The organism is Tritonibacter scottomollicae (genome assembly GCF_032924845.1).
Classification (GTDB): Bacteria; Pseudomonadota; Alphaproteobacteria; order Rhodobacterales; family Rhodobacteraceae; genus Epibacterium; species Epibacterium scottomollicae.
Genome location: NZ_CP136704.1, coordinates 3843699 through 3901369, shown reverse-complemented (window position 1 = coordinate 3901369; position 57671 = coordinate 3843699). Strand labels below are relative to the sequence as shown.

The 57671-nt window shown below is 57.8% G+C and carries 44 protein-coding genes, 2 tRNA genes and 6 pseudogenes (2 of these 52 cut by a window edge); 26 read left to right on the top strand and 26 right to left on the bottom strand.

Translation table 11 applies throughout. The annotated features are described in order from the left end of the window. Window positions 1-365, bottom strand: the 5' portion of a protein-coding gene (locus tag R1T40_RS19365) for a L,D-transpeptidase (protein WP_317385305.1). It extends 301 nt beyond the left edge of the window; only the first 365 of its 666 coding nucleotides appear in the window; the start codon lies at window positions 363-365; its stop codon lies beyond the left edge, outside the window. Between the two features lie 227 nt (window positions 366-592). Beyond that, on the bottom strand, window positions 593-1639 hold the full coding sequence (locus R1T40_RS19360; RefSeq protein ID WP_317385304.1) for a sulfotransferase: 1047 nt from the start codon (window positions 1637-1639) through the stop codon (window positions 593-595). A 159-nt stretch (window positions 1640-1798) separates the two neighbouring features. Between R1T40_RS19360 and R1T40_RS19355 the strand changes: the two genes are divergently transcribed. The 6 genes and pseudogenes from R1T40_RS19355 to R1T40_RS19330 all read left to right on the top strand — a co-directional run. Further along, window positions 1799-2782: a 3-oxoacyl-ACP synthase III family protein gene (locus tag R1T40_RS19355; RefSeq protein WP_317385303.1), complete on the top strand. Its 984-nt coding sequence runs from the start codon at window positions 1799-1801 to the stop codon at window positions 2780-2782. Further along, window positions 2782-3714, top strand: a complete 933-nt coding sequence (locus R1T40_RS19350) for an NAD-dependent epimerase/dehydratase family protein (RefSeq protein WP_317385302.1) — start codon at window positions 2782-2784, stop codon at window positions 3712-3714. The genes R1T40_RS19355 and R1T40_RS19350 overlap by 1 nt, the downstream gene beginning before the upstream one ends. Beyond that, window positions 3702-4487 (top strand): MBL fold metallo-hydrolase, encoded by a 786-nt coding sequence (locus tag R1T40_RS19345; protein ID WP_317385301.1) that lies wholly within the window; start codon window positions 3702-3704, stop codon window positions 4485-4487. Before R1T40_RS19350 ends, R1T40_RS19345 begins: the two co-directional genes overlap by 13 nt. After that, window positions 4484-5752 carry a F390 synthetase-related protein gene (locus R1T40_RS19340; RefSeq protein WP_317385300.1) on the top strand — a complete coding sequence of 423 codons (1269 nt, stop codon included), beginning with the start codon at window positions 4484-4486 and terminating at the stop codon, window positions 5750-5752. The genes R1T40_RS19345 and R1T40_RS19340 overlap by 4 nt, the downstream gene beginning before the upstream one ends. Before the next feature lie 230 nt (window positions 5753-5982). Beyond that, window positions 5983-7612, top strand: a pseudogene (locus tag R1T40_RS19335) (GMC family oxidoreductase). 245 nt (window positions 7613-7857) lie between these two features. After that, a pseudogene (locus R1T40_RS19330) lies at window positions 7858-8049 on the top strand (integrase core domain-containing protein); the annotation flags it as partial. Window positions 8050-8163: 114 nt separating this feature from the next. Here R1T40_RS19330 and R1T40_RS19325 read toward each other — a convergent pair. From R1T40_RS19325 to R1T40_RS19300, 6 genes are read right to left on the bottom strand one after another with little or no spacing between them, the layout of a single operon-like run. Further along, a complete protein-coding gene (locus R1T40_RS19325; RefSeq protein ID WP_317385299.1) occupies window positions 8164-8697 on the bottom strand; it encodes a hypothetical protein in 534 nt (177 codons plus the stop codon). 2 nt (window positions 8698-8699) lie between these two features. Further along, a complete protein-coding gene (locus tag R1T40_RS19320) occupies window positions 8700-10028 on the bottom strand; it encodes an MmgE/PrpD family protein (RefSeq protein ID WP_317385298.1) in 1329 nt (442 codons plus the stop codon). Then, window positions 10015-11478: a betaine-aldehyde dehydrogenase gene (gene betB, locus R1T40_RS19315; RefSeq protein ID WP_317385297.1), complete on the bottom strand. Its 1464-nt coding sequence runs from the start codon at window positions 11476-11478 to the stop codon at window positions 10015-10017. The genes R1T40_RS19320 and betB overlap by 14 nt, the downstream gene beginning before the upstream one ends. Beyond that, window positions 11478-11831 carry a cupin domain-containing protein gene (locus R1T40_RS19310; protein ID WP_317385296.1) on the bottom strand — a complete coding sequence of 118 codons (354 nt, stop codon included), beginning with the start codon at window positions 11829-11831 and terminating at the stop codon, window positions 11478-11480. Before R1T40_RS19310 ends, betB begins: the two co-directional genes overlap by 1 nt. Before the next feature lie 10 nt (window positions 11832-11841). Next, the gene (locus tag R1T40_RS19305) at window positions 11842-13482 is read right to left on the bottom strand and encodes a choline dehydrogenase (protein ID WP_317385295.1); all 1641 of its coding nucleotides are present in this window, start codon (window positions 13480-13482) and stop codon (window positions 11842-11844) included. Beyond that, window positions 13479-14672: a M24 family metallopeptidase gene (locus R1T40_RS19300; RefSeq protein WP_106165445.1), complete on the bottom strand. Its 1194-nt coding sequence runs from the start codon at window positions 14670-14672 to the stop codon at window positions 13479-13481. The genes R1T40_RS19305 and R1T40_RS19300 overlap by 4 nt, the downstream gene beginning before the upstream one ends. Before the next feature lie 83 nt (window positions 14673-14755). Between R1T40_RS19300 and R1T40_RS19295 the strand changes: the two genes are divergently transcribed. The 12 genes and pseudogenes from R1T40_RS19295 to R1T40_RS19240 all read left to right on the top strand — a co-directional run bounded on the left by R1T40_RS19295 (window position 14756) and on the right by R1T40_RS19240 (window position 26208). Continuing rightward, window positions 14756-15271 carry a TetR/AcrR family transcriptional regulator gene (locus tag R1T40_RS19295; protein ID WP_317385294.1) on the top strand — a complete coding sequence of 172 codons (516 nt, stop codon included), beginning with the start codon at window positions 14756-14758 and terminating at the stop codon, window positions 15269-15271. A 197-nt stretch (window positions 15272-15468) separates the two neighbouring features. After that, window positions 15469-16515 (top strand): alcohol dehydrogenase family protein, encoded by a 1047-nt coding sequence (locus tag R1T40_RS19290; RefSeq protein ID WP_317385293.1) that lies wholly within the window; start codon window positions 15469-15471, stop codon window positions 16513-16515. Between the two features lie 43 nt (window positions 16516-16558). After that, the gene (locus R1T40_RS19285; RefSeq protein WP_317385292.1) at window positions 16559-16945 is read left to right on the top strand and encodes a nuclear transport factor 2 family protein; all 387 of its coding nucleotides are present in this window, start codon (window positions 16559-16561) and stop codon (window positions 16943-16945) included. A gap of 561 nt (window positions 16946-17506) precedes the next feature. Beyond that, window positions 17507-17812: pseudogene (locus R1T40_RS19280) on the top strand (DUF1348 family protein); the annotation flags it as partial. Window positions 17813-18024: 212 nt separating this feature from the next. Then, complete coding sequence (locus R1T40_RS19275) at window positions 18025-18264, top strand: hypothetical protein (protein WP_317385291.1); 240 nt, start codon at window positions 18025-18027, stop codon at window positions 18262-18264. A gap of 67 nt (window positions 18265-18331) precedes the next feature. Next, window positions 18332-19342, top strand: a complete 1011-nt coding sequence (locus tag R1T40_RS19270) for an AraC family transcriptional regulator (protein WP_317385290.1) — start codon at window positions 18332-18334, stop codon at window positions 19340-19342. A gap of 1462 nt (window positions 19343-20804) precedes the next feature. Then, window positions 20805-22904 (top strand): annotated as a pseudogene (locus R1T40_RS19265) (type VI secretion system Vgr family protein); the annotation flags it as partial. Beyond that, window positions 22901-23392: a hypothetical protein gene (locus R1T40_RS19260; RefSeq protein WP_317385289.1), complete on the top strand. Its 492-nt coding sequence runs from the start codon at window positions 22901-22903 to the stop codon at window positions 23390-23392. The pseudogene R1T40_RS19265 and the gene R1T40_RS19260, both read left to right, overlap by 4 nt. A gap of 353 nt (window positions 23393-23745) precedes the next feature. Next, on the top strand, window positions 23746-24144 hold the full coding sequence (locus R1T40_RS19255; protein WP_317385288.1) for a hypothetical protein: 399 nt from the start codon (window positions 23746-23748) through the stop codon (window positions 24142-24144). 203 nt (window positions 24145-24347) lie between these two features. Further along, window positions 24348-24902 (top strand): hypothetical protein, encoded by a 555-nt coding sequence (locus R1T40_RS19250; protein ID WP_317385287.1) that lies wholly within the window; start codon window positions 24348-24350, stop codon window positions 24900-24902. Beyond that, window positions 24851-25192 (top strand): type VI secretion system PAAR protein, encoded by a 342-nt coding sequence (locus tag R1T40_RS19245; protein WP_317385286.1) that lies wholly within the window; start codon window positions 24851-24853, stop codon window positions 25190-25192. Before R1T40_RS19250 ends, R1T40_RS19245 begins: the two co-directional genes overlap by 52 nt. Window positions 25193-25258: 66 nt before the next feature. Further along, window positions 25259-26208, top strand: a pseudogene (locus R1T40_RS19240) (IS5 family transposase). Window positions 26209-26501: 293 nt separating this feature from the next. Here R1T40_RS19240 and R1T40_RS19235 read toward each other — a convergent pair. From R1T40_RS19235 to R1T40_RS19225, 3 genes are all read right to left on the bottom strand, one after another. Continuing rightward, window positions 26502-27146: a DsbA family oxidoreductase gene (locus R1T40_RS19235; RefSeq protein WP_317385285.1), complete on the bottom strand. Its 645-nt coding sequence runs from the start codon at window positions 27144-27146 to the stop codon at window positions 26502-26504. A 64-nt stretch (window positions 27147-27210) separates the two neighbouring features. After that, window positions 27211-28017 carry a hypothetical protein gene (locus R1T40_RS19230; RefSeq protein ID WP_317385284.1) on the bottom strand — a complete coding sequence of 269 codons (807 nt, stop codon included), beginning with the start codon at window positions 28015-28017 and terminating at the stop codon, window positions 27211-27213. A gap of 63 nt (window positions 28018-28080) precedes the next feature. Further along, window positions 28081-29046 carry a glutathione S-transferase family protein gene (locus R1T40_RS19225; protein ID WP_317385283.1) on the bottom strand — a complete coding sequence of 322 codons (966 nt, stop codon included), beginning with the start codon at window positions 29044-29046 and terminating at the stop codon, window positions 28081-28083. A gap of 110 nt (window positions 29047-29156) precedes the next feature. On the opposite strand from R1T40_RS19225, the gene R1T40_RS19220 reads away from it, so the two are divergent. Then, window positions 29157-30074, top strand: coding sequence for a LysR family transcriptional regulator (locus R1T40_RS19220; RefSeq protein ID WP_317385282.1), 918 nt, complete (start codon window positions 29157-29159; stop codon window positions 30072-30074). A 318-nt stretch (window positions 30075-30392) separates the two neighbouring features. Here the strand turns inward: R1T40_RS19220 and R1T40_RS19215 are convergent, their stop codons facing one another. Beyond that, window positions 30393-31304, bottom strand: coding sequence for an AraC family transcriptional regulator (locus R1T40_RS19215; RefSeq protein ID WP_317385281.1), 912 nt, complete (start codon window positions 31302-31304; stop codon window positions 30393-30395). 97 nt (window positions 31305-31401) lie between these two features. Between R1T40_RS19215 and R1T40_RS19210 the strand changes: the two genes are divergently transcribed. Together R1T40_RS19210 and R1T40_RS19205 are read left to right on the top strand one after the other, a co-directional pair. Continuing rightward, entirely contained in the window at window positions 31402-32160 is a 759-nt protein-coding gene (locus R1T40_RS19210) for an SDR family oxidoreductase (RefSeq protein ID WP_317385280.1), read from the top strand. 41 nt (window positions 32161-32201) lie between these two features. Beyond that, entirely contained in the window at window positions 32202-33140 is a 939-nt protein-coding gene (locus R1T40_RS19205; protein ID WP_317385279.1) for an alpha/beta hydrolase family protein, read from the top strand. Window positions 33141-34825: 1685 nt separating this feature from the next. Here R1T40_RS19205 and R1T40_RS19200 read toward each other — a convergent pair. The 8 genes from R1T40_RS19200 to R1T40_RS19165 all read right to left on the bottom strand — a co-directional run bounded on the left by R1T40_RS19200 (window position 34826) and on the right by R1T40_RS19165 (window position 45203). Further along, the gene (locus R1T40_RS19200; protein ID WP_317385278.1) at window positions 34826-38044 is read right to left on the bottom strand and encodes a DEAD/DEAH box helicase; all 3219 of its coding nucleotides are present in this window, start codon (window positions 38042-38044) and stop codon (window positions 34826-34828) included. A gap of 251 nt (window positions 38045-38295) precedes the next feature. After that, window positions 38296-38490, bottom strand: a complete 195-nt coding sequence (locus tag R1T40_RS19195; RefSeq protein ID WP_317385277.1) for a hypothetical protein — start codon at window positions 38488-38490, stop codon at window positions 38296-38298. Between the two features lie 290 nt (window positions 38491-38780). After that, a complete protein-coding gene (locus R1T40_RS19190; protein WP_317385276.1) occupies window positions 38781-39074 on the bottom strand; it encodes a hypothetical protein in 294 nt (97 codons plus the stop codon). Continuing rightward, window positions 39052-40869 carry a TniQ family protein gene (locus tag R1T40_RS19185; RefSeq protein WP_317385275.1) on the bottom strand — a complete coding sequence of 606 codons (1818 nt, stop codon included), beginning with the start codon at window positions 40867-40869 and terminating at the stop codon, window positions 39052-39054. Before R1T40_RS19185 ends, R1T40_RS19190 begins: the two co-directional genes overlap by 23 nt. Next, on the bottom strand, window positions 40866-41828 hold the full coding sequence (locus tag R1T40_RS19180) for a TniB family NTP-binding protein (protein WP_317385274.1): 963 nt from the start codon (window positions 41826-41828) through the stop codon (window positions 40866-40868). The genes R1T40_RS19185 and R1T40_RS19180 overlap by 4 nt, the downstream gene beginning before the upstream one ends. Beyond that, a complete protein-coding gene (locus tag R1T40_RS19175) occupies window positions 41821-44007 on the bottom strand; it encodes a transposase family protein (RefSeq protein ID WP_317385273.1) in 2187 nt (728 codons plus the stop codon). Before R1T40_RS19175 ends, R1T40_RS19180 begins: the two co-directional genes overlap by 8 nt. Next, window positions 44004-44699 (bottom strand): hypothetical protein, encoded by a 696-nt coding sequence (locus R1T40_RS19170; protein WP_317385272.1) that lies wholly within the window; start codon window positions 44697-44699, stop codon window positions 44004-44006. The genes R1T40_RS19175 and R1T40_RS19170 overlap by 4 nt, the downstream gene beginning before the upstream one ends. A 207-nt stretch (window positions 44700-44906) precedes the next feature. Beyond that, window positions 44907-45203: a helix-turn-helix domain-containing protein gene (locus R1T40_RS19165; protein ID WP_317385271.1), complete on the bottom strand. Its 297-nt coding sequence runs from the start codon at window positions 45201-45203 to the stop codon at window positions 44907-44909. A gap of 185 nt (window positions 45204-45388) precedes the next feature. Here R1T40_RS19165 and R1T40_RS19160 point away from each other — a divergent pair, with 185 nt between their 5' ends. Then, complete coding sequence (locus tag R1T40_RS19160) at window positions 45389-46063, top strand: hypothetical protein (protein ID WP_317385270.1); 675 nt, start codon at window positions 45389-45391, stop codon at window positions 46061-46063. Between the two features lie 164 nt (window positions 46064-46227). Here the strand turns inward: R1T40_RS19160 and R1T40_RS19155 are convergent, their stop codons facing one another. Next, window positions 46228-47943, bottom strand: coding sequence for an RNase H family protein (locus R1T40_RS19155; RefSeq protein WP_317385269.1), 1716 nt, complete (start codon window positions 47941-47943; stop codon window positions 46228-46230). A gap of 822 nt (window positions 47944-48765) precedes the next feature. Between R1T40_RS19155 and R1T40_RS19150 the strand changes: the two genes are divergently transcribed. Further along, window positions 48766-49488: a hypothetical protein gene (locus R1T40_RS19150; RefSeq protein WP_317385268.1), complete on the top strand. Its 723-nt coding sequence runs from the start codon at window positions 48766-48768 to the stop codon at window positions 49486-49488. Between the two features lie 440 nt (window positions 49489-49928). On the opposite strand, the gene R1T40_RS19145 is transcribed toward R1T40_RS19150, so the two are convergent. Beyond that, window positions 49929-50005: transfer RNA gene (locus R1T40_RS19145), tRNA-Arg, on the bottom strand. 254 nt (window positions 50006-50259) lie between these two features. Between R1T40_RS19145 and R1T40_RS19140 the strand changes: the two are divergent. After that, window positions 50260-50764, top strand: a pseudogene (locus R1T40_RS19140) (transposase); the annotation flags it as partial. Window positions 50765-51244: 480 nt separating this feature from the next. Here the strand turns inward: R1T40_RS19140 and R1T40_RS19135 are convergent. From R1T40_RS19135 to R1T40_RS19120, 4 genes are all read right to left on the bottom strand, one after another. After that, window positions 51245-51320, bottom strand: a tRNA-Trp gene (locus tag R1T40_RS19135). Between the two features lie 231 nt (window positions 51321-51551). Continuing rightward, window positions 51552-52727: an elongation factor Tu gene (tuf, locus tag R1T40_RS19130; RefSeq protein WP_317385267.1), complete on the bottom strand. Its 1176-nt coding sequence runs from the start codon at window positions 52725-52727 to the stop codon at window positions 51552-51554. Window positions 52728-52840: 113 nt separating this feature from the next. Beyond that, window positions 52841-53452: a hypothetical protein gene (locus R1T40_RS19125; protein WP_317385266.1), complete on the bottom strand. Its 612-nt coding sequence runs from the start codon at window positions 53450-53452 to the stop codon at window positions 52841-52843. A 142-nt stretch (window positions 53453-53594) separates the two neighbouring features. Then, a complete protein-coding gene (locus tag R1T40_RS19120; RefSeq protein WP_106164289.1) occupies window positions 53595-55943 on the bottom strand; it encodes a DNA topoisomerase IV subunit A in 2349 nt (782 codons plus the stop codon). A 303-nt stretch (window positions 55944-56246) separates the two neighbouring features. Between R1T40_RS19120 and R1T40_RS19115 the strand changes: the two genes are divergently transcribed. Together R1T40_RS19115 and R1T40_RS19110 are read left to right on the top strand one after the other, a co-directional pair. Next, complete coding sequence (locus tag R1T40_RS19115; protein ID WP_317385265.1) at window positions 56247-56912, top strand: SH3 domain-containing protein; 666 nt, start codon at window positions 56247-56249, stop codon at window positions 56910-56912. Between the two features lie 31 nt (window positions 56913-56943). Then, on the top strand, window positions 56944-57671 hold the 5' portion of the coding sequence (locus R1T40_RS19110; RefSeq protein ID WP_317385264.1) for an SDR family NAD(P)-dependent oxidoreductase. 103 nt of this gene lie beyond the right edge of the window; the window shows 728 of its 831 coding nt (coding positions 1-728); it begins with the start codon at window positions 56944-56946; its stop codon lies off the right edge, out of view.

Here is a 57671-nt window from a genome sequence, read left to right as displayed (position 1 = left end):
GTCGGCCATTCAACCTTGCGTCGGATGGTATAAGTGCCCGGCTCGTAGAGGTTGCCCTTGGCGATCGCCACGCCATAGCGCATCGCGGTTCCGCCCTCTTCGATATGATAGAGGTACCGGGCCACCGCATCGACGTGGATGTCACCGGGCACCAACCCATCATTGGCCTCCACGCGTTGCGGCAGGAAGCGTGGGTGAAAGCCCCAAGGGTTAGTGGTCGCAGGATCATACCCCGCCGGTGTCACCTGTGCATCCCATGCAGCCTTGCGGGCAGCCGAGGGACGTCCACTCGCCAGAGCAGGTCCAGCTATCGGCGCTGAAAACAGGGCTGCCGTGGTCGAAATAAAGTGTCGTCTTGTCAACATCGCGTCAAACTCCGTTCTCCGGGATACATCCTCGCCAATCCGGTCTCTCGGGAAAACGGCGCAAACAGACAGAAGTTCCCACACCAACCGCTCTCTTAAGTGCTAGCAGATCGCCCTGCGAGAGCAAGCGCCTGACGCAAATGTGTAGGTCCGGCGGCGATTGCATGGTTGCGAACACGACCCGTACGTCCGGAAGATTCTGACGCGCCACTGCCCGCTCAACCAGATCACGCCTCGCGATATCTGCTCAGGGCGTCCTCGCCACGGGCGCAGGCCCGCAGGAGCTCATCCCGATCCGCTGCGCCCAGCGCCGCCAATCGCGAGGGCCGTTTTTCTGGCAGGACTGCACTGGCGGCGACCCACTCCTGTGGGGCCTCATCCGCGAGATAGAGGCCAAGGCGCGTGATCTCCTCGGCTGGGGCCTCGCACAGACGTTCATACGACACGACCAGAGGCGCATGCCCGCGTAGAGCCTCTGTCCCTCTGCAGGTGAGCTCGGACCAGAAGGCCCCGCAATCGGTCAACGAGGGGCGACTGTTCAGGATATGGCGCAGGCCGCCAAGACCTCCCAGAGACGCGATCAATGGCCAGATCCCGCCTCGCCCATAGTGGCGGCGCGGGGAGAGCAGATCAATGCCTACCCAGTTCAACCTGCGCCACATCCAAATCGCCAGCCGCGTGGCCGGGTAGTCGCGCATAGACAACGCCGTATCGGGACCGCTGCGTGTCAGTAGAACCGGTCGCGCCTCGGGAAACATGTCCAACAGGGTGCCCGACGCCAGCAGCGATCCGCCCGAACGCTCCACCCAGACGGGCTGGTTTTTGGGTTTGGCAGCCAATGTCGCAAAAAGCGCCCTATACTGATCCGCCAGACTGCGACTTGGCCACTGCGGAACATCCTGCGCCAGCTGGCGAAAGAGATCGTCAGGAGTGTCCGTCAGATGGGGCAGCGTGATCGCAAGGATGGGAGGGCAAAGCCAGGGGTCATGCTCCGGCGCCTGCCCCTTTCCATAGAGAAACTCCCGCGGAGCACTATCGGGATTACCGACCTGCGACAACGCACCAGAGGGCCGCGACAGATTGCGCCAGAACCGCTTTCCCGACAGGACGTCCGGGCGCAAGGCATGCGGCCCCACGGTCGAGAATAATTCAGAGACGGACAGGATGGCCGGATGGCTATTGAGGATATTCGACACCAACGTCGATCCACAGCGCGCCGATCCAAGGATCAGCCCCCCACGTGGCAGTGCCGCTGACTGGGTCGCGCCGCTCATGTGGCTAGCGTGCCGAACATGTCGGGGGAAGTTTTGCGGGTTCGCGTCATGCGTGAGGCCTCAACCGGAATTCTGAATTTGGTTTTAAAATCAATCCTTGACGACCGAGGTTCCGATGTCAATGTATATGAACAACGTTCAAAAAGAGCCTTCAAAGACATGTTTCCGACAGCGACGACCATTCTGGGCACCGGCAGCTACCTGCCCCGGCAGGACGTCTCGTCCGCCGAAATAGACGCCCGCCTTGGCTGGCAGGAGGGACAGAGTTTCTCCCGCTTTGGCATCCGATCCCGACACGTGGCCGATGCGGATGAGACGTCGTCCTATATGGCAACCAAAGCGGCAGAACAGGCGCTGCACATGGCCGGTTGCCAGCCAGAGGAGCTGGATCTGATCCTTGGAGCCTGCGGTGTGATGGAGCAACCGATCCCCTCGACATCTGTTCTGGTGCAGAACCGCCTCGGGCTTGCGACGTCTGGCATACCAGCGTTTGACATCAACGCCACCTGCCTGAGCTTCCTGCAAGCGCTCGATGTGGCCAACATGTGGCTCTCTGCTGGGCGCGCACGCCGGGTGCTTGTCTTTTCGGCAGATATCGCTTCGGTCGGGCTGGACTGGTCTCAGCCGGAGAGCGCTGCGATTTTCGGCGATGGCGCGGCAGCGGTTGTCCTCGGCAGCGACGAAGGCGCAATCCTCGCTCACGGATTTGAAACCTATTCCGAGGGCAAAGAGGCCTGTGTGCTCGCCGCCGGGGGAACCCGCAGCAACCCGGCACGGGGAACCGCACCGGGCGACGCGCTGTTTCAGATGGATGGCGGACTGGCCTTCCGGGTCGCCTCGCGACGGCTGCCGCGTTTTCTGGCAGGGTTGTTGGAGCGCGCCGGGGTGAGGCCGGACCAGCTGGATTGCGTGGTGCCCCATCAGGCCAGTGCTCAGGCGCTCTCTCACATAACGCGTGCCTTGCGCTTTGACAGCGATCAGGTCGTGAACATATTTGCCCAAACCGGAAACCAGGTTGCCGCGTCGATCCCCACCACGCTTGACCATGCGGTGCGATCCGGCGCGCTAAAGCGTGGACAGACAGCATTGTTGGTCGGCACCTCCGCCGGCATTTCCATTGGCGGCACGGTTGTGAGGTTCTGATGAAAGCATTGATTACAGGGGCCAGCGGCTGCCTGGGCCGTGCCTTGGTGTCAGAGCTGACCTCCCACGGCTGGACCCTTCGCACGACGGCTCGACGCACCGTCGACCTACCTGGGTTTGTCGCGGCGGATCTTGTTCAGGACGAACTGTCCGCCCTCGTGGATGGCGTCGATGCTGTGTTTCACTGCGCCGCGATGAGCGGTGGCTGGGGCAGCCCGGACGCCTTTCATGCCGCCAATGTGACGGCCACCGAACGCCTGCTGAATGCCGCAGGTAAGGCCGACGTTGCCCGCTTTGTCTTTGCCTCCACCCCCAGCCTCTATGCGGACGGGACCGACAGGTTAAACCTGACGGAGGACGCCCCCCTGCCTGAGCGGGCGTTGTCGCCCTATGCAGACAGCAAACGGCAGGCCGAAACCCTGGTGCTGGCGCAGGACGGGGCAATGCGATGCACTGCAATTCGTCCCCGTGCGATCTACGGACTACACGACCGCGCGCTTCTGCCACGGCTCTGTGCAACCCTGGAACGCGGTATCCTGCCACTGATTTCTGGCGGGCGCGCACAGATCGACTTGACCCATCGCAGCGATGCCGCGCGGGCCATGCGCCTAGCGGCAGGCGGACCCGGAGGGCGTGTCTGGAACATCACCTCGGGCGAAGCTTTCAGCTTCCGTAAGCTTGCCGAAATGGTCTGCGTGCGCGGAAATTACAAACCACGCCGCATCCCCCTCCCCTATGGGCTGGCCTATACGCTGGCCGGGCTTGCAGAGCGCGGCGCACTTCTGCGCGGAGGGGCGGAACCCACCCTGACCCGCCAGGCGGTCGTGTCTCTGGGTCGGTCGCTGACGCTGGATATCAGTGCCGCACGGCGAGACCTCGGCTACCACCCTCAAGTGACGCTTAGCAACGGACTGGCAGAATGCTTCGCGTGACCACGCTTCGGATCGGCAGCTGCCGCGCACCGGCCTTTGCCGCAGGCCTGCCGGATCGGGGCAAGGTCATGTTGCCCGCGCTGGCCACGCTGATCGAGACGAATACCCAGACCCTTCTCTTTGATTGCGGCTATGGTACGAGCTTCTCTGACGCGACAGATAACTTTCCCGCACGAGCATACCGCATCGCCACGCCGATGACCTTGCCGCCGCATGAGCGACTGACCGCGCAACTGAACAGACCGCCCGACCTCGTGATCCTGAGCCATATGCATGGCGATCATGTCGCGGGATTGCTGGATCTTCCAGACGACATTCCGATGCTTGCCTCCAAGGAGGCCATCGACCACCTGTCTGGCCTCTCATCTGCATTGACGGCCACGCTCGCGGCCTGTCCTCCCCTGCTGCGCGATGGGGTTCTTGCACGCAACCCCCGCCCCATCGACGAACGCCCGCAAGTCGAGACCGGCTTGCCCGAGTTCCCACACGGCCATGACGTGACGGGGACAGGAGAGGCGATCGCCATCGCGCTTCCGGGGCATGGCGTCGGACAGATCGGGCTCTGGCTGCCCAACGCACGGCACTTCCTCATTGCGGATGCCGCCTACGCACGCAGCGCCCTGCGTGATGGAAAGCTGCCGCCGTGGCCCGTGCTTGCAAGATTGGGCAACGCCCGCGCCTATCGCCAGACCTTTGCACGACTGCGGACATTGATGCGGGCGCGGCCCGACATCACGCTGGTGCCGTCGCATTGCCGCGAGGCTGCACCATGAGCCTGACTGCGTTTCTCCGCACCCGATATGGGCGCGTACCTCGGTCACGGGCAGAGATTACAGCGCTGCAAGATCGCGCGTTCGCACGTTTCCGCAGCCGGATCATGCCGCAGTCCCCATTCTACAGATCCCACGTCGACACGGCGCTTTCTGCATTACCGCAGATGCACAAGGCACGGTTGATGGAGAATTTCTCATCCATCAATACCTGCGGGATTGACCGGGACAGGGCCTTTGATGTGGCGCTGCAGGCCGAACGCAGCCGGGATTTCTCTCCGATGATCGGACAGGTCGCGGTCGGCCTGTCCACCGGCACCTCAGGTCAGCGCGGGTTGTTCCTGACCACCCCAAAAGAGAGACGGCTCTGGGCGGCGATCATGTTGGGCCGCTTCTGGCCCAACCTGTGCCAGCCCCAGCGTGTCGCATTCTTCATGCGGGCCGACAACGCGCTCTATCGCTCGCTTGGCAACCCGATGTTACGGTTTGAGTTTTTCGATCTCATGAGGGGCGTCGAGGCCCATCTGCCCGCTCTCACATCCCTTGCCCCAACGGTCCTCATCGCCCCCGCAGGTGTTCTGACAGCCTTGGCCTGCGCCCAAGACGCGGGCGCACTTGCGCTTGCGCCGCAGCGGGTGATTTCCATCGCCGAAGTCCTCTCGTCAGAGGACCGAGACGCAGTGGCCCGCGCGTTCAACTGCAAGGTGGATGAGGTATATCAGGCCACGGAAGGCGTTCTGGCATTCACGTGTCACGCGGGACACCTGCATTTGAATGAAACATGGCTGCGCATCGATCGCGATGTGATCGACCCGAAAAGCGGCGCGTTCTGTCCGGTGATCTACGACTTCACCCGCGAAAGCCTGCCTCTGCTGAACTACAGGCTCGACGACGTCCTGATACCGGACGACACCCCCTGCCCCTGTGGCTCGGCCTGCACCCGCATCGCACGGATCGAGGGGCGAGAGGACGACGCCCTGTGGTGGAGCGGCCCCTCAGGCGCACGCATGGTTCCGGCCGAGACCATCCGCACCGTGATCGCCAGACTGGAAACACCCGTGGAGGACTATCGGGTGGTGCAGGAGGCAAACCATCTGACAATCTGGCTCCAATATGCTGCCCCTGAATGCGAGGTTGAGTTGCGCGGCGCCTTGGCGGCCCTCGCCGCTCAGCTCGATGTTGCGCTGCCCTCTCTGTCTATCCGGGCGGGTCTGCCACAAGAGACCGATCCGAAGCGACGGCGGATCAAAGTCCTGTCGCGCCCCTAATCCTGGGCTGACCTCGAGCTGCGCACGCCCCCCCCGATCGGCGCAGTGCTGGGCATGGGACATTCCCCAGACTATGAATTCGGGGGTGGTGCTATGACCCGACCATGAGCGAAGATCTCACCAGACGCGGATATGGCGGTGTAGTGTGACACACGCGACCAGCGTGCCCTCGCGCTGCGAGACGCGCCCGCCCCGTTCTTGGGACAACGACTGACGGCAGGATAGGCAGCATGGCAAACACACAGCCCAAACACGGCGAACACTATGACTACATCATCGTGGGGGGCGGCACCGCAGGCTGTGTTTTAGCCAATCGAACTCAGCGCCGATCCGAAGAACAAGGTGCTGCTGCTGGAGGCCGGGAAAAGCGACAATTACCACTGGGTGCATATTCCGGTTGGGTACCTCTACTGCATCGGCAATCCGCGAACCGACTGGATGATGAAGACCGCGCCCGAAGCCGGGTTGAACGGTCGCAGCCTGACCTATCCGCGCGGCAAGGTGCTCGGCGGCTGCACCTCGGTCAATGGCATGATCTACATGCGCGGTCAGGCGGCGGACTACGACATCTGGCGCCAGCTCGGGAACCCCGGCTGGGGATGGGAAGATGTGCTTCCCTACTTTCTGAAATCCGAAGATCACCATGCCGGCGACAGCGAGATGCACCGGGGAGGTGGCGAGTGGAAGGTCTCCAAACAGCGCCTCACCTGGGATATTTTGCGGTCCGTTCAGCGCGGAGCGCAGGAATTTGGCATCCACCCGCGCGCCGACTTCAACGATGGCAACAACGAAGGGTCCGGGTTCTTTGAGGTAAACCAGAAGGACGGAGTGCGCTGGAACACGGCCAAGGGTTTTCTGCGACCCGCAATGAAGCGCGGCAATCTGCACGTGCTGACCGAGGCACATACCCACCGCCTGCTGCTTGAGGGGCGGACCGTGACAGGTGTTGAGTATCATCGCGGGGGGCAGACCCATCACGCCTTGGCGCGGCGCGAAGTCCTGCTGGCGGCGGGCGCAATCAATTCACCAAAGCTGTTGGAGCTATCAGGGATCGGTCGCCCGGACGTGTTGAACCAGCACGGGATAAAGGTGCAGCATGCAATGGAAGGCGTGGGGGAGAACCTGCAGGACCACCTGCAAATCCGCACGGTCTACACCGTAAAGAATGCCAAGACCCTGAACACCATGGCCAACAGCCTTTTCGGGAAAGCAAAGATCGCGATGCAATACGGGCTGGCCCGCAGCGGGCCGATGTCGATGGCCCCGAGCCAGTTCGGCATGTTCACCAAATCGCGCCCGGATCTGGCGACCCCTGACCTAGAATATCACGTGCAACCGCTGTCGACGGAAAAGCTTGGTGATCCTCTGCACCCCTTCCCTGCAATCACCGTCTCCGTCTGCAATCTGCGCCCCGACAGCATCGGGGCCAGCCACATCCAGAGCACCGATCTGCAGCAGCAACCCGACATCCGGCTGAACTATCTGTCCGCGGAAACCGACCGGGCCGTGGCCCTGGCCTCGATCAAGCAGGTTCGGAAGGTGATGACAGCAAAAGCCCTGGCCCCGCATGAGCCGCAGGAGATTTTGCCCGGACCCGATTGTATCAGTGATGGCGATATTCTGGGTGCCGTGGGCGACATCGCCACGACCATCTTCCACCCGGTTGGCACGTGCAAGATGGGCACCGATAACGGCGCGGTGGTCGACCCGGAGCTGAAGGTTCACGGCCTTTCCGGTCTCCGGGTGGTGGACGCCTCCATCATGCCAAAAATCGTCTCCGGCAACACCGCCTCACCTGTGGTGATGATCGCGGAAAAAGCGGCAGACATGATCCTGGCAGAGGCCCGCGTCCCCGCATGACCAGCGCCAGCTGCGCTCCTTGTGTCAAAGCGAGTGGGATTGATCGAAGCGAACCGGCTGCGACCTGACCTTGCCCCCCGGGGAGCACATTCGCAGATTGTGTGCGAGGAAGGCTCGGCCCCAGGAGTCGCACACAAGACATCCAATCGTCGGGAAGACGATCCCGCGGGCATTTTTCTGGCCCTCCTCATATCCCGGCGCGGCTGCGGCGGTGATGCCCGCTCCACCTTCGCCAGATGGTCAGGGTCGGTGCCAAGACGGCTTATATCGAGCCGGGGTCACCATGGGAAAACGGAGACTGCGAAAGCTCCAAAGCCCGCTTCCGGGACGAGCTGCTCAACGCTGATATCTTCTACAACCTAAGTGAGGCGCAAATCCTGATCGAACAATGGCGCATCCGCTACAATACGATCAGGCCACACAGCGCTATCTGCTAGCGCCCACGCGCGCCGGATAGCATCGTACCAATGGACCAGAGGCCGGCGATGCACAAATAATCAAACCGGACCACCCGATGGGGGCACGCCACGCTGTTTCACGGCGAGCCAAAACTATCGGCGAGTCATGCGCTGATAGTTTTCGTCCGAAAAGCGCAACGTCTCGCCCTTTTCGGTGTCGAACAACGAACGTTCAACTTGCGTTAGCGCACCTAGATAAACGTGAATGCCCAAGCACGGCCTCTCACTTGCGCATCCAACTGCATGGATAGCGCTGGGGCCGATTTGCAGGACATTGCCTGCGCTCAGGATCACTTCGCTGCTTTTGCGGATACCACCCGTTTCAAGATCGGCCTCATAAAAGTCATTCCGCTCCGCACCGCTGTAAACGCCAATCGTCGCCAGCATTTGATGATCATGTGCAGGCACAGTCTGTCCGGGCATAAAGCGGCAGTGCCAGATCGAAACGGTCTCATCCTCGTGCAGGATTACGTCGTTGTCCGCGAATTCCGGCATCGTCGCCTGCATGTCCGCGGCGTCAGCCACGGCCTGTTCCAGCAACGCTTTGACGTTCTCACGGGGCGCGTCGCTTGTGGCGGCGGTGCGCAGGTTGGCAACAAGATCGTCGAGATGGAATGCGTTTGCCATGGTCAGGTCCTTCGATTGAGTGCAGCGATCAATTCGGCTGGGGTCGGATGTGGACCGCGCACAAGGGCGGCCAAGGTGGCGGCAGAGTCTGTCGGCAGGACCTCCGCGACGTAGGCTGCGCATTTTGCGAGCAATTCGTCGTCGCCTAGGGGCGCGTCAAAGTTGCCACGGGCATCCGTCGGTCCGGACGTCAGGCAGCGTCCGTCGTGCGTGTCGATGGTTACCTCAGCCAATCGCTGTGCCGGAAAAATAGCGGTCAGCTCCGGGTCCTCGGTCAGAGTGATGCGGTCCACAAGGCCCCAGACTTCGGGTATATCAAAAGCTTCTGGAAGGATGTGCGCCGGCAGGATCGTGCCTTCGAGGATAGCCACGGCGAGGCAAAGCGGCAGGCTGTATTGTGCCTGATCTCCGTCGGCGGGGCGCATGGTGGCTAGACGTGTCGCTGCCGCAAAGGTCGAGACGGTGACCGATGCGATGTCGTCCACCGCGATGCCACGGGCGCGCATCAACCCAAGGGCCGCCTCGATCGGCGGGTGCGCCCAACGGCAGACGGGGTAGGCTTTGAAATTGGTCTCAAGAATGCGCCAATGCTGACCGAGGTCTTGCCAGTACTGCGGTGCCTCCACGCAAATCGAGGCGGGCGCACCGGTAAAACCGTCTTCGGCAAGATCGAGGGCGGACGCCCCGGTCAATGCCCCCCAGGACGTGCTGTCCTTGACCATCGACGGGTGATCGATGCAACGCATCATCGGCGCGCGAGGAGCATAGTATTCCGCGATGCCGAGCGCATGGCGCGTCTTTTCAGCGTTCAGCCCACGCATCCGGGCCCCCATGGCGGCGACACCCATGGCGTTCCACGCGCCCGACGAGTGGTAGTCGGCAGCGGTGTCGTGCAGCGAAAGCCCCGCGCGGATCGCGATTTCCTCGCCGACGATGAGGTGGGTCAGCATCTCGTCCAACGTGCAGTCAGGATTGAGGCCAAGTTCGGCCAGCAGCATCGGCACCAGTGCGGCACTGGCGTGGCCCTTGCACAGTTGGTGCCCGTCATGCCCATCGAGCGCATCCGTGCTGCACGCCCCGGCGAAAGCATAGCCAACAGGGTTGACGCGCCGTCCGTCAAACGGCATCGGCAGGTCGCCTGGATAGCGTCTTGCAGCATGATCATACGCGATGCGGGCCGGTTTGCTGGTGCTACCACCCGCCCAGACCGCCAAAGTGTCCATCAGGCAGCGGCGCGCCATCTGTAGCACCGCAGCGGGAATACCCTCGGGCGTCAAGCCATGGATAAATCCAGTGATCGGGTCGAAATCAGGGGCTTCAGTATGGCGCATCCACGTCTCCCATTTCAACGAAGACAGATTTGATCTGAGTATAGTGGTCTATCGCCGCCAATCCATTCTCTCGTCCGATCCCCGAGGATTTCACGCCGCCAAAGGGCATTTCAACTGGTGTCAGGTTGTAGTTGTTGATCCAGATCGTGCCCGCTTGCAAACCCGCCACCACGCGATGGGCGCGCTGGATGTCACGCGTGAACACCCCGGCGGCGAGGCCGAATTTGGTGTCATTGGCGCGGGACAGAACCTCGGCCTCCTCGTCGAAGAACAGCACCGACATGACCGGGCCGAAGACCTCTTCGCGCACAACGGTCATATCATCGGTCAGGTCGGCCAGCACGGTGGGTGCGATGAAGCGCCCGTCGGCGAAACCGTCGACGTTGACGCGACTGCCGCCGGTGATGACGCGAGCGCCTTCGGAGCGGGCAGTGTCGAGGTAACGCTCCACGATGTCGGCCTGTGCGGCTGACACCATCGGCCCCATATGCGTGTCTGGGTCCAGCGGATCGCCCAGCACCATCGCCTCAGTCCGGGTTTTGAGCCGTGCGAGGAAGTCGTCCAGCACGCTTGAATGGACAAAGACGCGCGTGCCATTTGTGCAAATCTGGCCAGTGGAATAGAAATTCCCAAGCATTGCAGCGCTAACAGCGTTGTCGAGGTCGGCGTCCTCAAAAACGATGAGGGGCGACTTACCCCCCAGTTCAAGTGTCACGTGTTTAAGCGTCTCTGCCGCCCCCGCCATCACCCGCTTTCCCGTAGGCACAGAGCCGGTAAGCGAGACCTTATCGACACCCTTGTGGTTGGTTAGCGCGCCGCCTGTCGCACCGAAGCCCTGCACCACGTTGAACACGCCATCGGGCAGACCAGCCTCAGTCAGGATTTCCGCGAGTTTCAGGGCGGTGAGCGGCGTCATTTCCGAAGGTTTGAACACCAGCGCATTGCCGGTTGCCAATGCGGGTGCTGCCTTCCAACTGGCTATTTGAATGGGGTAGTTCCACGCGCCGATCCCGGCGCAAACCCCTAGGGGTTCGCGGCGCGTGTAGGCAAAAGGGCCACCGAGTTCGATGGTCTGGCCAAAGATCGAGGGGGCAATGCCGCCGAACCACTCAAGGCTTTCCGCGCCCGAAGCGGCGTCAGCTACCAGCGTTTCCTGAATGGCCTTGCCGGTGTCGAGGGTTTCAAGCTCGGAAAGTTCCTGATTGCGCTCGCGCATGATTTCGGCGGCGCGGCGCAGGATGCGACCGCGCTCCACGGGGGCCATGGCTGCCCATGCGGGCTGTGCCGCACGGGCGGCGGCAACGGCGCGGTCAACAGTGGCCTGCGTTGCGGTGTTCAGCGTTGCGATCACCTCACCCGTAGCGGGGTAGGTTGTGGTCAGTTCGTCGCCCTGCGGGTCGTCATAATAGCTGCCGTTGATGTAATGCGATCCGGTCGGTTGTGCGCGCATCAGGCCTGCTTCCCGTGCCAGTTCACCTGTGCGACCCGGTTTTCAGCCGAGGTAAAGGTGTCGTGGTAACAATAAAGATTTCGGATCGGCGGGGCGATGTTCCATGAGGCCGAGACACCGGGCTGAATGGTCAGCGTATCACCGGCTTCAATGTCGACCATTTCGCCATCGCCGAAGGTCAGCGTGGCAGAGCCTTGCTGCACGAACATCGTGACCTTGCGGTCATAGTCATGCTGAAACGTCGCATCGGTGCATTCCCATTCGTCCCAGCCCTTTACCTTGCGTTTGGTGTCGGCGGTGGCCTTGCGGCGCTGAAAGTTGGTGCCGTCCAGCAGGCGGTCTTGATGTCTCATGTCTCTCTCCTCAGACGGCGCGGTAATAGTCGACGTGTTCAGGCGGCAAAGGCTGCTTGCCGAGGATGATGTCGGCGGCCTTCTCGGCGATCATGAACACGCAGGCGTTGATATTGGCGGATGGCACTGCTGGGATGACGGATGCGTCCACCACGCGCAGACCCGCGACCCCTTTGAAGTTTAGCTCAAGGTCCACGACCGCGCGGCTGTCGCCGTCCGCGCCCATGCGGGCGGTGCCGCAGGGGTGGTAGGCAGACGAGGCGTCTTCGCGGATGAAATCATCCCAGTCGGCGTCGGTCTTGACGTGATCTCCGGGCAGGTCTTCGCGGACGTGGAAGTCCTTGAACGCGGGCTGGGCGAGCAGTTCGCGCCCGAATTTGAGGCCCTGCCGCATGACGTGCCAGTCGTGATCGGTCGCCAGATAATTGGGATCGATCAGCGGGGCCTTGGCAGGGTCGGCGCTGGCCAACTTGACGGTGCCACGGCTAGTGGGGCGCATCGGGCCCGCGCCAAGTCGGTACCCGTTCTTGGCCGGATCGGGGATCCAATTCGGCCCGAACAGGATCGGGAAGAAGTGGAACTGGATGTCGGGATGGGTGATTTCCGGCCCCGAGCGCAGGAAGGCCCCGACATGACACTGGTTCACCGCAGCAACCCCGCCCTTCCAGCCGAACCATTGCATCCCGGCCCAGACCATCAGATGCGGCTTGAGATAGCGGTTCAGGCTGACAGGTTTATCAGTTTCGACCTGCACATGTGCCTCAAGGTGGTCGTGCAGGTTTTCACCCAATTGCGGAGCGTCAACGAGAACCGGAATGCCCTGTGCCTTTAGCTGGTCAGCGGGGCCAATCCCCGACAGCATCAGAAGATGCGGCGTCCCAAAAGCGCCAGCGCAGAGGACCACTTCACGCTTGGCTTTCGCCACTTGAACCTCGCGGCCACGGGCGTATTCAACGCCCACGGCGCGGTCGCCCTCCAGCAGCACTCGCAGCACTTGGGCGCGGGTCACCACGGTCAGGTTGTCCCGCTTGGGCTGTTTGTGCAGGAACGCGCGGGCGGAGGTAGAGCGGTAGCCGCCCTGCACGGACATTTCGAACCGGCTGACGCCCTCCTGCTGGAAGCCGTTGACGTCGTCTGTCAGGTCATGGCCCGCCTCTTGCCCCGCCTCAAGAAACGCGGCGTTGAGCGGGTTGAGCGCGTCTTGCCGTTGCACGCCAACTGGGCCGTCAGGGCTGCGGAATGCATCCGCAGGACGGTCGCTGCCCTCAAACTTTTTGAAGTAGGGCAGGCAATCGGCGAAGGACCAGCCGGTGCAGCCCTCCTCTGACGCCCAATCGTCATAGTCTCGCGGATTGCCACGCAGGAAAGTCATGCCGTTGATTGCAGACGACCCGCCCAAGGCCTTTCCGCGCGGCTGATCAATCTCCCGGTTGTTCAGATGCGCCTGCGGTGTGGTCTTGAACCAATAGTTGTACTTGCTGGTCGGCTTGAAGGCAGACCGTAGCCCGGCGGGCATTTGCAAGATCCACATCCGATCATCCTGCCCGTGCTCCAGCAGCAGCACCGAATGGGTGCCGCCTGCGCTGAGCCGATGCGCCAGCGTGCAACCAGCAGTGCCTGCACCGACAATGATATAATCATAGGTGCTCAAAGGTAGTCGTCCTCGAACGGGCAATCGGTCAGGGCCACGGGGCCATCCTTGGTGATCAACACGGGCTGTTCCAGCTTCACGCCTTCGTCGCCTCCTACCGGTCCGATGTAGCTTTCGACGCAGACGCACATGCCTTCCTCGAAGGTGCCGGAATATTGCCAGGTCTCGTGGTCTTCGGGGTAGTAGATGACCGGGTATTCAACGCCAAAACCGATGCCGTGGATCATCTCGGCGTAGCGGTTGGGCACGTAGATGTCGTGCATCTTCCACGATCGTTCGCCAAACTCCTCGAAGGTCATGCCGGGGCGCAGGAGTTCCATGTTGTGCTGCAGCTGCTCAAAGGCGTGGTTGTACAGGACGCGCTGTTCGTCAGTCGGTTTTTTATCACCAATTACAAAGGCGCGGGTCTGGTCGGCGAAAACGCCGTCAGGGCCGATGAGATCACTGTCAAAGACCAGCATCTCGCCGTTCTCGATCTTTTTGTCAGAGGTCTCGGTGAACCACGGGTTTGTATGATGACCAGAGTTCAGCAACCGTGTTTCCTGATACTCGCCCCCATGCATCATGTTGTATTCGTTCATTTTTGCCAGCAGGAAGTTCTCGGTCACACCCGGCTCAGCAAACTTGCGCATGTGGGCGATGGCGTCGGTGCAGACCTGCATGGAATTCTTGATGATCGCGACCTCGTCCATCGATTTAATAGATCGGGCCATTTCCATTGGCCCTTTGGCATCCTTCATTTTGATGCCGCGGTGTTGCATCGCCAGCATCGGCAGCAAATCGGCGCGATCAAGGCCCAGGGTCGCGCCTTTGCCGCAGGTTTTGTGCAGAAGATCAACGATCTCATCCGCCCATTTGTTCGCGTGTTCCTCGGCACGGTTGCCTGATCCGAAGTAGTCCCAGCTGCGGGCGGGTCGTGCTTCGTCAATCGTCTCCAGATGGTCCGACAGGTGCAGCGCACCGCCATAATCAAACAGGACAACCGGCCCTTCGACGGGGACAAAAACGTAGCGGGCAAGGTGGTGCGAGGTCCAGACCTGCATATTGCGGCAGCCGGTGGCGTAGCGCAGGTTCAGCGGATCAAACAGGACCACTGCGTCCATCTTGAATTGTTGCATCAGCTCGCGGGTGCGGTTCAGCCGGTAGGCCCGGACCTTTGGTTCGTCGATGATGTTGGGCAGATCCAGCATGGTGCATCCTTTCGGCGTGGCGACTCGAGGTAGAGTGAACTCTCTACTTGCGTTGGTAGAGCGCTCATTCTACAGCGTCAAGAATGATTGATACTGCCACCAAAATCGCAGCAGGGCTTGAACGTGCCTTTGTTTCGCAAGGCTTTGCCGAGCCAAACGTAGAAGCCTTGCGGGCCGCTGCGGACGTTAGTCTTCGCACGCTCTACAAATACACGCCCTCGCGCGGTGAGATGGTTCTGGCAGCGCTTGAACATCGGCACGCAAGGTACATCAAGTTCGTGTTCGACGATTTACCGCAGCCCGGCCCCGCAGCGCTGGAGGCCGTGATCGTCAATATCGGAGAATGGATGGCGCGCGAAGCTGAACGCGGTTGCCTGTTCCATGCTGCCGTCGCGGCGGCGCCACGGGACCCGCGCCTGCATGATCTTTTCAAGCGGCACAAATCGGACGTTGCGCAACGCGCCGCCAGAGTTGCCGATCTTGGCGATCGGGAAAATGACATTACAGTCATTATCGAAGGGCTGACCCAGAGCTGGCCACTGATGCAGGATGCAGCAGTCAACAGTGCGACAAGTCTGGCCCGCTGCCTTTACCATTAAAGCCGAACCAAGCGGACTTGACGGTTCTATCGCGCAAATTGGGTTGAAACCGCCCAGTTTCATCGGTGCTCCGGGGTGTCAAAGCCCGCGCCTGGCCGGCGTTGGTCCGGTTTTGAACATCGGTCATTCTTGACTTGGTAGAGCGATGCCTCTACCCACAAAAGTAGAGCAATCACTCTACCCCAAGGAGTCAAGCAATGTCACTGCCATCCAAAATGAACGGCGTTGTGCTGACCGGACACGGCGGACCCGAGAAACTGGAATGGCGTGACGACCTGCCCGTTCCGACACCCGGTGCGCGGGACGTTATCGTCAAGGTCAGCGCTGCAGCAGTTAACAATACCGACATCAACACCCGAACAGCATGGTATTCGAAAGGCGACGGCGAAAGCGGTGATGCCACGTGGTCAGGCGAGCCATTGTCCTTCCCCCGCGTTCAGGGAATTGACGTGTGCGGGTATATCGCTGCCGTGGGGGATCAAGTCGATCCCGCACGCGTGGGGGAACGGGTGCTGATCGAACCCTGCATCCGTGAGGCTGACGGGAAGATTTTGGATACACCTTGGTTTTTTGGTTCGGAATGTGATGGTGGTTTTGCAGAATATACACGGGTCGCGGCGCGGCACGCTTACCCGATCAATAGCAACCTGAGTGACTTGGAACTGGCCTCGTTCCCCTGCTCCTATTCCACCGCCGAAAACATGCTGACACGCGCCGCCGTCAAGTCAGGCGAAACCGTTCTGGTGACAGGCGCGTCCGGCGGTGTCGGATCGGCGGCCGTGCAACTGGCCTTGGCGCGTGGCGCGCGTGTTCTTGCAGTCACGAGCGCAGGCAAGGCAGGCAAACTGAAAGCTCTTGGCGCGGATCAGACCCTCGACCGGAACGCAGATTACCTGTCGGCCCTCGGTGCAGAACAAGTCGACGTGGTCATTGACCTTGTCGCCGGTCCGAAATGGCCTTCTCTTCTGGATGTCTTGCGCCCCGGCGGCCGCTACGCCGTCGCTGGCGCGATTGCAGGACCGCAGGTCGAGTTGGACGTGCGCACGCTCTATCTCAAGGACTTAAGTTTTTTCGGATGCACGGTGCTGGAGCCAGACGTCTTTGGAAACCTTATTCGGCGCATAGAGCGTGCCGACATTGCACCGCTGGTCGCCGAAACCTATCCTCTTCGTGAAATAGGTGCTGCCCAGCAAGCTTTTGCTGAGAAGGGTTACATTGGTAAGATCGTTCTGAATTTGACTTGATCGAATGTCAGGATCGCGCATGCCCTGACAGGAAGGATGAAACATGACCCGCACGTCTGAAACCGACAAGGCAAACGTCATCGCGTTCTACGAGATGATGTTCAACGACTGCGAACCGGCGAAGGCCATCGCGCGCTACGCCGGTGACGACTACATCCAGCACAACCCGCATGTCAGTGACGGGAAAGACGGGTTCATCACCTATTTCGAACGCATGGCCTCCGAGCACCCCGGCAAGCGCGTGGAAGTGAAACGCGCCATCGCCGAAGGCAACTACGTGGTACTTCACTGTCATCAGGTCTGGCCGGGCGGATTGGAATATGCAGGTATCGACATTTTTCGGCTAGATAAGGCCGGAAAGGTCGTAGAGCATTGGGATGTGTTGCAGGAATTGCCAGCCCACAGCGAAAACGACAACGGGATGTTCTAGCCCACGAGAGGAATTGCGGGCATCTGATGACAGAAGTGCAATGGCAACTTCATCCAGGACATGAAGATAAATGAATAGTGACGCGAATAGCCAGTTATCGATTTGGAGCGATTGATCAGTACGAGCAGTTACTTTAGTGACAATTGCCGCACTGCACCATGTGTTCCTGCGTACCGGCGATAGGTTGCTGCGTCAGCAATAGCTGCAGGTGCACAAATCCGGTGTGTCCGGTCCTCGATAATCGGTCCTGGCTGCAGCGAATTGACGGTTTGAATTTTGCCAAAATTGACATCGGTGAAGGTCCGGTCCGATGGAAGTTTCAGACTACGTCTGATGGCAGGGAGGGTCAAAGAACTGGCAACCGGCGCCAACACCATCTCGGTGCCGGTCGCTACATTCAAGTCAACACCGCATTTCGAAATGCGCCCGCGTTCGTCTGGCCGAATGTGCCCCCTGCCTCGTCTGATGCCCCGGTCGCGCCACTGCCTCCCCATTGCGACCGGGCCTTTCGGCCGACATCAATGATGGATCAGGAGATGATACGCCCGCCACTGGCGCAACCGGGCAGCGATATTTCAGGGCCGCGACCGGATCGCGGAATTTCTTACCCGCAAGTGGGTGCGCATACTGGACTATCGGTGGATCAAGGAACTCTGGGCCTTCCATGACAACCGCATCGCGGGGTGCTTTGCCTGCGAATATCATAACGACAGCGGTACCTGGTTTCGCGCCTATAGCAACGAAAACTGGGAGTTCCGTTCAGATGGCCTGATGCAGCGACGCATCGCGTCGATGAATGAACACCCGATCTGCGAAGGCGATCGGGCATTCAGATGGGCCTCCCCGGTCCATCCCTCTGATCATTAAGGCCTGACTGAACTTGATTTGCAGGAGGAGCAACCATGCCGAACGCCTAAGCCGGCGTTGGGTTCACGTCCCGTGTCCTTGAAGAAGAAGAACGCTTCGGGCCCGCCGAGGCCTATGCCCGAGTTTTGCCACCGGATCGTCACGAGGGTGGTGAACTCACAGCGCGCGAAGTCGATTTCCTGCCTCGGAGAGACGGAAGCTTTCAGGCGACAGTGGCTGAAACCGGCTGGTCCTATGCCCAGTTCCTGAGCGGTGCTCCGGGGTTTCTCAAGGTCATCGACCAATCGGTGATCGGGTATGCTGATTTCAAAGGTGACCGACAGTATATCAGCGTAGGCCACATTCGCCATGATGACCGGGTGTCGGTCATCGCCGCGATCTACCGGTGCCGCAGATGCCTGAAGCTCTGGGGCCACGCGCGGATCCATCAAGAAATCAGGTTCGCGAAATAGTTTACCGTCGGACCCTGCACTCGGAGTCTCTGGTTTCGCTGGTGATATTGTTATAGCATTTATTCCCATGCCAAGCGTGACCAACGCCTTTGCGCGCACGATGGCCACTGCGGCCGGGATGACGCTGACAGATGACGGTGCTTTGATTTCCAACGGCGCTGTGGTTCATCGTGTGCCGCTGTCCGAGAAAGGTCGGCTTCAGGACACTGATTACTTCGAGCTGACAGAATGGATCCGCAACAATCATACTGACGAAATAACTCTGATGAATGCGTATGCTGAATTGATCCAGACGGATGATCTTGGCGTGCTGGGGTTGGCGATCAAGACAGCTCCAACCCTGCGGGCATCGCTTCAACGGGTCGAACGCTATTTTCGGCTGGTAACCGACACGGCGATTTACCATCTGAATGAGACAGGCGACCTCGCGTTTTTTGCGATCGAGGGGCAAACCGCGCACCACCCCGTTCTGGCTTTTCGCAACGAAACCGCTTTGGCCGGATTTGCCGTGAATATGAAGCGGGTCGTCGGGTCCGACCTTACCTTCGAGTATGTCTGTTTCCGTCATTCCTGTCGAAGTACGCCAGGTCGGTACGCCGCCCATTTTGGTTGCCCAGTCAAGTTCGACGCAGAACGTGACGCGATCGCGTTCGATCCGGCTGTACTTGATCTTCCAAACCTCCTTGGGGACCAGGCAGTTGCAGATTTTCTCACGGCGCATCTTGAGACAGAGATGAGCTCAATCGAGGACACCCCTTCGCTCAGCAAGACGCTCGTGCACCGACTTACCCCTGCGCTCAGCAATGGTGCACCACAAGCAGCACAGGTCGCCCAAGAGATGGGGCTGAGTGAACGTACGCTCTATCGTCGCCTCGCCGAGGAGGGTCTTACCTTTCGCGATGTGCTGGGACAGGCGCAATCCGCACTCGCGCAGGAACTGTTATGCGACAGCGACGCCTCGATTGCCGAGATCGCCTTTCTAACTGGCTTTTCCGAGCAAAGCACCTTCAGCCGCGCTTTCAAACGTTGGTTGGGACAAGCACCAGCACAATTCAGACAGCGCGCATCTAAAGCCTGATCATCACCCGAAAAACCGTGGCAGGTTCGGCCATGACCTTGGCAGGCGCGGCCAATACCTGCAGCCGTTTGGTGTCTAACTTCCTTTCTGACATCAACGGAGATGTGCTGGCGTTACGTCCACTGGACAGTCGGCATCGTCCTTAACAGGAAAGGCGTTTCGCATGAACATTGGCACAACTAGAGCTCACAGACAGGCGTCGCATCAAGACACTGTCAGCCCCCTCAGGTTCCGAAAAACCCGGGCGTTCAAACTCGGCGATATGACGCGCCTGATCATAATGGCCATCGTTGCAGCCCTGACAGCCGGCTTGCTGTTGTTGCCGGTCACGATGCCCGGAACCGCACTTCACTCAGCCCTCGCAGAGTTGCCGGTGCCTGAGGCTCCGACGGCCTTGATCAATGGGCCTGCGTCATTCCGGTCCTGAGGGCTCACCTCATCCAATCGGCGCGCCAAGACAGATGTTCAGCCAGCACCCATGGAAAGGTGCTTTGCCATGAAAAATCACAATCACCCCCACACGGGCGCCTGCGGCTGGCTTTGTTGTGCAATTCGGGTAAGGAACAGGCTTCCCCTTACCATGGTGCTGATCGACACGTAAATCACCACGCGTGGGCACAGTTATCCGACACACCTGGGCGCTGAAATCCATCAGGGGTTTGCAAGACAGGTGACACTCGCTTTGAGTGGGCCGACGCTTGCTGCGACGAAGGCTCGCATAGCAAAGGCGCACTTCGCCTGCCTCTGAGGCCCTGCGACAAGACTAGCTTTCAAACACCCCAGAATTTTGATGTTTAGCAAGATTCTGATAGGGTCGCTCTCAGGCCTAAGGAGGGAAAGCAAGTGCCGAAGCCGACACAATCCGACGACCAGTCAGACAACCTGATGGAGCGTATTGCGTCAGTGCAGGAACGTGCGCGAGCGATAACCACTGAGGCGACACTGAGCGAAGCGGAGTAAAAGCTTTCATGGATGAACAGTGGGCGGAGAACAGCTAGGGGACTTCACTCAGCATGGTCCAGGTGTGGGGCGGTTGCACCGAACCGCGGTTCGCTATGTTTGGCGACTTAACTCAAACTAAAATTGACACAGGCAACCGACGTTGTGCGGCTCTGCTACGCCGGAAGCGGTTACTGTGCGAGGCTTCACAAAGCTTCGGTCAAATACAGTCTATTCGCGCATCAAACGCCGTATGACTGGCCCCAGCCCCCCTAAGCCACAATGCGAGCCTGGCATCGACACGAAGGGCGGAAAGTAGGCCTTCGCCGCGATCCGCCTCAACGTCCGCTGACGCCATCCGACAACACAAAATCCTTTGCTCGAATGTCACGGAATTTCCCCCTTGAGTTGCGTGCATCGGCGCATAAACTCACCGACTAAACTTTAACGTTATCGGTGCTTTTACATGAATTTCTTTTCCCAAAGCACCCGCATGGGCCGTTTGTAGACTGCTCTTGGCGAGGACGTTCTTGTCCTGATACGCTTTGAGGGGGAGGAGCGGGTTAACGGGAATTTCACTTATGTCGTGGATTGTCTGGCCGGTCAGGATGACATCGATTTCGACGCACTTTTGGGCACGCATGCAACCGTCCAACTGCGCACCCATGATGGCGACGATAAGCCTTTCGACGGGGTCATTTCTGAGGCACGCTGGATGGGCGCGGGAGATAACGGACATTGCTATCAGCTGACGCTGAAGCCCTGGTTCTGGCTCGCCTCGCTGCGCCGCAATCAGCGGATTTTCCACAACAAGACGGTTGTGGACATCCTCACCGAATTGCTCGGCGCCTATGCGTCCGCCGGGCCGCTCGAGAGCAAGTTGACGCTCGATTATCCCGAGCTCGAATACACCGTCCAGTACCGCCAGAGCGACATGGATTTCGCGACCCGCATGATGGAACGGCACGGGATTTCTTATCATTTCGAACAAGACGACGGTGCCCACAAGATGGTGATCACCGACATCTTCGAGAGCCACGGGAGTATCGGCGAGCGGCCGTTCAAACCCTATGACGGGCACCATCAGGAGGAGATCGAGCACTTCTGGAAATGGCGGCCCGCGCGGCGGATCACCACGGGCGCGGTACGGCTCACGGATTACAATTTCAAGACGCCGACCGCGGCGATGGAAACGAATTCTTCCCCCTCGGCGGGCTATGCTCACGGGCAGATCGAAAGTTTCGACTGGCCGGGGGATTACCTCGATCAGGGACGCGGCGACGTGGTTGCACGGCTGCGCAGCAAGGGCGAACAAGGTCAGGACCGGCGGTTCGAGGCGGAGGGAGATATCCCTGCGCTCGGCGCGGGTCTTCGCGTGACGTTGGGCGGTGAACCTCTGCCCGGCACAGGGGAGGATTACCTCTGCCTCGTCGCCTATCACAGCTACACGTCGAACAACTACGGCTCCGGTGGACAGGAGGGCGACGGTTACGCCTACTCCGGTCGCTACGTGCTCTTGCCCGCAGACGCACCGCTCGTGCCCGAGAACAAAACCGCCCGCGCCGATGTCAAAGGCCCGCAAACGGCGGTGGTCGTCGGCAAGGGCGAGATAGACTGCGACGAATACGGCCGCATCCTCGTGCAGTTCCACTGGGATCTCGACGCCGCTTACTCCATGCGCTGCCGCGTTTCGCAAAGCTGGGCCGCCAACGGCTGGGGCGGCATGGTCATCCCCCGCATCGGTATGGAAGTCGTCGTGGAGTTCCTCGACGGCGACCCTAACAAGCCGCTCGTGACCGGGTGTGTATATAACGGGCAAAACGCAGTGCCCTACGATTTGCCGGAACATAAGACGCGCAGCACCTTTCGGACCGACACGCATGAGGGTGAGGGGTTCAACGAGCTTCGGTTTGAGGACAAGAAGGGAGAAGAGGAGGTGTTCCTTCATGCGCAGAAGGACCGGAACGAGAAGGTTCGTAACAATCACACCGAGCGGATCGATAACAACTGGGTGCAGAGTGTCGGGCACAACAAGGCTGTGCAAGTGAGGCACAGTCACGACGAGGTGATTGGCGGAAATATGTCAATTCAAGTTGGCAGTATAAATTACGACAGCGTTGTGAGGGACGATTTGAACAAAGCTCCTGAAGGCATAGCTGAGGCAGCGCGCAGGTTAACGCTTCCAGTAATAAATTCGGTGGGTGCTGGCATATATACCTTGTCAGCTGAGAAAGCGATTATGGAAACAAGCCTTGGAATGCGAAATGTGTTTGTAGGTATGATCAACAGTTCGCATGCAGGCGCAACTCAAAACCTATCTGCTGGACGCTTGGTGCAGTTAAACGGTGGGCAATCCGTTTCAATAAACGGGGGGGGGGGGGGGGGGGGGGCAGATGTTGCCTTGCAATCCGGCGGGGAAGTCACGATCAATTGCGGTGCCGCATCCATTATCTTGAATTCCAGTGGAGATATTCGAATAGCAGGTAGGCGTCTAAGCATGGATTTTTCGGGGCAAGTCGAAATTAACTCTGAAGGAGGGATGAGCTTCGACACAACCGAAATGACGCAAAATTCAGACGGTGCCTTCACCATTAAAGGTAAAAAGGTGGATATCAACTCATGAAAAAGAAAGGTTTTTTTGCACTTGGGCTCGTGAGTACCGGAGCTCTTGGTTTGCTTCTTTGGGGGCAATCGTTCTCGAATGTGCATGGGCAGGGCGTAACGCGTGTATCGCCCACTTCACTACAGTGTGATTTTGATGGATATGATGGAATTTTTAGACATGACGAAGCTTCTAAAGACGAGCGCGGGACATATGCCCTGAGCATGGGCTATACGAACTTTGGCGGCAAAGATATTCATGATAAAATGCGTTCAGATTTTCTGAATCTCACCTTCGATCCCAAGCGCGCGCCTATCGTTTCAGCTGATTTAGATACGGGACTGCTACATGTGTTCGATTGCAAGGCAGAGCATTGCACTCGAGAGGAAATTGCTCGCGATGCGCCTGAAGCGTGTATGCGTGCGACCGGGGCAAATTCCTGTATGACATTCGCCGTTCGCGTCGAGGGACAGTTCTATTGCACCCTCGGACCTGGGTTGAGCCAATGAACCGGTTCCCGTTCGGAAACGACCCGTCAAGGGTCACCTCTTGGTTGGGGCTGTATAATACAAAATCTCGCGTGTGGGACGTCGCCTACTCTGCGGGCATTTCTCTGGTGATCGGCAAGCACACTCTGATTTTCTTTGGGCTGGAGAACCTGCAGATTGGGGTCGTTTCCCTTAGAGGCGCGGGCCTTACCGCGAGCATAGGTACAAAAGCGATGCGTCGCGGGTCAGGAAATAATGGCCGAGTTCCACGACAACAGATTGATCGTTCACTTGATGGCGCGGAGAGTTTAATAAACAATTCAGACTATTTTGGAGCTGTTCAGAGTGTGGAAGACGCTCAGACTGGATGAGCATTGCTGGCCCTTTTGAATCAGAATGCGTCGCGTATCGTCGCTGAGACCCCTTTTTCATTTCGTGATATTGATAGTGCCTGGGGCAGCATTTATGGATTCAATGTTGACGTACTTTTAGCAGGTGTTCAAAAATACTGGATAGATATGTCACCGGATGTAATCGCTGGAGAGACAATGTATTTTCGCGACCAAAGCATCTACAACTTGGATGACGGCTTCGTTGGAGCAGGCTTAGGTTCATTGCAGGGAAAGTGGAGTGTTGAGAGAAGCTTTGATCTCTGGCACGAAATGTCAGAGATTACTATGCCCCAATTAACCTTAACCTACCTTCCCGCTGAGACACCAGATATTCGCCCTAATATCACAATTCCGAATGCGATTCATCCTTTTTTTACGTGATCTTCCAATTCGAGGTTATCCTGTCTCAAAAGCCCTTCTGACTAGACATTTTCCAGATAAAAGCACAGTGATACAACAATCTAATGAATTCTAGAACACCCAACGCTTGGCAAGCATATCATGGTGCTAAAATAGTCGTCCAACATACCGCAGCACCGAAAATCTGGCTTCGAATTCATGATAATGCCGTTCAATGGGTTATCATGTCACAGAGCTCTGCTACGTCGAAAAATCTTAAAGCGTTAAATCGCATTGACCTAGATTTGGTTGCGCATTTGTCTGAGTTTTCTGCTGCCAACTGGCACTCCCTCTGCTCCGCTGCAGGCATGACCGTCTACGGCGCTACCGCCCTCTCCTGGTGCAAAGACGCAGAACTTTCACAGGTCTGGGAGGGCTGGCACGCCTCCGGTTTCCCCCTCAAACCAAGCCCCGAATTCGAGCGCCCCGCCCGCTTCATCAACCCCGCGCTCATGCCGCCGTCGAGGAGCTTGCGAGAGATTCTCGACGCTGAGGCCGGCAGGCACGAAAATCCAGAGATCCACACCCTCGCCATCTGCGCGCGCATTGCCGCCGTGCAGGGAACGCTGAGTTTCGACATGCCACTGGAAAGTTTGCGCAATGCCCCGCCCCAGATCGCTGCATTTCTCAAATCGCGATTGTTCGATAAACCGGATCGCACAGCAGCCGAAAACGCCCTGATCGCGATATGGTCGGACACGCTCAGCGGCACGGAATTCGACATCTGGGAGGACGCATAATGCCAGCAGCAGGACGCAAGGGCGATATAGGTTCGGACCACGACGGCTTCCCGCCAACGCCGGCCACATCGGGGAGTGGCGATGTATCCATCAACGGGAAGCCTGCACTACGGCAAGGCGACAGTTTCGCGTCGCATGCAAAGCCCAAACACCCGCCGCACGGTCGCAGCGTCTCAGGCGGGTCAGGAACGGTGTTTATCAATGGAAAACCTGCGGGCCGCGTCGGCGATGCGATTGATTGCGGCGGCAGCGTATCGAGCGGGTCGGGGGATGTGTCAATCGGGGGGTGAGACGGGCTCTGTTGCACAAATCCGTAAGGGGTTCATCTCGTGAGACCAGCGTGGTCGCCGGGATGCATGAGCAGCCCCACACCCCCGACCTACAAGACCAGGAACTGGCCAGCCGACAATGATGCGCTCAAGCGCGGGGCTCTCTGACGATCTGGTTCGACCCCGAGATGATCTGGGATGCCGTTCCGACAGGCAGGCGTGGCCGCCATCAGACCTACAGCAATGCCGCCATCCAGACTTGCCTTACGATGAAGGTACTGTTCGGTATGGCGCTCCGGCAGACGACCGGCTTCGTCGAGAGCCTGCTGCGGCTGGTTGGCCTCGACTGGACGGTGCCTGACTTCAGCACCATGTCCCGCCGCCAGAAGACCCTCGCCTTCAGGATCCCATATCGTGGATCGAAGGGCCCGTTGCACCTGCTGATCGACAGCACCGGGATCAAGGTCGAGGGCGAAGGCGAAGGCGAAGGCGAATGGCACGCCCGCAAGCATGGCGGCTCCAAACGGCGTGTGTGGCGCAAGTTCCATCTCGGGATTGATGAGGAAACACTGGAGGTCCGCGCCGTCGAAATCACCGGGAGCCATATCGGTGATGCACCTGTGCTACCCGACCTGCCCAACCAGATCGTGTCTCACGAGCAGATCGGCAGCGTCACCGCCGACGGTGCCTAGGACACACGAAAATGCCACGACACCATTGCCGACCGCGACGCAGTTGCCGTCACCCCGCCGCGCAAGAATGCCAAGCCGTGGAAAGCCGTCACCGCCGGTGCCGAAGCCCGGAACGAAGCCCTGCGAGCATCAAGATATCTGGGCCGCGCCCTCTGGCGACGATGGAGTGGATACCACCGTCGGAGCCGAGTCGAGATATGAGGAGGATTAGAAAACGATCCCGGGGATCGTTTTCCCGACGACTGGATGCATTGCGTGAAGCTGCTGTGGCAGCGCCTCATGGCGCGAGACTTCGACCGGCAGGTTGCGGAGCTCCAGGTCCGTATCGCCGTGCTCAACGGCTAGACCGGGCTTGGCATACCGCTGTGGGCTAAGTCCGTCCGGGGTAACGGGAGATTTGGCCGTCAGCCGATTTGTGCAACAGAGCCCTCCTGATCGCTAACTATTCTTATAAGGAGCGTGCTCAGCTCGAAGGATTGAACCAGTGGTCTTGGAAGCGCTTAGGGACTGAGCTTGTTCTATTAGAAAGCGTGGTTCTGGTGTGCCCATAAGGCGAGAAGCTTCTAATTCCTGTGTCATTTACGAATAGCCGCATTTGCTTGGCAGCGAAACCACTGCAGATCTGAACCAGCTGGGGTTCAGGCTTGCTCATGAGAGACGAACAAAGCCAGCTCTGCGCGCATTTGGCTGAGCGAGCCATGGCGCAGCTGCCACTTGCCACCGGAAACCGCCAGTGTCGGCACCGCGCTGATACGCCAGGACGCTGCCAGCTGCCGGTCCCGGGAAACCAGTTGCGCAACTTCGGCACTATGCATGTCCTTGCGCAGCCGGCCGGCATCCAGCCCGCAGGACAGGGCCGCATCCAGCAGCGCGGTTTCATCTGCAATATTCCGATTTTCTGTCAAATGCGCCACCTGCACCGCATCAAAATAGTCCCAGTGCCGGGCGTCCCCGGCCTGCAGTTCTGCGGCCTTGCAGGCCTTGGCGTTCAGCAGTCCGGTGGGATAGGGAAAGCGCTGTCGGCGCATGCCCTCCACGTTGATCCGGCCACCTTCGTCATGTTCGGCGCATCGCTCCCAATGGCCCAGAATGGCGGATTTAGCTTTCTCCGCAGAGCCGAAGGTGGCGGCCAGTTTGGCGGGCGAGTCCTGCAGCACAAAGGTGCGGTGGCGCACCCGGATTGGAAATTCAGCGGCCAGTTTACGCAGCTTTGGAGACATCACAAAGCACCAGCCGCAGACCGCGTCGTGGAAGAAGTCGATGGTAAGAACGGGGGATTTCATCAGGTCACCTGGATGAGAGGGGAAGGAACCGCCGGCGGCTCGGCCGCCGGCAGCCGCGTAAGCGTCAGTTGCCGGTCAGCGGCGCATCCAGAAGCAAAGGCTTGCCCCCGGATATGTCGATCCAAGCGTTGGTGCCGTTCAGGCGGGAACCGGCGATATTGTCCGCGTCAAAGTGGATCTCGAACTGCTCCGGCCCGTGCGCATGGGCGACAACCAGGCCATACTCCGGGTCCAGGAAGCCGCCGTGCGGGCGGATGCCTGGGTAACTGATGCGCCAGGCTTCACCCTCCGGGCCGACATGGCCAAGGGTCAGCTTACCGATGACATCCCCGGGCAGTTCGAAAAACCAGACCCAGGGGCCGCCGGAGACGATGGTCATCACCTCGTCGATACCGGTGCCGTCCTCGGCGTGGTTGATGTGCAGCGGGCCGAATTTCTTGTGGACCCAGACACGGGTATCGGCGTTCATCTTGTGCATGTCGTAGACCTTGGGATAGGGCGCAACGCCCGGTTCCGAAGTGGTCAGGGAGCCGCCGTTTTCGACCGTTGGCTCACGTCCTGCGGCGGCAATTTCCGCCAGCAGGTCTTCGCGGCTGAGTGCGAAATCGGAGATCAGCTGCGCCTCTTCCTCCGCGGTAACTGCACGGCTTCGGGAGGCTTCAAGAACCGGCAGCGCTTGTTTCGGCAGTGCAACGGTGCTGACGCGGACCCCGACGCTGCGGAGCACCGTGTTCACGTCTTCCACGCCAACCGAGGCCGGGCGGCCATCTGTGTATTCCAGTTTCAGGATGCCGGCAGTGTCCTCTGCGCCGGCAAATCCTTGGGCGGGCAGCCAAAAAGCGGCAACGGCAAGTTTCGAAAGCAGTTTCATGATGGAACTCTCCAGTTTTGTTTCCGGGGAAGCGGCCCCGGTCCGGTTTTTTGGGTGACGGGTTCAGGCGGATTGGGTTGTGCCGTCCCGCCCGTGAGGCTGGCTCAGATCCTGGTCCGGGCCGGCAGAGATGATCCCATGCGGGTTGATGTGCCGGTGGCTCAGGAAATAGTGCTGGCGGATCGCCTCCATATCGATCGTGCCGGCTACGCCGGGCACCTGATAGAGATCGCGCAGATAGGGGCCGAGATTGCGGTAATCGGCGATCCGCTTGCGGTCGGTCTTGAAATGGGTCGCATAGACCGGATCAAAGCGGACGAGGGTGGTGAACAGGCGCCAGTCCGCCTCGGTGATCCGCTCACCGGTCAGGTAGCGGCGGGTGCCAAGCAGAGCGTCCAGCTCGTCCAGCTTGCCGAACAGGGCGGCAATCGCCGCGTCATAGGCTGCCTGTGTGGTTGCGAAGCCTGCTCGGTAGGCTCCATTGTTGACCGGTGCGTAGATTTCGGCGTTGATCCGGTCGATGTCCTGCTGCTGCTCATGCGGAAAGAAGTCCGGAGTTGCGCCTGTCAGCCCGTCGAAGGCCGAATTCAGCATCCGCATGATGTCACCGGACTCATTGCTGACAATGCGGCCGGTCTGTGTGTCCAGAATCACCGGCACCGTAACCGGCCCGGTGTGGCCGGGATCTGCCCGCTGATAGACCTGATACAGGTAAGCGTCCTGCGGCACCCCGGCTGCCGGAGCATGCGCTGCGGTGTCGATCTGCCAGCCACAAGGGCCTGCCAGCGGCAGCATTTGGGTGATGGTAATCATCTCCTCCAGCCCTTTCAGCGCGCGCAGGAGCGTGGTGCGGTGACTCCACGGGCAGGCCATGGAAACATAGAGGTGATAGCGGCCTTGTTCAGCCGGGAACTCCGCATCCGCGCGCGGCTCGATCCATCCGCGGAAGCCGCTGCTCATGCGGCGGAATACCCCGTCGCCCGGTTTCGGCTTTTCGGTGAGCACACCGTCAATCAGCATCTTTGCCATGGCTCGTCTCCTTGATGACCCGGCAAAGGTAGGCGGTTTCCATGCAATCGATAATCCGACTAAAGTGAAACCCAATGTTGAGAAAAAATCACCCCGAGCGGAGAATGCTAATGGAAGGAATGGGAGACATCCCGGTTGTCGTGGCGGTTGCCGAAACACAGGGGTTTGCCGCGGCGGCGCGGCGGCTGGGCGTCACCAAGTCCGCGGTCAGCAAGCGGATCACCCAGATCGAGAGGCGGCTGGGGGCACAGCTGTTTCACCGCTCCACCCGCAATGTCAGCCTGACCGAGGCAGGCGAGCATTTTTATACCCATGCGGTCCGAGCGCAGGAGGCGGCGCAGGAAGCCGAGGACAGCGTGCTGGCGCTGCAAGAGGCCCCCAAGGGGTGTCTCAGGGTGAATGTTCCGATGGCCTTCGGCCGATTGCATGTCGCACCGCTGATCTCTGGCTTTCTCGAGCGCTATCCCGGCGTGTCTGTGGACATGGTGATGGATGACCGGGTGGCCGACCTGTTCGCCGACGGGTTCGATCTGGCGCTGCGCGGCGGCACGCTGGCGGATTCCGCGCTGGTGGCCCGCAAGATTGCGCCATTGCACAATGTCCTGGTTGCCGGCCCGGAATATCTGCAACGCCACGGTGTGCCGGAAACGGTCGGCGATCTGCGCTTGCACAACTGCCTGCAGTATTCCTTCAGCCGGGATTTCCAGGAGTGGGTCTTTAACTGCGGCGGCGAGGTGCAGACCTTCCGGCCCGGCGGCAGCTACAGCGTCAACAACGGCGAAGCGCTGCGGGAGGCGATCCTCGGCGGAACGGGCATCGGCCGCCTGCCAACCTTCACCGCCGGTCCGTACCTGGCGGCGGGGCGGCTGGTGCGTGTGCTGCCGCACTGCTTGCTACCGTCGCAGACGCTTTATGCCATCTATCCCGAGCGCCGCTATCTGCCCGCCAAGGTGCGTGTATTCATTGATTTCATTCTGGAACACCTCGGCGGTGAGGTGCCGCCCTGGGACCGGGACTGCAGTGTGTGAATTCAGCCACCGCGCTGTCCGCTGTACTGAGGAGGTTGTGCGCAATCAAAATTACGCGAAGGTCAATGTCCGCCTCCGTGCAAGTAAAACAAAGTTTCGCATTTGCAGCGAACTTTCGGACACCGCCCGGCCTGCTGGCGGGCTCATCCGATGCAGGTGCAGAACGAATGTCCATAAAGGGCTGCCTGCTGCCACCAGCGGAAGCACCTTCAGCCGTCCAGGCTCGCGATCAGGACGCCGCGCCGCCGCAAGTCGGCTTGGAGCCCATATTCGACATTGCCTAAGGATTGGTGAGAGACGTCGGGGTCCGTATCCCGCTTAACTACTGCCCTTGTTCGCAAACGCCCCGGGCGACAGGCCCTCGTGACGGACAAAGGCCAGTCCGAAGGCGCTGGCGGACCCGTAACCGACCTTCAGGGCGATCTCGGCATTGGTCAGCCCGCCCTGCCGCAGCAAGGTCTTGGCCACCGCCATGCGCCACTCAATGGCGTATTGCATCGGCGCGCGGCCGACCTGCCTGCGGAACCGCTCGAAAAAGCCGGAGCGCGACATGCCCGCCGCCTTCGCCATTTGTGAAACGGAAAGGGGGCCGCCCATCTCGGCGTGGATACGTTGCAATGCACCGGACAGCTGCGGATCCGACAGGCCGCGCAGCAGCCCGGCCGCCAGGGTCGTCGCCTGATCAGAGCGCAGGGCTTCGATCAGAAGGACCTCCAGCAACCGCTCCAGGATCATCCCACGGCCCGGCCGGTCGGCACGGGTTTCCTCGTGTATCACTGGCACCAGGGCCGTCAGGCGGCTTTGCCCCGAGACATGGATCATCTCGGGCAGCAGCGACACGAGCAGGTCACTGGCCGGCGTGTCAAAGCGGCAATGTCCGACCAGGGCGCGCACATCGACCGGAGCCTCTGACAGGCCAAGCCGGAAACGCCCGGGACCTGTTTCAAGCGGCAAGCGCGGCACATGCGGCGGCGGGGGCACCTCGCTCGACATGGTAAAGCTCTGCAGGTGGGGGATCAGCACGAAATCTCCGGCCGTCAGCGTGACCGGATCGCGCCCGGTGACGTGAAGCCGGCACTGCCCTTCGACCATCGCGCAGTAGAAAGGGCTGGCCATGTCGTGACGCTCCACCATCCACTGGCCACCCGCCTCGACCATCTTGGAGATGGAGACGGCAGGCTTGAGCAGGGTCACGACGCTGGAAAGAGGATCTGCAGGGGTGTCGAGCATGGATCTGGACGCTTGATGAACTATTTCGGACTTCTGAATATAGAATGGCCGAAGGATGCCGTCTATCTCCTTATCATAGCAGACAAGGAGATCTGAAATGCCTCGTATTCTCATCACCGGTTGTTCCTCCGGTTTCGGCCAGGCCATCGCCGCGCAGTTCCTCGATCAGGGTTGGGATGTCATCGCCACGATGCGCAATCCCTCTGCCGAAGGGCTGCCGCAGTCCGACGGCCTGCAGGTGCTGCCCCTGGACGTGACCGCCCCTGAAAGCATCGCTGCCGCGATTGCCGGGGCCGGGCAGATCGACGCGCTGGTGAACAACGCCGGTGTCGGCATGCTCAACGTGCTGGAAGGCGCGGACATCGGGCGGGCCCGCGAGCTGTTCGAAACCAACGTGCTGGGTGCCATGGCGATGACCCGCGCTGTGATGCCAGCCATGCGCGCGCGGCGCAGCGGCGTCATCGTCAACGTCAGTTCCAGCGTGACGCTGCGCCCGCTGCCCGCCCTGTCAATCTATAGCGCCAGCAAGGCCGCCCTGAATGCCTTTACCGAAAGCTTCGCGCTTGAGGCGGCTGAATTCGGCGTCCGCGCCCGGCTAGTCCTGCCCGGCAGCGCTCCGTCGACATCCTTTGGGCGCAATGCCGTGGCGCGGATGGGCATGGATGTGCCCGAGGCTTATGGGCCCTTCGTGCAGGCCTATTTCCAGAGCCTTATGTCCGCGACGGAGAAGACCGAGGCGGGCGATGTCGCACAGGCCGTCTGGCGCGCCGTCACGGACGAGACCGCGCCGATGAAGCTGCCCGCAGGCGCGGACGCCGAAACCTGGTTCCGCGAAGCAGGGCTTGCCACGTCCTGACACCTCCGATGCGGCCATCCATTCAAAAAGGAAACACCCTCATGCACAGACTGATCACGCTTTCCCGCGAACTGCCGACACCAGTGCCGGAGATCACCGTCGCCTATACGCCGATCCGACTGCCCATGCCGGGCCGCCAGCCGCTTGAGCTGCGCCTGACCGTCCCGGCTGCCGGGGGTAACCTGCCCATCGTGATCCTGTCGCATGGCTTCGGTCCCTCGAACTACATTCCCTCCAAGGACGGCTACGCCCCGCTTGTGCAGTTCTGGGCCGAACGGGGGTTCGCAGTTATCCAGCCGACCCAGGCCAGCTCCAGGGTCGGCGGGCTGGACCCCGAACTGCCCAATGGGCCGTTCTTCTGGCGCGAGAGGGTGGCGGAAATGCGCGCCATCCTCGACCAGTTGGCCGAGGTCGAGCGGCAGGCGCCCGCCGTGGCCGGGCGGCTGGACCATGACCGGATTGCGGTGGCCGGACATTCCTTCGGCGGTTTCACCTGCAGCCTGCTGCTCGGCGCGCGCCTGCAGGGCGAGGGCTTTTCCGACCCGCGCATCGGTGCCGGTATCCTGCTGGCCGCTCCGGGCCGTGGCGGCGCGGACCTGACCCCCGAAAACGCCGAACGCTTTCCCTTCTTCGACGTGGACTTCAGCGGTATAAGCACCCCGACGCTCGTGGTTTGCGGTGCCGATGACGATCCGCATTTCACGCCCCGTGGCCCCGAATGGCATGCGGACCCCTTTCATGATGCCCCCGGCGCCGATGCTTTGCTGACGATCAACGGCGTTGGACATGGCCTTGGCGGAATCGCCGGGTGGGACGCGCGTGAAACCGAAACAGAAGACCCGGACGCGCTGGAAGCCACGCGGCGGCTGACGCTAGCCTGGTTGAGGAGCACGCTTGCGTTAGACCCCGCCGCGTGGACGCAGAGCCAGTCGGCACTCAAGGAAAGCGCGGCGTCCATTGCGGAAATAATTCCAAAATAGGGATAAATTTCAACGGCCGCTTTGTCCGCTCAGCAGACCTTGGCCGTCGGGAAATGCTGCGCGACGCACGAACGACCGCTTCGGTGACGCTGCGCCGCCGCGGGGTCACTCTATCCCAAGGTCGGCAATGGGCCGTTCACCCCATCAAGGTGGCCCTGCTGCCTGGACTTTGCAAAGGTCACTATCTGCGCTTCGCTGACATTCATGCGAGGCGCAGCATCTTTCCAATCTGTCGAGACAGTCTGAAGGTCCGCTCCTGGGAAACCTTTTGGTTTCCTTCGCGCCTGCAGCATTGGCTGCCGATCCGCGTCGCGTGAATGTCTTGAAATGGGCTGGCTACGGCCATTGATGCGGGTATCAGCACTAGCGGTTCAGTCCCAAACCTGTGAACTCAGTTTTCAATATTGAATGACCGCAACACTGAGGCGGGGCTGGTGGCCCCGCCGCTTCTGTTTTGTGGGCCAGCGGGATTTGGACGAGCCAAACGCCCCTGGCCGTCAGGGAGAGGGTGCTACCCTCCCCCTCGGGCAATTCTATTAGACCGGGCCGTGTCCTCGGCTGCGCCTGCGGGCCGCACCAACCCGGTCGAATAGCATTGCCTCGCCCCCTCCCGCGTTCGCCACGTGGCAGATCAGCAGGAACAGGCGGCTTCGCCGACTGAACCTGCAAATCAGCCCTGATTTTCCGAATGGAAGGTCAGATCAACGCAACAAGCCACACGGCAAAAACAGCGGATTGGGTCAGTTTATGACGCCTAGGTCAATTTCGTCTGACGTTCAACATGGGGTGTGGAACGTCGCGAACCTTTGACACGAACTTCCTCGAAATGCTGAGGAAAGGCTCATTCAACGTCATTCAAATCTGACCCAAACGTCAAGCATTTTTAACCTCATACAAAAAGCTGCTTTGAAAACAAGGTGGGTTACGTTCATTCAGCAGGGGAATTTTCCGGAACAGGCTTCTTCACATGTTGACTGAGCCCATTTTCGAAAGCGTCCACTTGGAGGTTTTGCAGCTCCCTAGACAGTTGAAGGTCAGATTTCAGAGAGTTGGATCCAAAATGAAGCAAACCAGCTGGGAGAACCACGCCGATTAGGATTGCCAATGCGAATACTGACCATGACCACAGCCTCCCGATTAGCCTCCGAGCTCTTTCAATTAGGTAAGAAAGGCACCCAAGACGTGGCTTAATCCTCTGAACACGGACCCATCGATCACGGCTAACCCTCTCTGAATACCCCATAAAAGTAGCAACAAGTGCTGCAAAAGCTATGCCGAACAAAAATAAAAATAAAAATAGCGACAACTTAAACAATGTGACTGTCATGAGGTAGAAAGCCATGTTCTCATTCGCCTGAGAGGCAGCAACAAGAAGCGCGGACATAACAGCCCCCATAACGGTGAAAGACCATCGCAGCAGGATAATTCCTTCGCTTATTGACAGTTTAAGAGGATCATCATTTGAATTTCGTGACACTCGGTATTTCCTCAATTGATAGAGATTTGATCCATGTTCTTAGTGCTGAATCGCTAATGATTTCCCAGTCACGCCCCGCTCCCCGCAGCTATTTCCCCCGGCTAGCTAATGTATAATGATGGCCCGACGCATGGAGCTTTCATCTCGTGCAGGAAGAGGGGGCGCTTTCGTCGTCAGAGCCCGCGAAAGATGAGAGCCCGACAACTTATCATCGCGCCTCATTGAAATAGCAGAGAAGCTTCGTTTCGGTCATCTCGATGATAGTGGAGTAGATAGACCCAAGCAGATTTTTCTGGTCCAAACTCATTGTCGTTCCGCCAACGCCGGGTTGCGCGATTGCAAACTCAAACTCTACTTCGGAGAATTTAAGAGCTTTCGCAACGTCTTCGATGTCTCTGTCCGCGCCATGGTAAAATCGCTTCCCTTTCAGCACTCCTGCACCGTTTCGCCTTTGCATATGGCGGAGAAGTTCTTCCGGTTTCCACTTATACCTTAACGAGACGATGGCCTGGCCGCAGACTTCATACAGATCTGATTTTCGATTGCCTACGGTCTCTTTTGAGTACTTGCAGTGAACCAGCTCAAATCGAATTTTGTCTCGTTCTTCGAACACCGCTACAATGTCGGCTGACTCGCCGCTGTTATCGTCATTAAAGACAACTCGCGCCCCCCGTTTCACAAGATATTTCATTATATATTCTTGTATTGAGTTGGGTCGTGCTGTTCCGCCTTTGAACATTGATTCAGTGGTCAGGTCGACACCATCCCAGTCAAAAACTCTGATCCGGTCGTTTGGGATCTGTACTTCGAACATCTCACCGTAGTCGGTATGGATGCTGCCGGAAATTGTACAGCTATTGAGTAGAAAAAGGGTGGGAGGGTTTTCAGCAAAGAACTGCGTGAGACCCATAGGCTGTGATTTCAAACCCTCAATTGTAGCTTGCACCTCCTCTAGGCCATGTACGCTATGTCCCTGCTCGCCACCTAGCTTGATGCTGAACGGATAAGTATCCTCCATCACTAAGAGATTAAAATTTGCGGTATCACCACTTGATCCAAGATAGACAAGTGAACACTCGGAGAGCATGAAAGAAGTTCGCTCAGGTCTCTCCAAGATTAGCTTGTGCATCCGGTCGTAGAGCTGTTCCGACCAGTCTGTTGCCAAGACGATTAAATCATCTGGGTACTTCGCAATCTGAACTCTCTCGGCCGAATTCTCGAGTAGCTGATTGGAGTTGATGGTTTCGTCGGTCAGCATGCGCCCAATTTCGAGGCACCATTTTTTCCAATCTTTTAGATCGCCCGCTCTCGCGGGGCTCCAAACTTTCCCTTTAACAGAAGCACCTATGCTTACCGGAAAGCCACCTCGAAATCCGACACCAACAAAATCAGATTTCTTGCATCTCTTTCCTTCTTTCCAGCGGCTTAGCTCCGTGGTCACGTCGGCACCACTAAGCCGAGAGTAGCGGTGCAAGTGATTTGCGGGCTTGAAGATCCCAGCGTGCACGATGCTCAAGCGCTTGATGTCATCGAATGATCGAAAGACATCATCTCCGTTAATGATGCGTGGTGCTGTTCCCGTAACAGCCTCTACAAGTTCGAGAATACCCAACTTCTTATCCGAGAAGCCGACATACAATAGCTTGGTGCTGGCATCATAATGCAGGACTACCAGATCCCATTTCTGATCGGACATCTTGCGAGAACGTGCCCATTTCACCTTTTCCCGCTTTTGCGTCGCAAAATAAAATACGTTCTCATCTTTGTTGAAGTATGGATGAGAGATTGCATATTTTTTAAGATCAAAAGCTTCCGTGAACTTGCTCCAATCGGCATTATCGGCATGGAAACAGACACAACTAAGCGCAGGGTAAACTATCTTTGGATGCAACTCGATATCTGGCGCATCAAAACCCGAGTACGGTTCACAACCTTGTAAAAAAGCCAACAGCGATTCTGCGTCTGCCTTCTTTGCGTCGGAAATTTCGCTAATTACTTTCTCCCAACCATTACCCTCCTGAAACAGATCTTCGAGATCGGTAGACATCCGCTCATCTGCAAAATTAACGACAAAAGACGCATCCCCCAACCCATTTTGAGTTCGAGTAAATCGTCCAATGAACTGCAAAAGTACTGAGAGCGATTTGTGCACGCTGTGAACCGCAGCGATCTTCAAATCCGGAAAGTCGAACCCCTCCTTGAGCATGTCGACGCACACGATGATGTCGTATTTTCCAGCCTTGATGTCTGCGATAATCGATTTTCGACCTTTGGTGCCAGAGTGTACCAGAACGATCCGCTCGTCAGGGAACCACTCGGAATAGAGGCCAAAAAGCCTTTCTGCCTCGTTCTTCCCCCCAGCTCGAACCATCATGCGGTGGCGCCGCCAGCCCTTTTTACGATCTTCAGACAGGCGACGCATAGCGGCATCTGCGATCGCGCGATCTTTCTTTTTGGGGTGCCGTTCGCTAACTGAAACAAGAGAAATCTTGGAAAAGCACTCGTCAGAAAGCGCTCGAGATAAGGGATAGTTGTAGACCACTTTCCCTTCGATCGGTTGGCGATCGGTCCGATAAGGCGTAGCAGTAAACTGTACGGTCTTAGAATGCTTGAAACGCTCTTTCAGGAAACTCCATTCTGCCGCTTTCACATGGTGGGCCTCGTCGAAAAACACATGAGAGAACATTTCGTATGCATCTTCTAACAAGCTCTTCTTAGCACGTGCTAAAAGCCCTGGAGTGGCAATCACTACGTCAGCGCTTTGGATTAAATTAAGGTCTTCGTTGCTGCCCAAAGTTTTCTGCATCACAAACACAGACGGATTGAGCGCGTGATCAGCGATCACACCCAATTTTCGGAGTATGCCCCAGTTTGCAAACTTTTCACTGATCTGATCTTTGAGCTCAATGCTGGGGACCACTACGAGTGTTCTCTTCGCTTGGTCCGCGATGGATGCGGCGAGCATTGTTTCGGTCTTGCCAGTTCCAGTGGGCAATACAACCGTCGCGACCTCTTGCGAAAGCGACCAGTGCGACAGGAGCGCATATAGCGCACCAACCTGCGCTGGCCTCAGGCGCTCTCCATCCTTGTTTTCACCATTGATTTTAAAGCTGTCATATACGGCAGTTGGCGAAATGTCCGTTCGCCGCACGTCACCAATTATCTGAAACTTCCCTTTGCTCTTGCCCTTGAGCTTACGAGCTGAGGCCGAGAACTTTACGCCGGAAGGGCTCTCCAGATCATACGTATTGTCACCCTTGTCAACCGCAGCAAAGACTAAATCCGACGACCCAAGGGCGAGCTGCGTAAGTAGCCCAGATTTTGTTTTCTCGTATCGATAAAAAAGTGGATCGACCAATTCGAACCGAACCGGCTTCGTCTGAGCTTCCATCCCAGGAAGGCTGCTCTGTCTCGCATCCTTTTTCATGAAAAAACAATACCCCACACCCACCCAAACACAATACTATTAGAAGCTCGAATAATTAACCTATAACAGTTTGATGCCCCCTCAGAACAACCCAAGTATTGCCCAAGAGATCGGTTGAGTAGGTGGGGTGAAACCAACCGGGACAGCCGACTTAGGTCGAAATGAATCGAGCAACCGATCTTCCGCTTGGCTCCAAGTAGGCTGTAGTTAGCCCAACAATCATCCGGGCGTGAACGACGGCATTTCATCAGTTAGCCATGATCGCAATGGTCGTACTCTCCCCACTGATCATCCATGAAGGCTTTCAGCTCAGACTCAGACAACGTTTCGGTGAGGCCGAGCGCCTTCGCCTTGTTTTGCAGCACCGCAACACGTTCCGAAAGTGTGCCACGCTCACTTTCGAGCTGCTCGCGAAGTCCTTTGCTCTGCTTATCTGGGGTCGTCACGACTGTGCCTCCTGCGCCAACACCTGCCTATCCTATCAAGAAATGCCGAACGTGCCAAAGCTCGCGTGGTCTAGCGTGTTGGAAGTTCAACCCATCGACCTCAGCCTTTTCACACGGGCGTTCCTTACAGGCGGGAACCTCTGCGATAGTTGAGCCCACCGCTCTTCCCGCTTTGCTTTTCTCAACCGAACCATCAAAATCCGCCTGTTATCGACAATGGTACCGATATGCTTGCTCAGGCGGCGCCGTCTCTCACGGGCTAATTCACTGGAAATATCTCGTAATCGGAATCAATCAGGATCGGAAAGACGATCATAGGTGTCTTTCAGGATGATCACAAAGGCCCGGCCATTCTCAGCTCTGACGTAGACAAGACCCTGAGCGACCGTATCCAATACCGGATCCGCGTTTTCACGCAAAAACTCGGCGGACACTTCCATATCTCGGTCTTGGCTCGAGGTGTCAAAATACGCTTCGATAAGCCGTGCGGTCTGCTCTTCCCGCGTGATACCATCCTTGTTCGCGAGGCCGTACAGCGTGCTGGATTCAACATCTTGCAGCTCATCTCTGAGGGCTTCGGACATGGTCATACCCGCCGTACAGAACGTCGATTGCATAAACCCTTACCGGTCCAGAACTGCAATTTATGGGCGCAACGCCGTCACGGTCGAGCCTTTGGGCAAGGTGGATGGGCCTGATACCTTGGTCATTCGCCAACTGCCCGAGGGTGACATATTCGTGCTCGAACGCCGTGATGCTTTGTTTGGTGATGTATCGCTTGCAGTGATTGGTATCCGGGTTCTTGCGGGATATTTCTTCCAGATATCCGGCGTCTCTCAAGCGCCTGATCCCAGCGACGTTGACCTTGAGATATCTGGCCGTTTCTTCTGCGGTGAGGTCACCGATCAGGTCGATCAAGGTCCTCTGAGATAGAAAATCCCAATCAACTTCAATGGATTGCAGACCTATACCTTCGCCTCGATAGAGCCGCCCCTCAAGCTTACCCCGCACCCACAGGTCAATGATTTGTACAATAGAGACCTGCTTCAAATGGCAAAATTCCCGAAGTGGGACAACTGACCGGTCCGGTAGCGAAGGCGGTAAAGCATCCAACTTCTCAAGCAGCTCCGTCACTTGGCTACGCAACAGATACCGAAGCGACGATGTGATTTTGATCATGTCGATCGCACCAAGGGCTTGCAAAGACTTTATCTGAGGCCCGGAAAGACCCAGCATCCAGGTCGCATCCTTGAGATTGATCAGCTTGTCCCAATAGGCCTTTGCCTTGGCCAGTTCATCCACATGAACATCGGTTCGCCGAAGGGCTTCAGCCTCATCGATGCCATTCATGTGGCCCAGGAGCTTTTTCAGGAATGTGACGCCGAAACCTGATCTCTTCCGCGCCTCATTCATGGTCAGCAAGGTTTGTTCTGGAGCAACCCGGTCAAAAATCTCCCTGCCCGTGGGCGTCGGGTATGTTTTGAATATGTGAGAACAGGTCAGGTCAACCAGGGGTGTCAAGGCCGGTTCGGCATAAAACTCTCTGAGCCATTGGTAAAATGGCCCCATATCCGAGCTGAAATAGGGCCGCTCTGTGGAGCTTTGTTGGTGCATGCGTTCGAGAGACGCCTTGAAGCCGCCCGGGCCGACCTCGACGTATTTGAACCCCAGTTGGCACAATGAACGCTCACGCTCGCTGCTCAGCGTCATCATGGATTTCATTTTCAAACCTTCGATTGCGGCACCCAAGTTGAGGCACACGCGGTGTATCTGGGTAAGGTCGAAGTCCTTCAACCAATCGTCCTTCGGACCCTGCCAAATGCGCTCGCGTATGTAGTTTTCGAATGGCGCTGGCGAAACAGCCTTGGGTGATCTGCTCGCCTGTAGGACCTCATCCATGTGATCTGTTATCCGAGTAACAAAGTCATAAGCAGTATGGGCGTGCTGACTGGACGGCAACGTCATCAGAAGACAACGATGATGTGGACAGGAATATAGAGAGGTCACGGCCCATTCCTGCATCTGACAGATGCCATGCAGCCCGGTCCTTGCAAGCGCATCGATCACACATTTTGGGCAAAACCTCACGGCTGTGCGACGTAGCGTTCCGAAGGTCGCCATCGTTCGCCCAAACCGAAAACGCCCGATTTCGACTTTGCCGGAGGTGAATGCTCTAAGGTCTTCAGTTCGCTTGCCGATTAGCCAGGCAAGGCGTTCAATTTGGTCATCATGACCGCTGCATAGATACGGCCAGCGCATCCCGAGATCAGAGCAGAAATCGCGCGCCGTGGTCTCGTAGAGCTTCGCTGATCGGCTGACGTATCCGGTAAGCGTCTCCCCCTCCTTGAGGGGGAGAGAGGGCAGAAGAGGCGAAGTCATGCGTTCTCTCCATCAAACTCAAAGACCTGCCGCGGATCAATTCGGGCAAAGTCTTCGGCGACAAACGGGTTCATGACATCGATTGCGGCACTGCGGTCAAAGAACACATCTGCGAAATGTTGGAGCTCGAGCCGGGCCTCAGTGCCGTCGCTAAACAGCGCCTTTGATAGAGCTTGAACCGTGATTTCTGCCATTAGACCAAACTCGTAATCGGCCGCGTGCATGAGCCGCTGTGCGAAACCTTCGCTGCATACACAGGGTTTGGTCTCAACCTTCGCCCGCGCGGCATATTTCTGAACGATATCCAGCACCGGCGTCACATCCCGCAGGGCATTTAACCTGCCGATTTCGATCGGATACAGGCGGCGCGCAAGTTGCGGGTCCTGGTTCACGATTTTTTTGAGGTCCGGCATGCCAGACAGAATGAGACCAGTTGGCCAGAAGGAATTTTCCATGACGGACTTGAGGGTGTTCACGACCGATTGGCGCTCTTTGTCCGTTTGATAGCGGGCCAAATCCTGAGCTTCATCGAGGTGCAGAAAACTGGTCTGCCGCAATTTGAGTTGAACCTTGACCTGATCCCAAATGGCGGGCCCCTGTTTATCACCGGAATAGGGATAACCCAAGGCGCGGAGTGTCGCCGCGCCAACAAACTTCATGGTTGCCGGACTTGGAACCTGCAGGCTGATGAACTCGCAGATGTCCTTGGTCGGGTCCGTCTGCAACAGAGATTTATTCTGGCGGATTAGCTCGCGGATGGCAGTGGTTTTCCCACTGCCAGACTGCCCGACCAGAACGATCCCGCGCGCATTGTTCACGATGCCGTCCGCCACGTCCGCCCTTCGCTGCTCAAGCAGCGTTCGGAAATGGGATTCAAGCTTCGCATATGATGGCGTTGGCACGAATGCCGAGCGCAGATCCTGCACAATCCTGCGAATTCTCATGTCGGAACTAGTCATCGTTTTCATCCTCCGCAGGAGCTTCGTTGCGGTCATCTCTGAACGACCACAGCACAGTCGTTGGAGCCCGCTCGTCACGCGGGACAGGACGAGCAGAGGAAGCCGGCTCAAGATCGGTTTTGATCTCGTTCGACAGCAGGCCCTGAGCGTTGCCGTCATCTTCTTCCAAGGGACCAGGCGGCAACTCAGGATCACACCCCAAAGAAAGGCCCCAGAAGGTCTCCTTCTGAGCCCTCTTGATCTGGTCGTGGGTATCTCCGATCGGACCGAGCTGCCGCAGAGCACATTGGTCGGCATCGATCTCCTTGATACGTTTGATGGCCCGATCAATCACGTCCTGCGTCAACGAAGCGGCATTGCGATTGTTCTGTCGAAGCTCGAACACCGTTCGTTCCCAGGCGGCAAAAGACACGCCTTCCAGTCCGTCGATACGGGCTTTCAACGTCGACCAGCCGCTGTCTTTCCCTCTCTCCAGCCAGACGGAAATTTGCCCCATATCTTCAGGGTCAATTCGAACATCAACATGCTGCTTGCCAAATTTCTGGAAGTGCTTTGCCAGCCGCTCGGAATGGTAGTTGACCCCATTCACGAGAACGCCATGACGCCCGGTGTCCCGTGTGATGGCGACACCCAAAATGTGCCGCAGAGTGTGATTGCTCATCGGTGGCGACCACCCAAATTCCTTGATGAGCCGATCCCAAACGATGTTGGGTGTCGCGTACTCCAGCCTCCTATGCTTGCGATTGTGGTACACATCGACAGTGAACCGAACCAGAAGCTCAATGATGCTTTCGGCGGTATGGACGGCGTACTTCTGAGATGGATAGTCGCCACGTTCTGAAGGATTGGAGAATGTGCGCCCAGTTAGGTATGGTATCGGTAGGGTTATGATTGAACGAAACACGCGCTCTATGCGGCCGCGCAGTTTTGGGACCCCTGCAGGAAGAACCGAGTAATCGATGCACAGGTCTGAAAGCGCGGCTTTGAATTCTGCATTGACGAAAGCGGGGCCGTTGTCGACCACGACATGGCCAATATGACCGAACTGCTTCCAGTCCGTTTCACACCCCAGTTGCCGAGCCAGCTCAGCCTTGTCGCGCATTGCCATCCAAAGGACCGCTTTTGCGTCTTCGGAAGTCGGGCTGCGGGAAAGCTTTAATCCAAGTATGCTTCGGCTGGCTGTATCGAACGCGACGCATACCCAGTATCGACCAGTTTCGAGATCCCGAACATTGTCCTGGCCGATATCGTATCCGCTCTTGTTGAGGAGAGCGATGAGATCGATTTCCCATTCGTCCATCTCGATGCGATGGAGTGGCACATCAAGCTTCAATCCACCCCCGTGAGCGCCCAACTTGTTCTTGGCGACAGCTAGGCCCTTCCTAGCAGCCAGCACCTCGAACTTATCAATATCCTTGATCCGACGTTCAATGGTGCTCTTGGATACCTCTTCGAGAGGCAGGTCGCCGTTCGCAATCCGGACGGAATTGCGCCGTCGGATCTCGGCATTCACGTCATCATGGATGTGGCCTGGGAGAAGCTGATTTGGATGTAGATAGCTTTCAAGAGTCCCTTGAATGATGGCTTCACGTTCGGCATCGATGCGCCTTGCGTTGCTGCCGTTAAAAATAGATTTTTTCACAAAAACCATGGGATCTTTGGATGGTTCCCACTCCTTCAACCAAGCCATCACGGACGTCCGACCTGGTGCTCTTCGCAGCTCAATGCTGTCGAAGCTGGCCCCGGCTGTCGCAGCCTTCAGGCCCTGTTTCAGCTTTTCCAAAACGCGGAGCTCAAGCTCTGGCAAAAATTCCGCCCAGCGATTGGCCGACCGGTTGGACTTTCCTTCATCTTCCAATTCAAGAAATGTCGTACACCAACACTCTTTCCAGAATGCATCCAGTTGGGCCTTCGCCGATATCCTCGACATCAATGCGCGGCCAGCGATCGCCCGCCGGGCGACCTGGCGACTTTCGAAATAACCGTACTGAACTAAAAACTGACCGGAATTGATGAGTTCTGAAAGCTCGGCATGGGTCAGGGAGATAGGCTCTGCGTCCCCACGCAGGGGTTTCATTTCAATGAATAGGTCGGTCGCCTTGGTGATCACTTGGATATTTCCGTTGGCGACAATGGCGTCGCACGGGGTTACGCCAAGACGGATCGCTTCATGTTTCATGCCTTGTCCTTTCTCGGTGCGACGATGGAGTTGGTGGAAATCGTTTCTCGCGTGTTCGCATCGAGCCTGCCCGCGTAGGTCTCACGGAATGCCGCTCGAAACGCTCGGGCACCCAAACCAGATTTCTGAACCAGATCACTGATCGATACCTCGCCGAAAAGCCCGTCAATCAGTTCCGCAACGACGTTGTCAGCCTCCGGATCAGGGCAACGCCGGAAGAAGTTCAGAAGCTCAGCGTTGCGCACCTCGATCTTGTGCCGCTCGCGCTCTGTGACCAACGCCACCCGGTCAGCAAAACCCAACGGCAAGTCGCGCTTGATGGCTCGCAATGTGGCTTTGAAATGCAGTCTTTCGACGCGTTCTGCGGGTTTCACGGCAATGGCCACCCGGAGGCCATTTTTGAACTCTGCCAGATAGTCGAACCTGTGGGTTCTCTGCCTGCCATCCACGTCAACGAAGCTCACCGGTTTGGGTTGGTCGATGAGGTTCCAGAGATCCGGCATCGCCAGTGACAAGAGACAGGTCTCCCGTTCCCCTTGGCTTGCGCTGATGATCTGGCGCCAGCGCTGTTCCGCCGGCGTCATCGCGAGCGTGAAACCACGCACGGTCAGTTTTGACCGGGCCGGGAACATCAGGCCCGCTACGGTCGGCGAGGGTGGACGATATAGATCGTCGTTTTCAAGGTTTGTCATAGTCTTTGCCACGGCCACCGGTTCACACCAGCGCCAGATGGCACTCCTTTATGTTGGGGTGAACGAAACCCGCCCGCAGAAACGCTCTGCGCGGTTGACGGATTTCGAAATTTGGGTCATGAAGGAGGTGCAAAGGGCTGCAATCTTTTGCACCAAGACCTTGTCGGAAGTCGCAAGCTTCCTTCGAGGTCTTTGTCTTTTATGGACTCATTGTTTTTTCCTCCCCATGCTACGGTCCGGAAACAGTTCTTTCGGCGTCGTCTCCAACGCTTCGGCAAGAGCTTGTTCGACACGCCTCGAACGCCTGTGTCCCTGACTGACAGCGGTAACGCTGCCAGCAGAGATCCCTAAATCCCGCGCGATCTGAACCAAGGATAAGCCTCGCTGTCTCAGACGGTACTTTATCTCTTCATGTCGATCGCGGTTGAGGGTCATCAGACTATCAAACTGTTTTGCTTGTTTGCCCAACTTCCGCTCAGCCAGAGCTAGGTCAAGGATTTCCACTTTGCGGGGCTTTGAATCTCTTCTTTGCCCTAGCGATCATCATACAAACTGAGATCTCGTGTTGGCCAAAGCAACGCAAACTGTGACCATGTCGCAAACAAGGAATCACACGCAGGGAACCAGATATGGGCTTGAACACTGATGCGCGGCCCAGTCGTTATGGGACGACAGACGAAGAAAGCCGAATGTTTCGTCAGGCCGAAGAGAACTTGCTGCAAGCAAAAGAAGCTCTTCGCTTAGCCCAAGAAGCCTACGACAGTCTAGCCTCCCGACGACCGCTTAGGACCCCTGCCTGGAAGCGGAAACAGCTTCAGAAACGAAGATCGTTGACCGATGAAGGAAACCGCACACTTCGTCGAGAAGCCGAACGTCGTGCCAGGAAGCGACGCCTCAAACTCCGAGAGCAGGCTCAGAAGCGTGCATTTATCTACAGCTTTGGGGCCGACAACAGCATTGTGCAGCCGACCGATGAACTGGTGTCGCTGTTTCAGGAAGTCGGGTCCCTTGATCAGTTCGCCAAAAGGCTTGCGATCACACGCCGCGATGCCATCCACGGTCTGAAAGCGGCTGGATTTGACATTGTAGAGAATATTGCGAAGGCATGGGAAGGCGGGAAATCTCTGCGTGCCCTGAGCCAAGTGCACGGGCCGACGCCCCAGACCCTATCCAAGTGGATCAAGTCGACCGGACGCGCCATCAAGCCACGAAATTCAAACCAGAAATATGATCGCGCCCGCTTGTATGAGCTGTTTGATGATGGATGGACAACAAACAAGATCGCGATGACCATGAAGCTCAGCTGGGCGACGGTACAAAGGTGCAAGACGAGTTGGTGGGAAACAAAGAACACGCAGGTTTAGCTGATGATTGTGCCACCGACCCTTTCTGACTTCGGACCCGGCATCCGACGGGTCGGGCGGATACCTGTCATTCGCTGCAGTCGCGAATTTTCAACCGAAAAATTGGAAAGCAGACACCTCCGTGATCTTGGAGACTTGCTACGCCACAGTTCAATGTTCTTGATTTAAGCCTGCCTTTGTTTAGTTGCAGCTTGGCCTGCCAGCTTGTCAGCCCGTTCATTGTGCAGATCACCAGCATGGCCTTTGAGCCAAACGACCTTGATATTTCTCGTTTCGGCCTCGTGCTGTAGCTTTTTCCAGAGATCGATGTTTGTTTTTAAAGCCGTTTCTTTGTTGAAGCCGTTCTCAACATACCTGCTGTCGGTACGTATGATTGCAGAAGCACCCGACGGTAAGGAAAGAAGTGCCTCCAGAACCGCGCGAAGCTCCATCCTATTGTTGGTGGTAGATGCCTCGCCGCCAAATTGTTCATCTGCCGTGTCATGAACCACGTACGCCCAACCTCCCGGGCCTTGATCCTTACCGCGCATCTTACCCGAAGTCAGCACAGAGCCATCAGTTGAAATTGTAACCGTGTTCTTGTTCGTCCGAAATTGCTTATTTTTGGGCAGAACGATTGGTGCATCTTCAAAGAACTTTGGCTTGATGTCGGCGAGCAAGCCTATCCCACCTGTGCGGCGCTTATCTTCAGCATTCATCGATTGAGCCTGCTGTGAGTACCACTTGCGAAAATTCTCAATCTTAACGTCAATTTTCTTGTCTAGATCTTTCATTGTGGAACGTGAAGTAGAGTAGGCGAAAGCCTCGCCCCATCCACGCAGAACTTGGTCAATGAGAGTTTGTGTTTGTGTATAGCGTTGGCGGGCGGCGAAGCTATCCTTCGCTCTTCGCACCTCTTTGATCGCAGATCTGCCGTTTGAAAAATGCTCGTCTACGGACTTCAAGATGCTTGCTCGTGCTTTGGGTGAGGGCTGAAATAGACCTGGTTGGCAAGCGTATCCCAAAAACCAAAACCCACCTAAGCGAGCGTCACCATATTCAGTCTTGTTCTTGTCTGCAGCCAATTGAAAAGGATCGTGACAGTCTAAATTCATCTCTTTTAGGAAATTTTGGGCGGACTCAAAAGCACGCCTACATCTTTTTTCAGATGTTGAAAGCAGCAGAAAGTCGTCAATGAAACGGATGCAGATCACACCTCTATCATTGAACTTAATATCAAAATCGTAGAGCAGGATATTGCCAAACAGCGGAGACAACGGCGATCCTTGCGCCACACCTTCTTCGTTCGTTGGGAAAATAGATCGATCTTCACCAAGAGCGACCTCGTTTGATAGCGTGGTCGTGGTAGCAGCTCTCAGTAAATGGTTGAAAGCATCATCGTCTACATCTTCTGCGATGCGTTCAAGGACTGATAAACGCGGTATATGATCAAAAAAGCCTGATATGTCGGATCGAACGAACTGGGTTTGATCGGAGCGAAACGCTTCGTCAATCATTTGGAGAGCATGCGGAACACTCCGGTTCGGAACCCCACCGACACTTGTCGGATGAGAGTTGACCGCCTTAATAAACTTCGACTTTTCTTGCAGGGTTTCAAGCAAAGCTCGCTCTACTATTCTGTTCTGGACTGACGCCATTACGATGCCGCGCTTGCCACCGCTGCCTTTTTTTACAGTCGCGCCATATTGAGGCTCAAACTCAAACTTACCTGTTCGCAAAGAGCGTTGAATCTTCTTAACGTTGCTGATTGCGTCACGATCAAACTTCTCTATGCCCGTTCTGGTCTCGAAGGACGTTGATCTCAGTCCATTAGACTTAATCTTTCTCCAGGCTGAAAAGAGTGTTTTCTGCTCCGTGGCCTTTGTAAAAAATTTCCCCATTCACGTGCTCTCTGGCAGACGACATCGGAAAGCCTCGCCCTACCTCTAAACGCAACATTTGCTCACCAGGACCTTCACCGCCATTATCGTAATCGACGTCGTCGGCACCCTGTAGGCCGGTCCTCGGTTCATAACCAATCGCCAACCCGCCCTTCTCAATCTTCACGGCGCTCAGTGTGAGCCCGCAGATCAAGATCAGCGATATGAACGCGCCACGACAAGTTGCCGAAGCGGCCTTGCGCCAGCATGACATGCTGACATGTTTTTATTTGCGTCGAATTTCATCGCACAGACCTCCATAAGGTAGCTTACCTTTTTCGGGCCGATTGCAAGAAGAAATCTCGCGCCGCGTCCAGGCGAAGCCGTAAAGAAACTCTAATGACCACCCGAAGCTTCATCTCATCGGAGAAATGAAGGGCTATGGCCAACTCAGAGGCAAGGCTCACCATTTGCTCACCAGGACCTTCACCGCCATTATCGTAATCGACGTCGTCGGCACCCTGTAGGCCGGTCCTCGGTTCATAACCAATCGCCAACCCGCCCTTCTCAATCTTCACGGCGCTCAGTGTGAGCCCGCATCTCTTTTGAAGAACAAAGCAGGATCAATGTAGGTAATTGTATGGGCCGTTACAAGGGCTGAGGTGAATATCGGAAATTGACCCAACATCTTGGAGTGGCTATTTTCGCTGAAACACAGGATGTCAATACTGTCGGAACGGCAAAATTCCATGTTAACTTTGGCGTCGGTTGTCACGCTAATGCTTCGAGTCCTGGTTGATGATAAGAGCGCAGGGGACTGACCGTGGAGGGGTAAGATGATCAATGACCGAAATCACAGAAGAGAGATCCCCTGCGGAAGAGTACTTCGATGGACAGCGACAAGCCAGAACCGTGAACCGGGCGAGCTTCAAAGAGGATGCCGGAGATTTCCTATTTGCACATGAAGCTATGGTCAGCGCGATCACCCTATGCCTCAAGCGCTTTGGCGGTAAGAAATGGCCTGACAATTTGGACAAGGAGGCTGCTGATAAGACCGCGCAGGTCGCGCAGTTATCAATGCACTTCATGCATGGAGTGGACTTGTGCGAGATCGCAATTGCAGAAGGTCTGTACGGTCAAGCGGCGGCATTGATGCGTCAGCAGATGGAGATCATCGGCGCAATAGATGAGGTCACGGATGGCAAGCGTGTCCCTAAAAGAACACCGAACATCGGGTCACTGTCAAAGGAGCTCAAATCACAGTATGGTGGACTGTCAGAACTAACTCACGCTGCTGTTCCGGACTACTTGCATCAACTGTTCACCGACGTGTGCGGCGATTTAGTCGGCGCGGCTATTACACCGCTTTATCGGCAAGGCTTAGCGCTCTTCCTTTACAGATTGGAAATTGGACTGCTGCTTGAGTTTGTCGGCCGCCAAGCGAACGCGCTGAATGCCGCGTATGGCGAAGCGTTCGACGATGAGGAGTCTAAGCTTATCAACCTCGCCATCGGCGCAGCTAACATGGCAACTGAGAAATTAGGCCCATTGCCGTCCGACGAATAAGTGACGCAGCTAAAGATCGCATCCAGCTTGGAGATGTCACCAAGCCTAGGTTGGCCGGAAACTATGCCGCTCAGCAGGAGCAAGGTAAATTTGAAATCGAATATTAAATCTTAAAATTTTGAGTAGGACCGCTCTACGGTCATTCGCGCGTCGAGAATGCTGCGTGATGTATGAACAGCCGGTTCGGTGAAGCGGCACCGCGGCATCAGGTCGAGCGAGGAACGGCAGCTTTGGGCCGTTTGTTACTTAACCGAACCTGCCGCCATCCCAGCATAGAATAGGCGCTTTCCGTGCATTGGCGTCCGAGAGATCTAGCGAAGCAACACTTAAGTGGGGGCGAACCGGATACTCGCGGCTTGCCCACAATCATCCGGCTCGCGGTGATTGGGTCAGTTTATGACGTAAAAGCCAATTTCGTCTGACGTTCAACATGGGGGAGGTGGCGGACCGAGGAGGATTCGAACCCCCGACCCCTTGATTCGTAGTCAAGTACTCTATCCAGCTGAGCTATCGGTCCACAGAGCGTGCTAATAGTGATACTCGTTTACAGGCGCAAGAGAAAACAAGCCACCATCCAAATCTTTTATGACTGCTTTTTATCTCCAGACCTCCCAGCTTGGCTAGCCACCGTGTCAATTTTCCGCGTCGAATCTACCACACCTTACAGGCTTTCATGGTTGCATTGACGATCATAACCAACGGCAATCCCCCATAAAAATAGTGGTGTTCACAAGTAGAATTTTCTCGTCAAGATATCTGAGCAGATTTAGGATGAAGAACAGACGATTTAACGATGCGCAGATCATGGCTGTGTTGAAGCAGGCGAAGGGCGGCGTGCCGGTCTCTGAGCTTTCCCGAGAGCACGGGATGAGTAGTGACCGCTTTTACAAATGGCGTGCCAAATTTGACGGTATGGACGCGTCGCTCATCGCAGAGATGAAGGACATGGCTGAGCAGAATCGCTGCCTCAAAAAATCGCCACCTCAAAAAGATGTATGCGGAGATGAGCATGCAGAATGAGTCGCTCAAGGGAGCCTTCGAAACAAAGTCTTGAAGGCGCCTCATCGACAAGAGATGGCCATGAAGATGGTGGCGGTGCATGGATCAGTGTCGCGCTGGCCTGCCGAACCTTTCAGATCAGTGAGACCTGCTATCGCAACTGTCCAAAGCTGAGTTCCGAGAACGAGAAGTTCACCAATTGGTTGGAACGCCTGACGGAAGACAAGCGCACCGGGGCTTTGGCCTGTGCTTTCTGTATCTGCGCAATGTGCAGGGCTAAGCGCTCCGGCGGCCCTCACCCTCCTGAATACTAGATCCCCAATCCCAAGCAAAAGGTCCAAACACTACCTACGAGGTCAGAAAGCTGCCTCCACGGCTCATCAGAGGGAGGGGGCCTTCCGCCTGAGCGCATCCACTCGAGGGCGGCATATTCGACAGTCTCGAAATTGCGCCGTTGCGCAAGACGGTCGGCAAGGCAAACATCACAGGATCTTACATTCCATGACCTGCTAGGTCCACAAGCGACCCGCCTCGCCATCGCTGGTTGCTCCGAAGCTGAGATTGCGACCATCACCGGACATAGCATGAAGGACGTCGGAGCCATCCTGGACGAACACTATTTAAGCAGGGATTCGGAGCTCGCAGAATCGGCGATCAAGAAGCTGGAAATGTTCGAAAACAGGGACAAAACTCCCAAATGACCGCCCAAACGCAAAGGCTTGGTTAGCGGAGTGTCGGCTTAACTGTTTGATTTTACTGGCAGGGGCATCAGGGTTCGAACCCGAGACCTACGGTTTTGGAGACCGTCGCTCTACCAACTGAGCTATACCCCTGCAGTGCGGCATTTCCTATGCGAGACCGGCGCTCGACGCAAGAGGCAAGTTGCGATTTTCGCGGCTCTCAGCACTCAAGCTGCGTAGATTTCTGATTGATACTGCCAAGACGCAGCCCTCCCCGCGTCCCGCTTCATCTTTTCACAAATACCTCGGAGCGCGAGGCTGCGCCTCGCACAAAAAAGGGCCTCCCGAGGGAAGCCCTTTCCATTCGAAAATCAGGAGACCTGATTACTCGATGATCTTGGACACAACGCCCGCGCCAACGGTGCGGCCGCCTTCGCGGATGGCGAAACGCAGACCGTCTTCCATCGCGATTGGGGCGATCAGTTCAACTTCGAACTTCAGGTTGTCGCCCGGCATCACCATCTCGGTGCCGGTCGGCAGGGTCACGGTGCCGGTCACGTCGGTGGTGCGGAAGTAGAACTGCGGACGGTAGTTCGCGAAGAACGGCGTGTGACGGCCACCTTCGTCCTTGGTGAGGATGTAGGCCTCAGCTTCGAACTTGGTGTGCGGGGTCACGGAACCCGGCTTGCACAGAACCTGACCACGCTCAACCGACTCACGGTCGATACCGCGCAGCAGGGCGCCGATGTTGTCGCCTGCTTCACCGCGGTCCAGCAGCTTGCGGAACATTTCCACACCGGTACAGGTGGTGGTGGTAGTGTCTTTGATACCAACGATTTCGATGTTGTCGCCAACATTGATCACGCCACGCTCAACACGACCGGTCACAACAGTACCACGGCCAGAGATCGAGAACACGTCTTCGATCGGCATCAGGAACGGCTGGTCAACAGCACGTGCAGGGGTCGGGATGTAGTCATCCACGGCCGCCATCAGTTCCTTGATCTTCTCTTCGCCGATTTCAGGCTTGTTGCCTTCCATCGCCGCCAGCGCGGAACCCGCGATGATCGGGATATCGTCGCCCGGGTAGTCGTAGGAGGACAGCAGTTCGCGGATCTCCATTTCGACGAGCTCCAGCAGCTCTTCGTCGTCGACCTGGTCAACTTTGTTCATGAAGACGACCATCTTCGGGATGCCAACCTGGCGGCCCAGCAGGATGTGCTCGCGGGTCTGGGGCATCGGGCCGTCAGCTGCGTTCACAACCAGGATCGCGCCGTCCATCTGCGCCGCACCGGTGATCATGTTTTTCACATAGTCAGCGTGGCCGGGGCAGTCGACGTGCGCGTAGTGGCGGGACTCGGTCTCATATTCCACGTGTGCGGTGGAGATGGTGATGCCGCGGGCTTTTTCTTCCGGTGCGCCATCGATCTGGTCGTAGGCCTGGAAGTCACCGAAGTATTTGGTGATTGCTGCGGTCAGCGTGGTTTTACCGTGGTCAACGTGGCCGATGGTGCCGATGTTGACGTGCGGTTTGTTACGCTCAAACTTTTCCTTTGCCATTCCTTAGGCGCCCTTTTGAATATTGGGGGGTCCGACGGGACCCGGTTTCCTCTGCGCGCGCGGCTTATTTGGTTTGCGCGCAAAAATCAAGCGGTTCGTTCTTGACAAACGCGCTATTCGCTGGCCGTGGACGGGCTGTTCCAGCTTTGCACGGGCTTTTTCACCGGTGCGGGAGCAACTTCGCCCTCCGCTGCAAACCAGCGGTCTTCCGCGTGATTCTCTGCCATCCAAATCTCGATCTCCTTCACCGCGTTGCGCGCCAGACCCAGCATCTGCTCGTCGCGGGTGCGGGTATGGCCTGAGCCGAGCAGGAAGCTCTCGCCCGAGGTGGTCTCGAACACCGTGAAGGTCTCTGGCTCAGCGTTCAGCTTCTTGTTGGCGGCGTCATCCCAGACCGTGACCTTGATGGCGAGCACGGATTTCGGGCTCAGTACCAGAGGCACACCACCGGGGGCCACGAAATAGCCCTCGACGCTCAATCCGAAGTGATAAAGCTGATCGCCCTCGTAACGCGAGAACCGCGCCGCCATTTCATTGGTCAGAACATCCACCCATTCATCCGGCTCCACCTTGCGGGACCCGGGCACCATCTGCACCTTTGGCGCCACGACGATATTATGGCCCAGCTTGAAACGACCAAGATCGCGCAGCTCGTCATCTGGGGTCGGTGGCGTACAGGCAGCAACCAGAACGGTCAGGGCCAGAAGGGCAAGGGTGCGGATCATGAATTCTCTCTAGCTCGCGGTCGGGTCAGGGTTGCCAAGTGATAGACCGGGTTTTTGCTCCCGGTAAACCCGCAAGACGGCGAACCCCCGCGCGGTTGCGCGGGGGCCACATGTTTTCAGGCATTCTGGCAAATTATTGCCGTCATTTGAATTTGTAGTCCTTGGGGAACCCATAGGGCGGGCGCTTGCCAACACCGGCACGTTTGCCCAGCCACTGGCTCAGGTCGGTCTCATGCCGGGTCTTGCCGCCCCCCATTTCCCACTGCAGCCCGTCGTCCCAGTTGAAGGTGGTGACATCCGCCAGTCCGCCATCAAGCTCGAGCGAGCCCTGTCGGCCGCGGGCCATATTGTACTTCTGCAGGCGCACACCTTTGCCACGGGTCAACTCCGGCAGTTCCTCAACCGAGAACACCAGGAACTTGCCGTTTTCCGACACCACTGCCACGTGGTCACCGGAGACCGGAATGCAGATCTTGGCGCGGTCGTCATCTTTGACGTTCAGCACCTGCTTGCCGCCACGGGTCTGGGCCACGATCTCCTTCTCGGCGCAGATAAACCCGTTGCCCGCATCCGAGGCCACCAACAGGCGACCATCGGGATTGTGGATGAACAGATCGACGATCTCCACCTCGTTGGGCAGGTCCACCATCAACCGCAACGGCTCTCCCATGCCGCGCCCGCCGGGCAGGTTGGCTGCCGACAGCGTGTAAAAACGCCCGTTGGAGCCAAACGCCAGCAGCCTGTCCGTGGTTTCCGCATGGAAGATGAAACGCGCGCCGTCGCCGTCCTTGAACTTCAGCTCGCGGGTCAGGTCGATATGGCCGGTCATCGCCCGGATCCAGCCCATCTGGCTGCAGACCACCGTGATCGGCTCGCGGTCGATCATCGCTTCCAGCGGCACGTCCTCGACGTCTCCCGCTTCGGCAAAGCGGGTGCGGCGAGCGCCACCTGCGTAGCTTTTGCCGAACTGCTTCTTGGTGTCGCGCAGCTGCTCGGTGATCTTTTTCCACTGCAGATCTTCGCTGTCCAACAGCTCCGCCAGACCGGCCCGCTCCTCGCGCAGCGCGTCGCGCTCGCGCGTCAGTTCGATTTCCTCCAGCTTGCGCAAGCTGCGCAGGCGCATATTGAGGATCGCTTCGGCCTGAACCTCAGACAGCTCTCCATCACCGGGCGGCGGGGTCAGATACTCCGCTTCGGTAAAGGCCCGGGGCTGCTCACGACCCCAATCTTCGCGCATCAGCGCCGCCTTGGGGTCGTCGTCGTAACGGATGATATCGATCACCCGGTCGAGATTGAGGAAGGCGATGATGAAGCCGTCGAGCACCTCCAGCCGGTGGTCAATCTTGGCCATCCGGTGCCGCGTGCGGCGTTGCAGCACGTCGCGGCGGTGGTCGAGGAAGGCGCGCAGCACCTCCTTCATCGAGCAGACCTTCGGCGTCACCCCGTCGATCAGCACGTTCATGTTGAGCGAGAACCGCACCTCCAGATCGGAGCTGCGATACATCAGCCCCATCAGAACCTCCGGGTCGACGTTCTTGGACTTGGGTTCCAGAACGATGCGGATGTCCTCGGCGCTTTCATCGCGCACATCGGCGAGGATCGGCACCTTCTTGGTCTGGATCAGCTCGGCGATCTTCTCGATCAGCTTGGACTTCTGAACCTGATAGGGAATTTCCGTGACCACGATCTGCCACTGGCCACGGCCAAGGTCCTCGATCTCGTGGGTTGCCCGCAGACGGAAGGAACCACGCCCGGTCCGATAGGCCTGGGCAATGTTTTCCGGCGGCTCCACGATCGTACCCCCGGTGGGGAAATCCGGTCCCGGCACATATTGCAGCAGCGTGTCATCGCCCGCATTCGGCGACTTGATCAGATGCACGCAGGCGTCGACCAACTCGGCAATGTTGTGCGGTGGGATATTCGTCGCCATGCCGACCGCAATACCGCTGGAGCCATTGGCGAGGATATTGGGGAAGGTCGCGGGCAGAACGCTCGGCTCTTGCAGGCGGCCATCATAGTTGTCGCGAAAATCAACCGCGTCTTCGCCCAAGCCTTCCAGCATCGCCTCAGCGATAAAGGTCATCCGCGCTTCGGTGTAGCGCGAGGCGGCCGGGTTGTCGCCGTCGATATTGCCAAAGTTACCCTGGCCATCGACCAGCGGGTAGCGCACGGCAAAATCCTGCGCCAGTCGCGCCATCGCATCATAGATCGCCGCATCACCGTGAGGGTGGAAGTCCCCCATTGTGTCGCCGGAGATCTTGGCGGATTTCAAAAAACCACCGGAGGAGGACAAGCGCAGGCGGCTCATCGCATAGAGGATGCGGCGGTGCACAGGCTTCAGGCCATCCCGCGCGTCGGGCAGCGCACGGTGCATGATCGTGCTCAATGCATAGGTCAGGTAACGCTCACCAATAGCGCGACGCAGCGGTTCGCGCATCTCGGCGTGGTCAGGCGGGTCGGCGGGCGTGGGATCGTCAACGATGTCGGTCATGAAAACCTGATACTGCCCACCTCGTCGAGCGGCAAGCAGGCATCTTTGGTTTTCATCAGATCAAAGCAGGAGCGTGGCCGCACAGCCCTGTGAAAATTGAGTTTTCGCGTCGCAATCTGCCCATTGGGGGAGGAAACACGCAGCTCTCCCCCTCGTTTTATGTTAAGATTGTGGAGTATTGATCGCACCTGGGGCGATTCTCGTTGCCATTTCTGGTCTGGAACATCTTTGTGCCTGCCGCGTTTCACGCGGGAGCGGGAACGTCCGATTGTTTAATGCGATCTGTTGTAGGGAGTATGCGCCATGTCGCGGTTTTTGATGGTTTCATTTGCGGGCCTGGCCCTGGCCTTCTACGAACTCAGCGGCGGCGCGGATTTCACACCTCCTGCGCATCCGACGACTGACACGCAAATCCAGCAGGCCACCGACAGCGACACGCGCAACCGCATCATCAGCCGCCCTGCAGAAACGCAGTTGGCGACGCCGGTTCTCACCCCCTATTCCGCGCCGGAGCGATCCGCGGTCAGGACCGCCTCGAACGATCAAGCTGCTCCCGCACCGGAGAGAGCCGCGCGCAGTGCCGCCAGCGTCATCAACGTGACTCTGCGTGAGCCATCCTCCGTCGTGGACGTGCCGCAACCGATCTCGCTCAACCTGCCTGCAACCGGCCTACGCATCGGGTCCATCGAAGGTGGGCTAAGCACCATCACCACAGCCGCAACCGCCCCTACCCCGATTGCAACGGTCGCCGCACCGGAACCCATCGGTGACATGCGCAGAATACGCGCCTCTCGCGCCAATGTCCGTCTTGGTCCCGGCACCCGCTTTCCGGTGCTGGTTCAGCTGCTTGCTGGCGACAAAGTACGTGTCCTCAATGAGGACCCATCCGGCTGGTCGCTGCTCGAAAACCCAAAGACGGGTCAGGTCGGCTGGATTGCTGCTTCCCTGCTGAGCGCGAAAGCGTCATAACTCGGCCCCGGACACATTCCGGGGACCTTTTATGACCAAGACACTTTTGATCACCGGCTGCTCTTCCGGCATCGGCCATGCTGCGGCTCATGACATGCGCGCCCGTGGCTGGCGTGTCTTTGCCTCCTGTCGCACCAAAAGCGATTGTGACCGCTTGCGCGCCGAAGGGTTCGAAAGTCCTCGCATCGATTATACCGACCCCGAAACCATCCGCAGTGGGCTCGCAGAGGTGCTCGACGCCACCGGCGGCACCTTGGACGCGCTGTTCAACAATGGCGCGCATGGGCTGCCGGGTGCAGTCGAAGATCTACCAACCGACGGGTTGCGAGAGATTTTTGAAACCAATGTCTTTGGCTGGCACGAGCTGACACGGCAGGTGATTCCGGTGATGCGGGCGCAAGGCCACGGCCGGATCGTGCAGAACTCTTCGGTGTTGGGATTGGTGACCTACCCTTGGCGCGGCGCCTACGCGGCCACGAAATTCGCCATCGAAGGTCTGACCGACACGCTGCGGCTGGAGTTGTCCGGCACCGGCATTCACGTAATGCTGATCGAGCCCGGCCCGGTCACCTCAAAAATCCGGGAAAATTCGATCCCGCACTTTGAAAAACACATCGACTGGAAGACCTCTCCGATCCGCGACCGCTACGAGCAATCCTTACTGAAACGCCTATACGAATCGCGCGGCCCGGATAGCTTTGAGCTGCCGCCTTCGGCAGTCTCGAAGAAACTCGCCCACGCACTGGAGGCCGCTCGGCC

Excerpts from the sequence above, each read along its gene's own strand:
- R1T40_RS19360 (WP_317385304.1), bottom strand. The coding sequence starts at position 1,639 with ATGAGCGGCGCGACCCAGTCAGCGGCACTGCCACGTGGGGGGCTGATC.
- R1T40_RS19355 (WP_317385303.1), top strand. The coding sequence starts at position 1,799 with ATGTTTCCGACAGCGACGACCATTCTGGGCACCGGCAGCTACCTGCCC.
- R1T40_RS19350 (WP_317385302.1), top strand. The coding sequence starts at position 2,782 with ATGAAAGCATTGATTACAGGGGCCAGCGGCTGCCTGGGCCGTGCCTTG.
- R1T40_RS19345 (WP_317385301.1), top strand. The coding sequence starts at position 3,702 with ATGCTTCGCGTGACCACGCTTCGGATCGGCAGCTGCCGCGCACCGGCC.
- R1T40_RS19340 (WP_317385300.1), top strand. The coding sequence starts at position 4,484 with ATGAGCCTGACTGCGTTTCTCCGCACCCGATATGGGCGCGTACCTCGG.
- R1T40_RS19325 (WP_317385299.1), bottom strand. The coding sequence starts at position 8,697 with ATGGCAAACGCATTCCATCTCGACGATCTTGTTGCCAACCTGCGCACC.
- R1T40_RS19320 (WP_317385298.1), bottom strand. The coding sequence starts at position 10,028 with ATGCGCCATACTGAAGCCCCTGATTTCGACCCGATCACTGGATTTATC.
- betB (WP_317385297.1), bottom strand. The coding sequence starts at position 11,478 with ATGCGCGCACAACCGACCGGATCGCATTACATCAACGGCAGCTATTAT.
- R1T40_RS19310 (WP_317385296.1), bottom strand. The coding sequence starts at position 11,831 with ATGAGACATCAAGACCGCCTGCTGGACGGCACCAACTTTCAGCGCCGC.
- R1T40_RS19300 (WP_106165445.1), bottom strand. The coding sequence starts at position 14,672 with ATGCTGGATCTGCCCAACATCATCGACGAACCAAAGGTCCGGGCCTAC.
- R1T40_RS19295 (WP_317385294.1), top strand. The coding sequence starts at position 14,756 with ATGATTGATACTGCCACCAAAATCGCAGCAGGGCTTGAACGTGCCTTT.
- R1T40_RS19290 (WP_317385293.1), top strand. The coding sequence starts at position 15,469 with ATGTCACTGCCATCCAAAATGAACGGCGTTGTGCTGACCGGACACGGC.
- R1T40_RS19285 (WP_317385292.1), top strand. The coding sequence starts at position 16,559 with ATGACCCGCACGTCTGAAACCGACAAGGCAAACGTCATCGCGTTCTAC.
- R1T40_RS19270 (WP_317385290.1), top strand. The coding sequence starts at position 18,332 with ATGCCAAGCGTGACCAACGCCTTTGCGCGCACGATGGCCACTGCGGCC.
- R1T40_RS19260 (WP_317385289.1), top strand. The coding sequence starts at position 22,901 with ATGAAAAAGAAAGGTTTTTTTGCACTTGGGCTCGTGAGTACCGGAGCT.
- R1T40_RS19250 (WP_317385287.1), top strand. The coding sequence starts at position 24,348 with ATGTCACAGAGCTCTGCTACGTCGAAAAATCTTAAAGCGTTAAATCGC.
- R1T40_RS19245 (WP_317385286.1), top strand. The coding sequence starts at position 24,851 with ATGGTCGGACACGCTCAGCGGCACGGAATTCGACATCTGGGAGGACGC.
- R1T40_RS19235 (WP_317385285.1), bottom strand. The coding sequence starts at position 27,146 with ATGAAATCCCCCGTTCTTACCATCGACTTCTTCCACGACGCGGTCTGC.
- R1T40_RS19230 (WP_317385284.1), bottom strand. The coding sequence starts at position 28,017 with ATGAAACTGCTTTCGAAACTTGCCGTTGCCGCTTTTTGGCTGCCCGCC.
- R1T40_RS19225 (WP_317385283.1), bottom strand. The coding sequence starts at position 29,046 with ATGGCAAAGATGCTGATTGACGGTGTGCTCACCGAAAAGCCGAAACCG.
- R1T40_RS19220 (WP_317385282.1), top strand. The coding sequence starts at position 29,157 with ATGGAAGGAATGGGAGACATCCCGGTTGTCGTGGCGGTTGCCGAAACA.
- R1T40_RS19215 (WP_317385281.1), bottom strand. The coding sequence starts at position 31,304 with ATGCTCGACACCCCTGCAGATCCTCTTTCCAGCGTCGTGACCCTGCTC.
- R1T40_RS19210 (WP_317385280.1), top strand. The coding sequence starts at position 31,402 with ATGCCTCGTATTCTCATCACCGGTTGTTCCTCCGGTTTCGGCCAGGCC.
- R1T40_RS19205 (WP_317385279.1), top strand. The coding sequence starts at position 32,202 with ATGCACAGACTGATCACGCTTTCCCGCGAACTGCCGACACCAGTGCCG.
- R1T40_RS19200 (WP_317385278.1), bottom strand. The coding sequence starts at position 38,044 with ATGAAAAAGGATGCGAGACAGAGCAGCCTTCCTGGGATGGAAGCTCAG.
- R1T40_RS19190 (WP_317385276.1), bottom strand. The coding sequence starts at position 39,074 with ATGTCCGAAGCCCTCAGAGATGAGCTGCAAGATGTTGAATCCAGCACG.
- R1T40_RS19185 (WP_317385275.1), bottom strand. The coding sequence starts at position 40,869 with ATGACTTCGCCTCTTCTGCCCTCTCTCCCCCTCAAGGAGGGGGAGACG.
- R1T40_RS19180 (WP_317385274.1), bottom strand. The coding sequence starts at position 41,828 with ATGACTAGTTCCGACATGAGAATTCGCAGGATTGTGCAGGATCTGCGC.
- R1T40_RS19175 (WP_317385273.1), bottom strand. The coding sequence starts at position 44,007 with ATGAAACATGAAGCGATCCGTCTTGGCGTAACCCCGTGCGACGCCATT.
- R1T40_RS19170 (WP_317385272.1), bottom strand. The coding sequence starts at position 44,699 with ATGACAAACCTTGAAAACGACGATCTATATCGTCCACCCTCGCCGACC.
- R1T40_RS19160 (WP_317385270.1), top strand. The coding sequence starts at position 45,389 with ATGTTTCGTCAGGCCGAAGAGAACTTGCTGCAAGCAAAAGAAGCTCTT.
- R1T40_RS19155 (WP_317385269.1), bottom strand. The coding sequence starts at position 47,943 with ATGGGGAAATTTTTTACAAAGGCCACGGAGCAGAAAACACTCTTTTCA.
- R1T40_RS19150 (WP_317385268.1), top strand. The coding sequence starts at position 48,766 with ATGACCGAAATCACAGAAGAGAGATCCCCTGCGGAAGAGTACTTCGAT.
- tuf (WP_317385267.1), bottom strand. The coding sequence starts at position 52,727 with ATGGCAAAGGAAAAGTTTGAGCGTAACAAACCGCACGTCAACATCGGC.
- R1T40_RS19125 (WP_317385266.1), bottom strand. The coding sequence starts at position 53,452 with ATGATCCGCACCCTTGCCCTTCTGGCCCTGACCGTTCTGGTTGCTGCC.
- R1T40_RS19120 (WP_106164289.1), bottom strand. The coding sequence starts at position 55,943 with ATGACCGACATCGTTGACGATCCCACGCCCGCCGACCCGCCTGACCAC.
- R1T40_RS19115 (WP_317385265.1), top strand. The coding sequence starts at position 56,247 with ATGTCGCGGTTTTTGATGGTTTCATTTGCGGGCCTGGCCCTGGCCTTC.